General features: G+C 37.0%; 58 protein-coding genes, 1 other RNA gene and 2 other annotated features (2 of these 61 cut by a window edge). Of the genes, 53 read left to right on the top strand and 6 right to left on the bottom strand.

All coding sequences use genetic code 11. The features are described from left to right. The 8 genes from nadB to MKX78_RS16950 form a co-directional block, all read left to right on the top strand. Nucleotides 1-722: the 3' portion of an L-aspartate oxidase gene (nadB, locus tag MKX78_RS16985; RefSeq protein ID WP_307312755.1), read on the top strand. The gene continues 850 nt to the left of window position 1, outside the view; only the last 722 of its 1,572 coding nucleotides appear in the window; its start codon lies off the left edge, out of view; the stop codon is at nucleotides 720-722. Then, on the top strand, nucleotides 676-1,539 hold the full coding sequence (nadC, locus tag MKX78_RS16980) for a carboxylating nicotinate-nucleotide diphosphorylase (RefSeq protein WP_322909632.1): 864 nt from the start codon (nucleotides 676-678) through the stop codon (nucleotides 1,537-1,539). Before nadB ends, nadC begins: the two co-directional genes overlap by 47 nt. Then, nucleotides 1,526-2,629, top strand: coding sequence for a quinolinate synthase NadA (nadA, locus tag MKX78_RS16975; RefSeq protein ID WP_322909631.1), 1,104 nt, complete (start codon nucleotides 1,526-1,528; stop codon nucleotides 2,627-2,629). The genes nadC and nadA overlap by 14 nt, the downstream gene beginning before the upstream one ends. Nucleotides 2,630-2,985: 356 nt before the next feature. Further along, complete coding sequence (safA, locus tag MKX78_RS16970; RefSeq protein ID WP_341051670.1) at nucleotides 2,986-4,632, top strand: SafA/ExsA family spore coat assembly protein; 1,647 nt, start codon at nucleotides 2,986-2,988, stop codon at nucleotides 4,630-4,632. Next, nucleotides 4,607-5,593 (top strand): phosphotransferase, encoded by a 987-nt coding sequence (locus tag MKX78_RS16965; RefSeq protein WP_095372421.1) that lies wholly within the window; start codon nucleotides 4,607-4,609, stop codon nucleotides 5,591-5,593. Before safA ends, MKX78_RS16965 begins: the two co-directional genes overlap by 26 nt. Nucleotides 5,594-5,678: 85 nt before the next feature. Continuing rightward, the gene (locus MKX78_RS16960) at nucleotides 5,679-6,314 is read left to right on the top strand and encodes a YhcN/YlaJ family sporulation lipoprotein (RefSeq protein ID WP_095372422.1); all 636 of its coding nucleotides are present in this window, start codon (nucleotides 5,679-5,681) and stop codon (nucleotides 6,312-6,314) included. 202 nt (nucleotides 6,315-6,516) lie between these two features. Next, nucleotides 6,517-7,035 (top strand): intercompartmental signaling factor BofC, encoded by a 519-nt coding sequence (locus tag MKX78_RS16955; protein ID WP_095372423.1) that lies wholly within the window; start codon nucleotides 6,517-6,519, stop codon nucleotides 7,033-7,035. A gap of 200 nt (nucleotides 7,036-7,235) precedes the next feature. Then, nucleotides 7,236-7,799: a tyrosine-type recombinase/integrase gene (locus MKX78_RS16950; protein ID WP_095372424.1), complete on the top strand. Its 564-nt coding sequence runs from the start codon at nucleotides 7,236-7,238 to the stop codon at nucleotides 7,797-7,799. Nucleotides 7,800-7,845: 46 nt separating this feature from the next. Here MKX78_RS16950 and MKX78_RS16945 read toward each other — a convergent pair whose 3' ends face one another. Continuing rightward, a complete protein-coding gene (locus tag MKX78_RS16945) occupies nucleotides 7,846-8,535 on the bottom strand; it encodes a universal stress protein (protein WP_095372425.1) in 690 nt (229 codons plus the stop codon). 294 nt (nucleotides 8,536-8,829) lie between these two features. Between MKX78_RS16945 and MKX78_RS16940 the strand changes: the two genes are divergently transcribed. The 13 genes from MKX78_RS16940 (at nucleotide 8,830) to yajC (ending at nucleotide 19,193) form a co-directional block, all read left to right on the top strand. Then, nucleotides 8,830-11,244, top strand: a complete 2,415-nt coding sequence (locus MKX78_RS16940) for a Na+/H+ antiporter subunit A (RefSeq protein ID WP_341051668.1) — start codon at nucleotides 8,830-8,832, stop codon at nucleotides 11,242-11,244. Continuing rightward, the gene (locus MKX78_RS16935) at nucleotides 11,244-11,669 is read left to right on the top strand and encodes a Na(+)/H(+) antiporter subunit B (RefSeq protein ID WP_095372426.1); all 426 of its coding nucleotides are present in this window, start codon (nucleotides 11,244-11,246) and stop codon (nucleotides 11,667-11,669) included. Before MKX78_RS16940 ends, MKX78_RS16935 begins: the two co-directional genes overlap by 1 nt. Before the next feature lies 1 nt (nucleotide 11,670). After that, nucleotides 11,671-12,009 carry a Na(+)/H(+) antiporter subunit C gene (locus MKX78_RS16930; RefSeq protein ID WP_095372427.1) on the top strand — a complete coding sequence of 113 codons (339 nt, stop codon included), beginning with the start codon at nucleotides 11,671-11,673 and terminating at the stop codon, nucleotides 12,007-12,009. Then, complete coding sequence (locus MKX78_RS16925; RefSeq protein WP_095372428.1) at nucleotides 12,002-13,489, top strand: Na+/H+ antiporter subunit D; 1,488 nt, start codon at nucleotides 12,002-12,004, stop codon at nucleotides 13,487-13,489. Before MKX78_RS16930 ends, MKX78_RS16925 begins: the two co-directional genes overlap by 8 nt. A gap of 32 nt (nucleotides 13,490-13,521) precedes the next feature. Then, complete coding sequence (locus MKX78_RS16920; protein WP_095372429.1) at nucleotides 13,522-14,001, top strand: Na+/H+ antiporter subunit E; 480 nt, start codon at nucleotides 13,522-13,524, stop codon at nucleotides 13,999-14,001. Continuing rightward, the gene (locus MKX78_RS16915) at nucleotides 13,998-14,282 is read left to right on the top strand and encodes a Na(+)/H(+) antiporter subunit F1 (RefSeq protein ID WP_095372430.1); all 285 of its coding nucleotides are present in this window, start codon (nucleotides 13,998-14,000) and stop codon (nucleotides 14,280-14,282) included. Before MKX78_RS16920 ends, MKX78_RS16915 begins: the two co-directional genes overlap by 4 nt. Next, nucleotides 14,260-14,634, top strand: coding sequence for a monovalent cation/H(+) antiporter subunit G (gene mnhG / locus MKX78_RS16910; protein ID WP_095372431.1), 375 nt, complete (start codon nucleotides 14,260-14,262; stop codon nucleotides 14,632-14,634). Before MKX78_RS16915 ends, mnhG begins: the two co-directional genes overlap by 23 nt. Before the next feature lie 200 nt (nucleotides 14,635-14,834). Then, entirely contained in the window at nucleotides 14,835-15,434 is a 600-nt protein-coding gene (gene ruvA, locus MKX78_RS16905; protein ID WP_095372432.1) for a Holliday junction branch migration protein RuvA, read from the top strand. Between the two features lie 34 nt (nucleotides 15,435-15,468). Then, the gene (gene ruvB / locus MKX78_RS16900; protein ID WP_341051667.1) at nucleotides 15,469-16,485 is read left to right on the top strand and encodes a Holliday junction branch migration DNA helicase RuvB; all 1,017 of its coding nucleotides are present in this window, start codon (nucleotides 15,469-15,471) and stop codon (nucleotides 16,483-16,485) included. Next, the gene (locus MKX78_RS16895) at nucleotides 16,482-16,664 is read left to right on the top strand and encodes a DUF2905 domain-containing protein (protein ID WP_095373638.1); all 183 of its coding nucleotides are present in this window, start codon (nucleotides 16,482-16,484) and stop codon (nucleotides 16,662-16,664) included. The genes ruvB and MKX78_RS16895 overlap by 4 nt, the downstream gene beginning before the upstream one ends. 28 nt (nucleotides 16,665-16,692) lie before the next feature. Continuing rightward, a complete protein-coding gene (gene queA / locus MKX78_RS16890) occupies nucleotides 16,693-17,721 on the top strand; it encodes a tRNA preQ1(34) S-adenosylmethionine ribosyltransferase-isomerase QueA (protein WP_341051664.1) in 1,029 nt (342 codons plus the stop codon). Between the two features lie 30 nt (nucleotides 17,722-17,751). After that, nucleotides 17,752-18,891 (top strand): tRNA guanosine(34) transglycosylase Tgt, encoded by a 1,140-nt coding sequence (gene tgt / locus MKX78_RS16885; RefSeq protein WP_341051662.1) that lies wholly within the window; start codon nucleotides 17,752-17,754, stop codon nucleotides 18,889-18,891. 26 nt (nucleotides 18,892-18,917) lie between these two features. Further along, nucleotides 18,918-19,193, top strand: coding sequence for a preprotein translocase subunit YajC (gene yajC / locus MKX78_RS16880; RefSeq protein ID WP_095372435.1), 276 nt, complete (start codon nucleotides 18,918-18,920; stop codon nucleotides 19,191-19,193). A gap of 65 nt (nucleotides 19,194-19,258) precedes the next feature. Here the strand turns inward: yajC and MKX78_RS16875 are convergent, their stop codons facing one another. Next, nucleotides 19,259-19,642, bottom strand: a complete 384-nt coding sequence (locus tag MKX78_RS16875) for a TIGR04086 family membrane protein (RefSeq protein ID WP_095373639.1) — start codon at nucleotides 19,640-19,642, stop codon at nucleotides 19,259-19,261. A gap of 152 nt (nucleotides 19,643-19,794) precedes the next feature. On the opposite strand from MKX78_RS16875, the gene MKX78_RS16870 reads away from it, so the two are divergent. After that, nucleotides 19,795-20,457 carry a DUF421 domain-containing protein gene (locus tag MKX78_RS16870; protein WP_412728586.1) on the top strand — a complete coding sequence of 221 codons (663 nt, stop codon included), beginning with the start codon at nucleotides 19,795-19,797 and terminating at the stop codon, nucleotides 20,455-20,457. 66 nt (nucleotides 20,458-20,523) lie between these two features. On the opposite strand, the gene spoVB is transcribed toward MKX78_RS16870, so the two are convergent. Further along, entirely contained in the window at nucleotides 20,524-22,080 is a 1,557-nt protein-coding gene (gene spoVB, locus MKX78_RS16865) for a stage V sporulation protein B (RefSeq protein ID WP_095372437.1), read from the bottom strand. Between the two features lie 131 nt (nucleotides 22,081-22,211). Here spoVB and MKX78_RS16860 point away from each other — a divergent pair, with 131 nt between their 5' ends. The 8 genes from MKX78_RS16860 to dtd all read left to right on the top strand — a co-directional run bounded on the left by MKX78_RS16860 (nucleotide 22,212) and on the right by dtd (nucleotide 32,377). Further along, a complete protein-coding gene (locus MKX78_RS16860; RefSeq protein WP_233435379.1) occupies nucleotides 22,212-22,499 on the top strand; it encodes a post-transcriptional regulator in 288 nt (95 codons plus the stop codon). 231 nt (nucleotides 22,500-22,730) lie between these two features. Next, nucleotides 22,731-24,998 (top strand): protein translocase subunit SecDF, encoded by a 2,268-nt coding sequence (gene secDF, locus MKX78_RS16855; protein WP_095372439.1) that lies wholly within the window; start codon nucleotides 22,731-22,733, stop codon nucleotides 24,996-24,998. 274 nt (nucleotides 24,999-25,272) lie between these two features. After that, complete coding sequence (locus MKX78_RS16850; RefSeq protein WP_095372440.1) at nucleotides 25,273-26,172, top strand: cation diffusion facilitator family transporter; 900 nt, start codon at nucleotides 25,273-25,275, stop codon at nucleotides 26,170-26,172. A gap of 11 nt (nucleotides 26,173-26,183) precedes the next feature. Further along, nucleotides 26,184-26,525 (top strand): LapA family protein, encoded by a 342-nt coding sequence (locus tag MKX78_RS16845; protein ID WP_095372441.1) that lies wholly within the window; start codon nucleotides 26,184-26,186, stop codon nucleotides 26,523-26,525. Nucleotides 26,526-26,576: 51 nt separating this feature from the next. Further along, on the top strand, nucleotides 26,577-28,916 hold the full coding sequence (recJ, locus tag MKX78_RS16840) for a single-stranded-DNA-specific exonuclease RecJ (RefSeq protein WP_341051658.1): 2,340 nt from the start codon (nucleotides 26,577-26,579) through the stop codon (nucleotides 28,914-28,916). A gap of 18 nt (nucleotides 28,917-28,934) precedes the next feature. Beyond that, entirely contained in the window at nucleotides 28,935-29,447 is a 513-nt protein-coding gene (locus tag MKX78_RS16835; protein WP_095372443.1) for an adenine phosphoribosyltransferase, read from the top strand. A 276-nt stretch (nucleotides 29,448-29,723) separates the two neighbouring features. Next, nucleotides 29,724-31,919, top strand: coding sequence for a RelA/SpoT family protein (locus MKX78_RS16830; RefSeq protein ID WP_095372444.1), 2,196 nt, complete (start codon nucleotides 29,724-29,726; stop codon nucleotides 31,917-31,919). A gap of 17 nt (nucleotides 31,920-31,936) precedes the next feature. Further along, nucleotides 31,937-32,377 carry a D-aminoacyl-tRNA deacylase gene (gene dtd, locus MKX78_RS16825; RefSeq protein WP_095372445.1) on the top strand — a complete coding sequence of 147 codons (441 nt, stop codon included), beginning with the start codon at nucleotides 31,937-31,939 and terminating at the stop codon, nucleotides 32,375-32,377. A 348-nt stretch (nucleotides 32,378-32,725) separates the two neighbouring features. Here dtd and MKX78_RS16820 read toward each other — a convergent pair whose 3' ends face one another. Continuing rightward, nucleotides 32,726-34,492 carry an SH3 domain-containing protein gene (locus MKX78_RS16820; protein ID WP_341051655.1) on the bottom strand — a complete coding sequence of 589 codons (1,767 nt, stop codon included), beginning with the start codon at nucleotides 34,490-34,492 and terminating at the stop codon, nucleotides 32,726-32,728. Nucleotides 34,493-34,774: 282 nt separating this feature from the next. On the opposite strand from MKX78_RS16820, the gene MKX78_RS16815 reads away from it, so the two are divergent. The 6 genes from MKX78_RS16815 to MKX78_RS16790 all read left to right on the top strand — a co-directional run bounded on the left by MKX78_RS16815 (nucleotide 34,775) and on the right by MKX78_RS16790 (nucleotide 40,707). Further along, the gene (locus tag MKX78_RS16815) at nucleotides 34,775-34,951 is read left to right on the top strand and encodes a hypothetical protein (protein WP_180316944.1); all 177 of its coding nucleotides are present in this window, start codon (nucleotides 34,775-34,777) and stop codon (nucleotides 34,949-34,951) included. A 98-nt stretch (nucleotides 34,952-35,049) separates the two neighbouring features. Next, nucleotides 35,050-35,286 (top strand) — a binding site (T-box leader). 66 nt (nucleotides 35,287-35,352) lie between these two features. Next, nucleotides 35,353-36,627 (top strand): histidine--tRNA ligase, encoded by a 1,275-nt coding sequence (gene hisS, locus MKX78_RS16810; protein WP_095372447.1) that lies wholly within the window; start codon nucleotides 35,353-35,355, stop codon nucleotides 36,625-36,627. Nucleotides 36,628-36,639: 12 nt separating this feature from the next. After that, a complete protein-coding gene (gene aspS / locus MKX78_RS16805; RefSeq protein ID WP_341051652.1) occupies nucleotides 36,640-38,415 on the top strand; it encodes an aspartate--tRNA ligase in 1,776 nt (591 codons plus the stop codon). 81 nt (nucleotides 38,416-38,496) lie between these two features. Further along, nucleotides 38,497-38,685, top strand: a non-coding RNA gene (gene ssrS, locus MKX78_RS16800) — 6S RNA. A gap of 368 nt (nucleotides 38,686-39,053) precedes the next feature. Beyond that, the gene (locus MKX78_RS16795) at nucleotides 39,054-39,227 is read left to right on the top strand and encodes a hypothetical protein (RefSeq protein WP_341051650.1); all 174 of its coding nucleotides are present in this window, start codon (nucleotides 39,054-39,056) and stop codon (nucleotides 39,225-39,227) included. Between the two features lie 709 nt (nucleotides 39,228-39,936). After that, nucleotides 39,937-40,707 carry a tRNA threonylcarbamoyladenosine dehydratase gene (locus tag MKX78_RS16790; RefSeq protein WP_095372451.1) on the top strand — a complete coding sequence of 257 codons (771 nt, stop codon included), beginning with the start codon at nucleotides 39,937-39,939 and terminating at the stop codon, nucleotides 40,705-40,707. Nucleotides 40,708-40,752: 45 nt separating this feature from the next. On the opposite strand, the gene MKX78_RS16785 is transcribed toward MKX78_RS16790, so the two are convergent. Continuing rightward, nucleotides 40,753-41,148, bottom strand: a complete 396-nt coding sequence (locus MKX78_RS16785; RefSeq protein WP_095372452.1) for an SANT/Myb-like DNA-binding domain-containing protein — start codon at nucleotides 41,146-41,148, stop codon at nucleotides 40,753-40,755. Nucleotides 41,149-41,278: 130 nt separating this feature from the next. On the opposite strand from MKX78_RS16785, the gene MKX78_RS16780 reads away from it, so the two are divergent. The 6 genes from MKX78_RS16780 (at nucleotide 41,279) to MKX78_RS16755 (ending at nucleotide 45,842) form a co-directional block, all read left to right on the top strand. Next, nucleotides 41,279-42,058 (top strand): hypothetical protein, encoded by a 780-nt coding sequence (locus MKX78_RS16780; protein ID WP_095372453.1) that lies wholly within the window; start codon nucleotides 41,279-41,281, stop codon nucleotides 42,056-42,058. Nucleotides 42,059-42,060: 2 nt separating this feature from the next. Next, nucleotides 42,061-42,435, top strand: a complete 375-nt coding sequence (locus MKX78_RS16775) for a GntR family transcriptional regulator (protein ID WP_095372454.1) — start codon at nucleotides 42,061-42,063, stop codon at nucleotides 42,433-42,435. Then, nucleotides 42,425-43,120, top strand: a complete 696-nt coding sequence (locus MKX78_RS16770) for an ABC transporter ATP-binding protein (protein WP_095372455.1) — start codon at nucleotides 42,425-42,427, stop codon at nucleotides 43,118-43,120. The genes MKX78_RS16775 and MKX78_RS16770 overlap by 11 nt, the downstream gene beginning before the upstream one ends. Nucleotides 43,121-43,129: 9 nt before the next feature. Continuing rightward, nucleotides 43,130-44,050, top strand: coding sequence for an ABC transporter ATP-binding protein (locus MKX78_RS16765; RefSeq protein WP_341051649.1), 921 nt, complete (start codon nucleotides 43,130-43,132; stop codon nucleotides 44,048-44,050). A gap of 3 nt (nucleotides 44,051-44,053) precedes the next feature. After that, nucleotides 44,054-45,010 (top strand): ABC transporter permease, encoded by a 957-nt coding sequence (locus MKX78_RS16760; protein ID WP_095372457.1) that lies wholly within the window; start codon nucleotides 44,054-44,056, stop codon nucleotides 45,008-45,010. An 82-nt stretch (nucleotides 45,011-45,092) separates the two neighbouring features. Beyond that, nucleotides 45,093-45,842, top strand: coding sequence for a polysaccharide deacetylase family protein (locus MKX78_RS16755; RefSeq protein ID WP_322909622.1), 750 nt, complete (start codon nucleotides 45,093-45,095; stop codon nucleotides 45,840-45,842). 179 nt (nucleotides 45,843-46,021) lie between these two features. On the opposite strand, the gene MKX78_RS16750 is transcribed toward MKX78_RS16755, so the two are convergent. After that, complete coding sequence (locus tag MKX78_RS16750) at nucleotides 46,022-47,287, bottom strand: replication-associated recombination protein A (RefSeq protein ID WP_095372459.1); 1,266 nt, start codon at nucleotides 47,285-47,287, stop codon at nucleotides 46,022-46,024. 238 nt (nucleotides 47,288-47,525) lie between these two features. On the opposite strand from MKX78_RS16750, the gene MKX78_RS16745 reads away from it, so the two are divergent. From MKX78_RS16745 to alaS, 11 genes are all read left to right on the top strand, one after another. After that, nucleotides 47,526-48,185: a YczE/YyaS/YitT family protein gene (locus tag MKX78_RS16745; protein WP_307312797.1), complete on the top strand. Its 660-nt coding sequence runs from the start codon at nucleotides 47,526-47,528 to the stop codon at nucleotides 48,183-48,185. Between the two features lie 52 nt (nucleotides 48,186-48,237). Next, nucleotides 48,238-48,657 carry a cysteine metabolism transcriptional regulator CymR gene (gene cymR, locus MKX78_RS16740; protein ID WP_095372461.1) on the top strand — a complete coding sequence of 140 codons (420 nt, stop codon included), beginning with the start codon at nucleotides 48,238-48,240 and terminating at the stop codon, nucleotides 48,655-48,657. 24 nt (nucleotides 48,658-48,681) lie between these two features. Beyond that, on the top strand, nucleotides 48,682-49,824 hold the full coding sequence (locus MKX78_RS16735; protein WP_095372462.1) for a cysteine desulfurase family protein: 1,143 nt from the start codon (nucleotides 48,682-48,684) through the stop codon (nucleotides 49,822-49,824). 29 nt (nucleotides 49,825-49,853) lie between these two features. Next, nucleotides 49,854-50,969, top strand: a complete 1,116-nt coding sequence (gene mnmA / locus MKX78_RS16730; protein ID WP_341051647.1) for a tRNA 2-thiouridine(34) synthase MnmA — start codon at nucleotides 49,854-49,856, stop codon at nucleotides 50,967-50,969. 298 nt (nucleotides 50,970-51,267) lie between these two features. Beyond that, nucleotides 51,268-51,921, top strand: coding sequence for a tetratricopeptide repeat protein (locus tag MKX78_RS16725; protein ID WP_095372464.1), 654 nt, complete (start codon nucleotides 51,268-51,270; stop codon nucleotides 51,919-51,921). A 42-nt stretch (nucleotides 51,922-51,963) separates the two neighbouring features. Beyond that, on the top strand, nucleotides 51,964-54,363 hold the full coding sequence (gene recD2 / locus MKX78_RS16720) for an SF1B family DNA helicase RecD2 (protein WP_341051646.1): 2,400 nt from the start codon (nucleotides 51,964-51,966) through the stop codon (nucleotides 54,361-54,363). Between the two features lie 131 nt (nucleotides 54,364-54,494). Beyond that, nucleotides 54,495-54,965, top strand: a complete 471-nt coding sequence (locus MKX78_RS16715) for a PRC-barrel domain-containing protein (protein WP_095372466.1) — start codon at nucleotides 54,495-54,497, stop codon at nucleotides 54,963-54,965. A 19-nt stretch (nucleotides 54,966-54,984) separates the two neighbouring features. Next, nucleotides 54,985-55,176, top strand: coding sequence for a hypothetical protein (locus MKX78_RS16710; RefSeq protein ID WP_095373640.1), 192 nt, complete (start codon nucleotides 54,985-54,987; stop codon nucleotides 55,174-55,176). Nucleotides 55,177-55,201: 25 nt separating this feature from the next. Next, on the top strand, nucleotides 55,202-55,333 hold the full coding sequence (locus tag MKX78_RS16705; protein ID WP_095372467.1) for a DUF3918 family protein: 132 nt from the start codon (nucleotides 55,202-55,204) through the stop codon (nucleotides 55,331-55,333). Nucleotides 55,334-55,479: 146 nt separating this feature from the next. Then, nucleotides 55,480-56,556, top strand: coding sequence for an AI-2E family transporter (locus MKX78_RS16700; protein ID WP_307312804.1), 1,077 nt, complete (start codon nucleotides 55,480-55,482; stop codon nucleotides 56,554-56,556). Nucleotides 56,557-56,645: 89 nt separating this feature from the next. Further along, nucleotides 56,646-56,852 (top strand) — a binding site (T-box leader). 54 nt (nucleotides 56,853-56,906) lie between these two features. After that, nucleotides 56,907-57,671: the start of an alanine--tRNA ligase gene (gene alaS / locus MKX78_RS16695; protein WP_307312806.1), read on the top strand. Its footprint extends 1,869 nt past the window's final position; 765 of the gene's 2,634 nt are visible here — the first part of the coding sequence; it begins with the start codon at nucleotides 56,907-56,909; its stop codon lies beyond the right edge, outside the window.

Below are 57,671 nucleotides of genomic sequence, written 5' to 3'. Positions count from 1 at the left end.
AAGGGAGAAAAGTTTATTTAAATATCCAGCAGGTGGCACGATTTACTACTCGATTTCCGACTATTAGTAAATTATGTGAAGCTAATGGTGTTAATCTTGAAGATCAATTAATACCAGTTTCGCCTGGTGCCCACTTTCTTATGGGTGGGGTCAAGACGAATGATAGTGGCGAAACAAGTATTGCTCATCTTTATGCAATGGGGGAAGTGGCAAGGACGGGCGTGCATGGAGCAAATCGTTTAGCTAGTAACTCTCTTTTAGAAGGTTTGTATTTTGGTAAAAAAGTAGCTCAGCAAATAAATAAGAGTAAGGATCATGACGTAGGTAAAAGAAGCGATTATCGTTTTGAAATTAAGAAAGAGAATATCCAAGGAAGATTACCTGCAAAAGAAGATATTCAAAACCGAATGATGGAATATGTTGGCATAGTAAGGAATAAGGCCAACTTACAAGATCAGTTACGTTATCTCAATCATTTTCATCTCCCACAATCATTAGATTATCTATCACAAGAGGAGATTGAAATCGTTTTTATGATGGAAATATCAAAATGCATTACGAAATCAGCCCTTAAACGGAATGAAAGTAGAGGTGGACATTTTCGTGAGGACTTTCCAATTGAAATGGAAGAATGGATGAAAAAAGAAATTAAGCATGAAAAGAAAGGTGATCATGATGAATACATTGAAACTTCGCAAACAATTAGAGCATTACTTCATTGAAGATATTGGTGAAAGAGATGTAACGACAGAATTGATCTTTGGAGAACACGAAAGAGGTGCAATTACTTTTCTAGCGAAGGATACAGGTGTGTTTTGCGGTAGAGAGATCATAACGACAGGCTTTCCTTTGTTATCTAATGAATGCCATTTTGAATTCTTCAAACAGGAAGGTGAGTGGTTTAATCAAGGGGAAGTCTTACTTAAAGTATATGGGCCAATCTCAGCACTTTTAAAAGGAGAGCGTGTAATTTTGAATTTAGTGCAACGAATGTGTGCAATCGCAACGAAAACAAAGAAAGCGGTTGATTTATTAAATAGCACACATACACGTATTGTCGATACAAGAAAAACAACACCTGGATTAAGAATGCTTGAGAAATATGCAGTTCGAACAGGTGGTGGTTATAATCACCGCTACGGATTATATGATGCGGTCATGATTAAAGATAATCATATAAGCTTTGCAGGCTCGATAAGTAAAGCAGTAGAAAGTGTGAAGTCAAAGATTGGACATATGGTTAAGATAGAGGTCGAAATTGAGAGTATAGCGCAATTGAATGAAGCGATTACTGCTGGCGCAGATGTCATTATGTTTGATAATCGTACACCTAATGAAATAAAAGATTGGTTAACTTATGTGCCGAAAGGTGTTATAACCGAGGCATCAGGAGGTATCCGTTTAGAGGAACTTCATAAGTATGGACAAACAGGTGTTGACTATATTTCGATTGGTGCTTTAACACATTCAGTTGCCGCACTTGATATTAGTGTGAGAATGTCTATGATAGAGAAGGAGAAGCGAAATGAATCTATTTGACACGATTGAAAAACAAACGATACTACCAGAAAAATATCGTTCTTTATCTAATGGGCAGTTAGAAAATATTGTGCGTCGCGTGAAGGGTACCTTTGGAGACAAGTTGTATATTCCAGGCCACCATTATCAAAAAGATGAAGTGATACAATTTGCTGATAGTACAGGTGATTCATTAAAATTAGCACAATTTTGTGCGCAGAATACCCGAGCTGAGTTTATCGTGTTTTGCGGTGTACATTTTATGGCAGAAACAGCCGATATCTTAACAACTAAAAATCAAAAAGTCTATTTACCAGATATGAGAGCGGGCTGTTCAATGGCTGATATGGCTAATATCCATCAAACAGAAAGAGGATGGGAGCTATTAACCGAGCGATTTGGGGAGACCATTTTACCGCTTACTTATGTAAATTCAACAGCTGCCATTAAATCATTTGTGGGTGAACATGGTGGAGCGACCGTTACTTCTTCCAATGCAGTAGAAGTGGTAAAATGGGCGCTCCAACAAAAGGAAAGGATTTTGTTCTTGCCGGATCAGCATCTTGGCAGAAATACAGCCTATAAGTTAGGTATTGCTTTAGATGAAATGGCAGTCTGGGATCCGATTCAACATAGATTAGAATTTGATGGAGGAAATGAGCAGATCAAAGTGATTTTATGGAAAGGTCATTGCTCAGTGCATGAGAATTTTACAGTGAGGAACATCGAAGATATACGAAAAAACAGACCAGAAATGAAAATCATTGTTCATCCTGAGTGTAGAAGAGAAGTTGTTGAGCGGTCTGATATGGATGGTTCTACCAATGATATTATTCAGGCAATCGAAAAGAGTAAGCCAGGTTCTCAGTGGGCAATTGGCACTGAAATGAACTTAGTAAATCGTCTCATTCAATCACATCCAGATAAACAGATTGTTTCATTAAATCCACATATGTGTCCATGTATGACAATGAATCGCATTGATTTAATGCATTTGGCATGGAATTTAGAAATGTTGGAGAAAGGTGAGCCCATAAATCAAATCAAGGTTGATGATCAAATCGCTGCAGGAGCAAAACAAGCTTTAGCACGCATGTTGGTAATAAAATAAATTGAAATAAGGCTACCTTTCATTAGGTAGTTTTTTTTATGGGTGAATCAAAAAATGTTGCTGTGGACAAAAAATCATTTTCATAAGTCTGTTCAGAATTTTTATTAAAAAAATCCTTTTTTTGTGCTTTCCTTTAATGTTTATCATAATTTTCATGATTTCTGCATAAGTTTTTTTGAAGATTATTAGCAATTTGCCCATTCCTTCATAGAATATATGGACTCGTCGAGAAGTAGGTATGAGCCCGCACGTATTTATAGGTGTTAGGCAGCTACTTTTTATCCCGATTCGTTATAATCATTGATGGTATAAAGCTCTCATCAATGAAAGTTTGTTTTGTATAGGAGGGAACCAGCGTGAAAATCCATATCGTTCAAAAGGGTGATACCCTATGGAAGATTGCGAAGAAGTACGGCGTGAATTTCGAAGAGCTTAAAAAGATGAATACTCAGTTAAGTAACCCTGATATGATTATGCCGGGTATGAAAATTAAAGTACCAGGAGCAGGTGGGATGATTAAGAAGGAAGCACCCCTATCAGGAACAAAGATTAACGTAGGCTCTAAAAAAGAAATGCCAAAAGAGATGCCGAAAGAACAGGTAAAGAAGGAAGAAGTAAAGAAAGAAGCAGTAAAAAAAGAAGTGAAAAAACCGTATAAACCTAAAATGCCTAAACAAATCCTGCCGGATATCGATATAAACAACTACTATATGATGAATTTCGAAACACAAAAGCCGTTAAAACCTGTTCAAGAGCAAAAACCTTTAAAACCTGTTCAAGAACAAAAGCCGTTAAAGCCTGTTCAAGAACAAAAGCCGTTAAAACCTGTTCAAGAGCAAAAGCCGTTAAAACCTGTTCAAGAGCAAAAGCCGTTAAAGCCTGTTCAAGAGCAAAAGCCATTAAAACCTGTTCAAGAACAAAAGCCATTAAAGCCTGTTCAAGAACAAAAGCCATTAAAACCTATGCCGCAATTACCACCAAAACCAACCAATATCTTACCTAAGTCGACTGAGGCATCACAATCTCCTTCTATTAAAGGGAAGGAGCAAATCCAAGGAGGTTATGATCAACTTATGTATCCTTATAACCCTAATATGTTCCAACCTGGCATGCAACAGCCTTACTATCCTCAAAATCAAGGTGCTTACAACCCCTATCAGCAACAAGGTATGGTAGCGGGTGTAGAGAGTCCGAATTATCATGAAGAAAGTTCTTCATATATGTCACCATATCAAAATCAACAACAGGCACAACTGTCGCCACAAGTAGGAGGTATGTACGATCAGCAAGCACAACTTCCGCCACAAGTAGGAGGTATGTACGATCAGCAAGCGCAGCTCCCGCCGCAAGTAGGAGGTATGTACGATCAGCAAGCACAGCTCCCGCCACAAGTAGGAGGTATGTACGATCAGCAAGCACAGCTCCCGCCGCAAGTAGGAGGTATGTACGATCAACAAGCGCAGCTCCCTCCACAAGTGGGCGGTGCTTATGATCAACAAGCACAGCTCCCGCCGCAAGTGAGTGGTGCCTATGATCAACAAGCACAGCTTCCACCACAAGTAGGAGGAGCGTTTGATCAGCAATTACCGCTACAACCGACTTATATGATGCCGGCGATGCAGCAGCCTTGCTATCCATGCCCGCCACCATGTCCACCGCCATGCCCGCCACATCATATGATGCATCATCATGGTGTAATGCCGTTCTATCCACAGGTGCAAGGTGTGAGTGAGTCAGGAGAACAATTACCGTTAAGTCCAAGTCAAAGCCAGATGCCGTTAAGTCCTAGCCACAGTCAAATGCCAATGCCTCCAACTGTAGCAGGAACACAAGATTGTGGGTGTGGTGGCCCTCAATATCAAGCACCGATGAATCAGGGTTTTGGCTATCCTTATAGTCCGATGCCGCACCATGGTTCCCCATATGGCTATGCACCAATGGGTGGCGCACAACCGTTTGGAATGCCAAGAGGCTATGATGAAAGCAGTGACTTCGAAGGATAATGTTAAAGGAGACGATCATCATAATCGTCTCCTCTCCTATTTACAAAAGCAAATACCATGGACCATATTAGAAATTAATCAAATCAGGCAAAATGTTTTTAAAGTAGAAACAAACCACACACCATTTATATTAAAAGGGTTTCGTTCTTATCATAAGTTTAAACTTCAAGAAACATTTACCTCTTCATTAATAAAGGAGGGGTTTGTTCATACTTATTCCTTTCTTCCTTTAGCAAAGGATCCACCGTTATTTTTCGATGGAATTTATTTTGGATGCTTATTTTATATCCTCCCTTCTGAACAGCCTTTTACTTACCAAAACGAAACCAACCGTAAAGAAGGGTTAGATCTCATTGACAAATTTCATCATGTCTCAAAAAAATTAAAGGATCGTTATGTTACATTATTGTCCCCCCACCACCAGCGAGATAAATGGAGAATTCGGACTGTGCAATTCAAAAAAAATGAAAGTATTTTAAAGTATTTTATACCAAAAGAGATAATGGCTGAATATTTAGCATGGGCAGATTGGTCTTTATCTGGTATGGGGGGAAAAGAACAGACAATTGAAGCGAATGAAGTGATACTTCACGGTGATGTGGCTCATCATAATTTTATTCGCGATGATAGTAACCAATTATTTTTAATTGATTTTGACTTAATATCCATTGGCCAAAAGGAATATGATTATTTACAGTACGCAAACAGAATTTTGCCAACGCTTGATTGGGAGTTAAATGAAATGGAGAAGTTCCCTCAATTAAAGGAACTCACTACTAGTAACCAATCTTTGTACGCTCTCTCTTATCCAACTGATGTCTTTCGGGAGTGGAACAGGTGTATTCGAGAACGAACCTATATTTATCCAAAGAAAATGCGACCATTATTATCCTTAACCATTGATCAATTTCAGAAAAGGAAATTATTTGTGGAAGAGCTGAAAAAAAGAATAGATGGATAAATCTAATTTGTATGACTGCCCCTTGTTTTTTGCAAAATAGTAAAGAGATGAAAAATCTCCAATATTACCAGTGGGGGTATGTTAAATGCAAAAGAAGATTCTATTTGTCCCTTTTGCTGTTGTGATGTCGATGAGTTTAGCTGCCTGTGGTACGAATAACGATGCGAGTGAGACGACAGATGAGAACCGGAATCGGACGGTACCTATGGGTTATTATACGAATGAACAGCATAATCAAAAATCGAAATTTAAGCTATTAAATGATGATGATGGTGCAGTAACAGAGTGGATGGATCATTCTCTAGGAGATGAAACGGATACAACAAGAGATGGGAAATTCAGCAAAACAGATGTCAATTATAATGGCCATATTGAGTATAATCATGTACCGCGGTCTAACTATTATCAATCTTATGAAGGAGAATTAATTGAAAAAGTTATCCATGATGCAGAAGAAGTAGAGCAAGTAAAAGAAGCGAGAGCGGCTGAGCATGACGGGAAGATAGTAATTGCTTTAAGACTAAATAAAGATGCGGATGAAAAGCAAGTTGAACAAGAGGTTTTTTCAAAGGTAAAATCCTTTGTTGGAGAGAGAAAAGTGAGAATTGTTACGAACGAAAGTCAATTCTTTCGCCTAAATACAATTGATAATGATGTAAAAGCAGGTCTCCCAATGGAAAAAATAAATGAGAATATTGATGAAATCTTTTATTCAAAGTAATCAATATAAATGAAGCACGAACAAGTTTGGAAATTAAATTTGTTCGTGCATTTTTTTTGGAGTTAGATGATTTACCTAATGTTTGTTATTTGATTTTAGTCCTATGAATAGGCTCAATCGGGAGTATGCGTATAAGGAAAAAAAAAGTGGAGAAAATATATAGTATTAAGAGGTGGATATACTTGGTGAAGGAGGGGCAATAATGAAGAAATTAAGTGCGATAACCTTAATTATCTTACTCATCACTTTTCCCTTTAGTATTCATAATAGCGTCCAAGCTGTAAGTCGTGGGAATGAAAACCAAACAATAAAAGAAATTAAACCAGAACAAATAGATATTATTTTAGAAAGAGAATATATTGATGGGGAAATTAGTCAGGAACGAGTGCGCGAAACGATATGGTCATTTGAAGATTTATGGGCAAAATACGATGAGTGGCAATTAATGGATATGAAAAAAGGAGAAATGGTTTTTCGTCAACAAGTAAATGATATTTCGCCATTATTAAAGGCAAATGGTTATTTTGGCATTACTGAAGATGGTGTACTCACCATTTTTAATGGAGAACCTAGAAAGGCACAAATTATTCAATCATTCTTTTCTATTGATTTAGGAAAGCTTGAAAGTAAAAAATGCGAGCAGTTGAAACAAGGGATTCCAATTAAGTCAAAGAATGATTACATGGAAGTTTTAAAATCTTTTAGCGGCTATTCTTTATAAATGAACTGTAGCGACCTTTTAAAGGTCGCTATTTTAAATGAGTAAAAGTTTATTTTGTCTTGGAGTGAGGAAAATCAAGAATGGTAGCAATTTTAAAAATATAAATAAATGGGCTAAACCGTATACTTACAAGTTGTAATGTAACTTAATTTTTGATAACATACAATTAAGTTACATTAAAATTTCTAGGAGGAAATCCTGTGGAGTTTGTGGATCCGATTAAGGATATAGAAGACATTAACAAAATTAAATCAGAATTAAGATTGCATTCACAAAGGGATGTACTCCTGTTTGTCTTAGGGATTAATACAGGGATAAGAGTGAGTGATTTATTATTTTTAAAGGTTAAAGATTTATGGGAGGAAGAGGGCTTAAAAGAATTTTTATATATTAAGGATGAAAAGAATGGTGATTCTCGTGCATTTTATTTAAATAACAGCATTTTGAAAGAACTAGCTTCTTATATGAAGTTATTTAAATTAAATGACAACGATTATTTATTTAAATCTAAAAAGAACAAACAACCTATTACAAGGCAACAAGCTTACCGTATCATTAACCAAGCGGCAAAAAAGGTTGGTGTACAAGGGAAAATTGGTACGCATACATTAAGAAAAACTTTTGGTTACCATGCCTATCGAAAAGGAATTGCCATTTCCATTCTAATGAACATATACAATCACAATACGCCAGCTGAAACGTTAAGGTATATTGGGATTGATAAATTCGATAAAAAGCTAATAAAAGTAGATGTCAATTTATAAAAAAAACACCTCCATATAATTGGAGGCGTTAAGAGGAAAGAAAGTATTATTTTTCATCTTCCTCGTCAAATTCAGGAGCCATATCAACGTTTTTGAAATCTTTTATGACATCATCTGTACATTCAACCTGCAGTGTTTTTTTATCTTTCATGAACTTAAACACACCATTATTAAAATCGGTACCGAGATCTTTGAAGAATATACCTTCATATTCTACATCATTAGAATATTTGAAAGTGAGTCGATAATGGTCCCCGTCCTTAATTAGATAAGCGCGAACACCTTTTTCAAAATGACCTTCTTCATCTTTTAATGATCGTGATACTGAGATAATATGCAGGTCGACAAAAGGTACTTCTCTTAATAGAGAGTTAATAATAGACCCTTTTGCAATTTGCTCCCAGCGGCTTTGAGCCGTTTGCCCAAGAATGATTTGTGTTATATTTTTTTCGCGAGCGACATCAGCAATAACTTTAGAAACAGGTCTTCTTTCATTATCTTTTAAAATGAAAGCATCAGCACTGTGCATTTCAGCTAATTGCTGCCATTTCGTAATATAATGAGACTTCTCTGCATCCATATCATCAAAAGGCTTAGGGTCAATCGTTAAAATATATAGAGGGCAATCCATCATGTTTGCAATCTTGCATCCACGCTGAATAAGTCTTTCACCATTTGGTCCATAATAGACGCATACTAAAATGCTTTCGTCCATACGTCCTTTAATTTTTTTCATGTTTTGTCACCTCGAAATAGATGTGAAATTCATAAAAATTTACATTTAATATCAATAAACTATGTATGACTATATCCTATGCGAATGAAACAGTCAATTAAAAAATGAAATTTAATGAATTCTGCCATTTTTGAAATGTGGCAAGATAGTTAGAAACATTATTTTCCCCTAATTAAAACATTAATGTAATGGATAAATTAACATAAGACAGAATAAGTATGTCACCCCATTTTTAAAAAGCTTTTTTTATTAATATTCACCTATTCACAGTCATTTCAGGAGGAGGGACTACGGTTGACGATATTGCACATCATGATTTTAATTCCATTTGTTTTTGCGATTTTTGTCCCGCTGTTATATAAATACTTCAATAAAAGATTGCATACAGGTTGGTTTGTTATTCTAATTCCTATTATTATATTCGTTTATTTGCTTCAATTAATTCCTAAAATATCCTCAGGAGCAACAATATACGAAACGATACCATGGATCCCCTCGTTTGGTATTAATTTAGATATGTATGTAGATGGATTAAGTTTGATCTTTGGATTACTAATCACGGGTATTGGTGCACTCGTTATTTTATATTCGATTTATTATTTATCAAAAGAAAAGGAAGCACTTCACAATTTTTATGTGTATCTCCTTCTTTTTATGGGAGCGATGCTAGGACTTGTATTCTCAGATAATATACTTGTTCTATATGTTTTCTGGGAATTAACGAGTATCTCATCCTTTTTATTAATTGCCTATTGGTATGAGAGAGAAAAATCCAGATATGGTGCGCAAAAATCAATGTTAATTACGATTTTTGGCGGCTTAGCGATGTTGTCTGGTTTTATTATGCTATCGATGATAACGGACACGTATAGCATTAGAGAAATGTTTGCTATGAGTGAGACAATCATTGCTCATGATTTATTCTTACCAGCAATGATATTAATTTTACTAGGTGCTTTTACAAAATCAGCACAGTTTCCTTTTAGTATTTGGTTACCTGATGCAATGGAGGCGCCTACACCAATTAGTGCTTATTTGCATTCAGCAACAATGGTTAAAGCAGGAATTTATTTAGTTGCAAGATTAACCCCCATATTTGGTGGTACAGCAGAATGGTTTTGGATTATATCAATTGTTGGATTAATTACGCTATTGTATGGTTCATTCAACGCTGTGAAACAAATTGATTTAAAAGGATTACTGGCATATTCCACCATCAGTCAATTGGGAATGATTATGAGCTTGCTTGGAATTGGATCAGCTGCCCTTTATTTCGGTTACGGAAATGAAGCTGCTGTGTATGCAGCGGCGATTACAGCAGCTATTTTTCATATGATTAATCACTCTACATTTAAAGGTGCCTTATTTATGGTAGTGGGCATCGTTGACCATGAAACTGGTACGCGTGATATTAGACGTCTAGGTGGTTTAATGACTGTTATGCCTATCACATTTACAGTTGCCTTAATTGGTTCATTTGCAATGGCAGGTCTACCACCATTTAATGGGTTTTTAAGTAAGGAAATGTTTTTTGCATCTGTTGTTAAAGTAACGGAAATGGATGTATTTAATATGGAAACATTAGGTATACTGTTTCCAATTATCGCTTGGGTTGCGAGTGTTTTTACCTTTATATACAGTATGATTCTTGTCTTTAAGACATTTAGAGGGAAATATAAACCAGATCGATTAGAGAAGAAGGCGCATGAAGCACCAATAGGCATGCTTATTTCACCTATTATCCTTGCGTCATTGGTTATTGTTATTTTCTTCTTTCCTAATGTGATTGCTGATTTATTATTAGTTCCTGCCGTATCAGCGATTCTTCCTTCTTTAATAGAAGAAGGTGTACTGAATATCCATATTTCAGCTTGGCATGGATTTTCAGCCGAATTATATATGACAATTGGCGTCGTTGTTGTAGGAACAATCATGTATCTAATGTTGAAAAAGTGGACCAAAGTTTATCGTCTATATCCACAAAATTTAACCATTAATGCACTATACAATAATAGTTTGGAAACATCGCAAAGAATAGCAGCAAGAGTGACAAATAAATATATGACGGGGTACACGCGTGATTATCTTGCTTATATATTTACATTCTTCGTGTTATTAATTGGTGGTACATTAATCATTACTAATTCTATTACGATTGATTTGACCAATGATGCCCCTGTGAACATTTTTGAGTTAGCCATTATGTTCTCCATGCTAGTAGCTGCATTTACAATACTATTAGCGAAATCAAGGTTGACTGCTATTATCTCACTAGGTGTTTTAGGTTATTTAGTATCCTTGTTCTTCGTCATTTTTAGAGCACCAGATTTAGCTTTAACTCAACTAGTAGTAGAAACGGTCACTACAGCCTTATTCTTGCTTTGCTTTTTTCATTTACCAAAATTCAAAGAGCAAACGCAAAAGCATAAAAAAGGTGTTCCATTTAAGCCATTGAATTTAATTATATCGATTGCGGTTGGTGCAGTGGTAACAGTGTTCGCGTTTTCGGCAAATGGTACACAAATATTTGAACCGATAGCAAGTTATTATGAGGATTCATATGAATTAGCAGGAGCGAAGAATATCGTAAATGCGATATTAGTTGATTTCAGGGGTATTGATACGATGTTAGAAATCTTTGTGCTATGTATTACAGCATTAAGTGTATATACACTGATTAAATTACGATTTTCAAGGAGGGAGAAATAATGAAAAAGCCTAATGATATTATTTTAAGGGCTGTAACGAATGTAGCAGTAGTCATTATTCTTACCTTTGCTGTTTACTTGTTTTTTGCTGGACATCACAATCCAGGAGGCGGATTTATTGGAGGGCTAGCTTTCGCAGCAGCTCTCACGCTCTTGTTTTTAACATATGATATTGATTCAATTAGAGTTAACTTTCCGTTTGACTTTAAAGTTTTAACAGCTGTTGGTGTGCTTATAGCGGTATTTACTGGAGTGGGAGGAATCTTATTTGATCAGCCGTTCCTATTCCAAGCTTTTGATTATTTCGACTTACCAATATTCGGGAAAACCGAATTAGCGACTGCTGTGCTCTTTGATGTAGGTGTAGCTTTAGCTGTTATTGGAACAGCAATGGTTATTATTATGACAATTAGTGAGGATCGATAATATGGAAACTTTAATGTCGATCTTAATTGGTGTTTTATTTACAATCGGTACGTATTTAATATTAACGAAGAGCTTGATAAGAATTATTTTAGGAACTTCAATTATTAGTCATGGTGTTCATTTGCTTATTCTTACGATGGGGGGCTTAAAAAGTGGAGGTCCGCCTTTATTGGGGATAGATACAACAACCTTTACGGATGCGCTTCCTCAAGCTCTTATTTTAACTGCTATAGTTATCAATTTCGCAACGACAGCCTTGTTTCTCGTGTTAAGTTACCGAGCCTATCAAGAGCTGGGGACGGATAACACTGCAGAAATGAGAGGTGACGAGAATGAATAACTTAGTCATTATGCCGATCATTGTACCTCTTATTATTGGTTTAGTGATGGTCATATTTAGACAGAAAATACTTTTCCATAAGATTTTAAGTGTGTTTACGCTAATAGCTACGGGAGTTATTTCAGGATTTTTGATTTACCAGGTGAAATATAATGGTATTCAAACATTACAATTAGGTGGTTGGGAAGCGCCTTTTGGTGTCAGTATGGTAGCGGATATGTTTTCGGGACTACTTTTATTGACAACAAGTATTGTTGGTCTACTTTGTCTTATCTTTGCTTTTGGTTCCATTGGTGAGGATCGAGAAAGGCATTACTTTTATCCCCTGTTCCTATTCTTAATTACAGGAGTAAATGGTTCTTTTCTCACAGGTGATGTTTTTAACTTATTCGTGTGTTTTGAAGTAATGTTAATCTCCTCCTATGCATTAATCACGTTAGGTGGAGAGAAGAAGCAATTAAGAGAGTCAATCAAATATGTGTTAATCAACCTACTAGCATCTTTCCTATTTTTAGCAGCTGTTGCGTATTTATATTCAGTAACAGGGACGATTAATATGGCACATTTAGCAGAACGTGTAGGAGAAGTAGGGCAGAGTGGGATTATTACTGCAGTGGCAATGATGTTTTTATTTGTCTTTAGTTTAAAGGCGGGTTTATTCTTATTCTTTTGGTTACCGGGTTCTTATAGTGCACCTCCAACAGCTGTAGCGGCAATCTTTGCAGCGCTACTTACGAAAGTAGGAATATACGCGATCTTTAGATTCTTTACTTTGATTTTTTATCATCAACCTGAGGTTACACATTTAATTATTGGTATTATGGCTGCTATTACTATGCTGCTCGGTGCAATTGGTGCCATTGCCTTTAATGATATTAAAAAGATTTTAACATATAATGTCATAGTTGGTGTTGGATTTATATTAGCAGGCTTAGCTACGTATACACATGAAGGATTAACTGGTTCAATCTATTATTTAATACACGATATGGTGATTAAAGCAGTTATTTTCCTTATCGGCGGTGTGATTATTGCTCTTGTAGGTACAAGCAAACTGAATGATATTAGTGGTCTAATTAAGACACACCCTTACCTAGGATGGATGTTCTTTATTGTTGCTCTTTCAATAGCGGGTATTCCTCCATTAAGCGGTTTTATCGGCAAAGTATATATAACAGAAGGAACCTTTGCGGTTGGCTATTACTGGCTAGGGGCAATTGGGTTAATAACGAGTTTAATGGTGCTCTTTTCTGTCATGAAGATATTTATGAACAGCTTTTGGGGAGAAACGATTCTATCAGAAGATATGGAAAAGAGCAGCACGAAAGGTGTCATGTTTCCAATAGTAACACTCGTTTTGTTAACAGTTGGACTTGGATTAGGCGCAGAGGGATTATATGATTACGTGAATATAGCTGTTGAATCTTTAATGAATCCTTCTTCTTATATTGAAGCCGTTTTACTAGGGTATAGCGATTAATATCATTCTAATAGAAAGGGCGGTGAGCGAGCATGGCTATGCAAGTACTAGTCAATTTATTCATTGCTGCGTTATGGATGTTTTTGCAGGATGAATGGAGTTTTTTATCTTTTTTTAGTGGTTATATTGTAGGGATATTTATTTTATTTTTAATAAGAAGATTTTTTGATGATAATTTTTATATCGTTACTTTTATGAACATCCTTAGTCTTTTGTTAGTGTTTATTCATGAGCTATTTACATCTAGTATGGAAGTTGTGAAACAAGTAATTAAACCAAAACTAGATATTAGGCCAGGCATTTTTACATTGGAGACAGAATTAGAAGGTGATATCGAATTAGCATTGCTTTCTTTTCTCCTTTGTTTAACACCAGGTTCGGTAGTGGTTGAGGTAGGAAATGATAACAAAACGTTTTATGTTCATGGACTTGATATCCCAACTTCGAGTGAATCGCTATTAAAGTCCAAGGTTCGATTCGAAAAGTCTATTAAGAGGGTGACAGGAAGATGATTGAGAGTTTATTAGTAGTTGCATTATGTTTTCTTGTCCTATCTATTTTAGCAGCAGTATATCGGCTTATTAAGGGTCCGTCTATTCCGGATCGCGTGCAGGCACTTGATAATATAGGAGTAAATATTATTGCGGCGATAGCGATCATTTCTATATTCATGCGGACGAGTGCGTTCTTTTCAGTCATGTTATTACTGGGAATTTTATCGTTTATTGGTACGATAGCCTTTGCGCGTTTTCTAGAGAGGGGGAAAGTCATTGAATCTGACCGTAACAAGTGAGTTAGGAGCAGGGATTCTCATTATTATAGGGACATTGTTTAGTTTTCTTAGTGCAATCGGTATTTTGCGTTTACCAGATGTATATACAAGGTCTCATGCAGCTTCAAAGAGTTCGACGATTGGTGTGTTATTTACGCTTGTAGGTACTTTAATCTTTTTTCTTGTTCATGAAGGTGTCTTTAGTATTCGATTAATATTAGTCATTTTCTTTGTTTTTTTAACTGCACCTGTATCAGCGCATCTCATCTCACGCTCCGCTTATCGCTCAAAAGTTCCAATGGCTGATGTCACTGTTCAAGATGAGTTAAAGAAAGTATTGGTAGGGAAAGATCGGGAAGGAGACCAGTCTTAATGGCTGGTTTTTTCTTTTATTCCCTAAGCGGCGATAATCTTGCAAACGTGTGCAATTAATTTGCAATGGTTAGTCCACTATTCTCAGTGGTCTGCAGGTGAAAGGAATGATAGTCGTAGCGTAAATAGATATCCTTTTTTCTTCAAGGCGATTTTGTAGTATAATGGTGGGAGGTATGCAAAAGAGGGAGAGAATAAATTTTGTTTGAATATATTATTGGTCGTGTTGACTTCATCGGGCCAGAATACATTGTAGTTGAGAATAATGGGATTGGGTACCAAGTAATTACACCAAACCCATTTAGATATACGACCGATCAAGAAGTGAAAATTTATACATATCATCATGTCAGAGAAGATATTGAATCACTATATGGTTTTACATCACGACAGGAAAAAGCTTTATTCATGAAATTGCTCAATGTAACTGGTATTGGTCCAAAAGGAGCACTGGCAGTTCTTGCTACAGGTCAGCCAGAAGCGGTTGTTCATGCAATTGAGCATGAAGATGAGGCATTTCTTGTGAAGTTCCCAGGTGTAGGTAAAAAAACGGCTAGGCAGATGATTCTTGATTTAAAAGGGAAACTAGTTGATATTGTACCAGACTTGTTACCGAACTTATTTACAGAAGAGAAACAAATAAAAAGTAATCGAAACCATGAATTAGATGAAGCTCTTCTGGCGTTAAAAGCACTAGGCTATTCTGATAAAGAATTAAAGAAAATAACGAAAGATTTAAGTGCTGAAACATTAACTACCGATCAGTATATTAAATTGGCTTTGCAAAAGCTGCTTAAGTAAGAAAGAAGGCAAGGCATGGAAGGATGGTTAACAAATGGATGAGCGTATTATATCAGGAGAAGCGGATCATCAGGATACCTCATTTGAATATAGCTTACGTCCACAAACCTTAGCACAGTATATCGGCCAAGATCAGGTAAAGGAGAATTTGCGCATCTTCATAGAAGCAGCGAAAATGCGTAATGAAACCTTGGATCATGTTCTTCTTTACGGACCACCAGGCCTAGGAAAAACTACTTTAGCAACGATTATTAGTAATGAGATGGGCGTTAATATTCGGACAACAGCAGGGCCAGCCATTGAACGGCCTGGTGATTTAGCGGCTGTCTTGACTTCACTTGAGCCTGGTGATGTATTATTTATAGATGAGATTCATCGTTTGCCAAGGGCAATAGAAGAAGTATTATACCCGGCAATGGAGGATTTTTGTCTTGATATCGTGATTGGAAAAGGCCCAAGTGCTCGTTCTGTCAGACTGGATCTTCCCCCTTTTACTTTAGTTGGTGCTACAACGAGAGCAGGCTCTTTATCTGCACCTTTAAGGGATAGGTTCGGGGTTATGAGTAGACTGGAATATTATAATGAGGGACAACTAAAGGAAATCGTTGTAAGAACAGCGGCGATTCTCGATACAGAAATAGACGAAGAAGCGGCAGATGAGATTGCTCGACGCTCAAGAGGAACCCCTCGTATTGCAAACCGATTGCTTCGTAGAGTTAGGGATTATGCTCAAGTGCGAGGGGATGGTGCAGTTAACCAACAGTTTGCAAACGAGGCATTAGAGATGTTACAGGTCGATAGATTAGGCTTAGATCATATTGATCATAAGTTACTTAGGGGCATGATTGAGCGCTTTCGCGGTGGTCCAGTAGGATTAGAGACAATTGCTGCAACCATTGGAGAAGAAGCACATACGATAGAAGATGTGTACGAACCCTATTTATTACAAATTGGTTTTTTACAAAGGACACCAAGGGGCAGAATTGCGACACAGCTTGTTTATCAACATTTTCAAATGGAGGTGCCATCCAATTGCCAAAATGGTTCATGATTATTGGTGGTCTTCTATTTGTTATTGGTTTTCTTATGCATTTTTTCAATTTAGGAAAGCTCCCTGGAGATATTGTATTTAGAAAAGGGAATACAACTGTTTATTTCCCAATTGTAACGTCAATTATTATTAGTGTGATACTTTCCTTAATTGTCTATTTTATTGGGAAGTCACGTTAAATTATTCAAAAGTTGGAGACGAGACAAAATGAAAGTAGATTTATTTGATTTTAATTTACCAGAAGAGTTAATTGCGCAAACACCGCTTAAAGACAGAACAAGTAGCCGATTAATGGTATTAGATAAGGAGACGGGAGCGGTCCGTCATGACGTGTTTAAACATATTTTAGAATATTTACAGCCAGGTGATGCACTAGTATTGAATGATACAAGAGTATTGCCAGCACGACTTTTTGGAATGAAAGAAGAAACGGGAGCAAAATTAGAAGTGTTACTGTTGAAACAGCTTGAAAATGATCAATGGGAAACACTTGTAAAGCCAGCAAAACGGGTGAAAGTAGGGACAGAAATTATCTTTGGCGATGGTCAGCTGAAAGCGGTATGCCTTGAAGAGAGTGACCATGGTGGACGTGTTTTCAAGTTCAAATATGAAGGGATTTTTTACGAGGTATTAGAGCAATTAGGTGAAATGCCATTGCCACCCTATATTAAAGAACAACTAGAGGATCGAGATCGTTATCAAACGGTTTATGCAAAGGAGAATGGCTCTGCTGCAGCACCTACAGCTGGTTTACATTTTACTGAAGAACTATTAGAAGAAATAAAAGCGCGTGGAATTGAGATTCTTTTCATTACCCTTCATGTGGGTTTAGGTACGTTCAGACCAGTAAATGTAGATGACATTGATCATCATGAAATGCACGCCGAGTTCTATCAAATGACAAAAGAAACAGCTCAAACGTTGAACCGAATTCGGGAAAGTGGTCATAAAATCATCAGTGTTGGTACAACTTCAACAAGAACACTTGAAACAATTGCTACTGCTTTTAACGGACGTTTTGAAGAGTCAAGTGGTTGGACTGATATCTTTATCTTCCCTGGGTATGAATTTAAGGCGATTGATGGCATGATCACGAATTTTCACTTACCAAAATCAACGTTGATTATGCTTATTAGTGCATTGGCTGGTCGTGAGCATGTGCTTGAAGCATATAAGCAAGCAGTAGAAGAAAGGTATCGTTTCTTTAGTTTTGGAGATGCAATGTTTATTAAATAAAAGAGTTTGATATGGAAAAGGAGTTACGTCATGACAGCTATACGTTATGAATTGATAAAAACATGTAAACAAACAGGCGCGAGACTTGGACGTGTTCACACACCTCACGGCTCATTTGAAACACCTGTTTTCATGCCAGTAGGTACGCTAGCGACGGTGAAAACAATGTCACCGGAAGATCTAGTGAATATGGGGGCAGGAATAATTTTAAGTAATACGTATCATCTATGGTTACGACCTGGACATGAGTTGATAAAGGAAGCGGGAGGCTTACATGAATTCATGAATTGGGATCGTGCTATTTTAACTGATTCCGGTGGATTCCAAGTATTTAGTCTTAGTGATTTTAGAAAGATTGAAGAAGAGGGTGTCCATTTCCGTAATCATTTGAATGGAGATAAACTATTTCTTTCACCTGAAAAGGCCATGCAAATACAAAACGCACTGGGCTCAGATATTATGATGGCATTTGATGAATGTCCACCTTTCCCTGCAACACATGAATATATGAAAAAATCTGTTGAGCGAACATCTAGATGGGCCGAGAGATGTTTAGAAGCACATGAACGACCAAACGACCAAGGTTTATTTGGTATTGTTCAAGGTGGCGAATATAATGATTTACGTGCTCAAAGTGCGAAAGACCTTGTTTCACTTGATTTTCCTGGCTATGCAATAGGGGGGTTATCAGTTGGGGAACCAAAGGATATAATGAATAGAGTGTTGGAAGAAACAACACCACTTCTGCCCATTCATAAGCCTCGTTATTTAATGGGTGTCGGTTCACCGGATTCCTTAATTGATGGTGCGATTCGTGGGGTAGATATGTTTGATTGTGTATTACCAACAAGGATTGCAAGAAATGGCACGTTAATGACGAGCGAAGGAAGATTAGTTGTTAAGAATGCGAAGTATGCACGTGACTTTGGTCCGCTAGATGAGAATTGCGATTGCTATACTTGTCGAAATTATAGTCGTGCCTATATAAGACACTTAATAAAATGTGACGAAACTTTCGGAATAAGGCTTACAACTTATCATAACCTTTATTTTCTGTTAAAATTAATGGAAAAGGTCAGAGAGGCAATCAGAGAGGATCGTCTAGGTGACTTTAGAGAAGAATTTTTCGAGAAATATGGTTTTAATAAGCCGAACGCGAAAAACTTCTAATACTTGAAAGGAGGGGAAAAGAGAATATGGATATTTTAGCTACTATTGGGCCGTTAGTCATTATGTTTGTGCTGTTTTATTTCCTTTTAATCAGACCACAACAAAAACGTCAAAAAGCGGTTAATCAAATGCAGAATAGTCTGAAAAAAGGCGATAAAGTAGTTACAATCGGTGGTTTACATGGTTTTGTAGATGCAATCGATGAGGACAAAGTCGTTATCAAGTGTGGCGATGGAAGCCGTCTTACATACGACCGTCAAGCGATTCGTGAAGTAACTGAATCAGCTCCCGGTACCGTTTAAGAATGAAAAAGCTGTTTGAAGTAGTTTTCCTACTTCAAACAGCTTTTTTCATTTTCACTTAACTTCTATTTTGATTTTGAACTCATGTTTACACCTAAAATACCACCCATCATTGCAATGAGAATATAGCAAATAAAGTATACGATTTGTTGAGGATTAAATAGTTTATCAAAACCGAGATATTGGAATAAAAAAATAATGATTGTATAAATCGCACCAGTTATCCCGCCGAGCATCCATCCCCTTTGTTTTCCTTTCCCACCTGAAATGAAACCTCCAGTAAAGAGAGCAATAAAAGAAATGGCTGTCATTACATATTGAACAGAAGACTCTTGTAAGGAAGTAAACCTCAATATAAGAGCGAAAATAAAACTACTAACAATTGCCAATGTGAAAATGGCTATAAGGCCATGTAAAACGGAAGTCCCTAATGCCTTCGATTCTTCGATTGGAAACCTCCCCTTTCTCTTTTGATAAAATTCCTTTGTACAAGCATATTCTTCGGATGGAAAAATAGAAGCAAAATCATAAAATATTTCTTACTCTATTTGATTAAATTGAGAAGTCCTGTACAAGCTAATCTTATAAAGAGGTGGCTATGTTGGAAGAATATTTTATTGTTATATTTCGAACGATTTTACTATATGTTTTAATGACTATCATTTATCGCATCATGGGGAAAAGGGAAATTGGTGAGCTTAGTATACTTGATTTAGTCATTTCAATAATGATTGCTGAGTTGGCTGTTGTTGCGATTGAGAAGAGTGACGAGAAATTATTTAGGAATATTCTTCCTATGCTTATTCTGATGGTTGTACAGATTATTTCCGCCTATTGGTCATTAAAAAGTAAGAAAATGAGGGATCTTGTTGATGGAAAACCAGTCATTTTAATTAATAAAGGGAAGATTGATGAGAAAGCGATGAAAAAACTGCGCTACAATTTAGATGATCTCCTTATGCAACTACGTGAAAAAGATATTTCACTTATATCTGATGTCGAATATGCAATACTAGAGGTATCCGGGAGCTTGTCTGTGATTGAAAAGAGCAATCAGTCATCACAAGCGGACCTTACCCCATCATTTACCCTTCCTCTTGTCATGGACGGGAGAATAAATAGTGAAAACTTAGCATTAATCAATAAGGATGAAGAATGGTTGAAGAAAGAATTAAAGGAAAAAGGGGTTCATGATATTTCAAGGGTGTCGTTATGTAGTTTTGAAAATAATACATTTTATATTGATTTAATTGATGAGAAATAGAAAAGATGTTCATGGGTAGAAAAAACTGAGTGTGTAAATCTAGTCACTCAGTTTTTTATATGAAGGCTATCTAAACATAAATTTCGCTAAAAACTGACCGACTCCCGGAAGTCCTTGTACATCACCTTTTCTAATGAGCTTTGTGAAAATCATGATGATTAGATAGAGTAAACTCATAATCATTGCCCCACATAGGATAGTAGGTACGATGGTGAAATTTAGGTACTTAATTGTAATATATCCGATATAACCGGTTAGGAGCATAGCGCCCGATGTGATTAAGTACTCCCGCATATGAATGGTATAAGAAATGGCTTTTAACAAAGTGGCGAAATGCAGTAGAGTGACTAATACAAAGCCAACAATTAACCCGAGCGCTACTCCTGTAATACCAAAGGCTGGCTGGCTTCCAAGAATAAAGATAACCGCTATTTTAGCAACCGCACCAATCAGGCTATTGATCATGGCAGCACGTGCTAAATCTAGGGCTTGTAGCGCAGACTGCAGTGGCTGTTGGAAATAGTAGAATAGGAAAAGAGGCGCCATTAATTTTAGGAAGTCGGTACCTGTTGTCGAACCATACATGACAGTCATTAATGGTTCAGCCAGAATATAAATAACTACAACTGAAAGACCACCTGTGGTTAAAGAAATCCTTAATGCTTGCTGCAGACGATATTCAATTAAATGAAAGTTATTTACTGCTTTCGCTTCGCTAATGGCAGGTACGAGTGAGGTGGAGAGCGCCATATTAATGAATGATGGTAGCATTAACAAAGGAAGAGCAAATCCGGTTAAGGCACCATATCCTTCTGTAGCAGCAATAGTAGAAACACCAGCTATAGCAAGACTATAAGTTACAACAATTGGCTCTAAAAACCAAGCGACAGAACCGATCATTCTACTTCCAGTCGTAGGTAATGCCACTTCCATAAGTTGTTTAAACGTATCCTTGCCCTTACGGATATGTTGGAAAAATTGTCTTCGTACCTTAAACTTCTTTTTTAATTTAAATGATGCTAGTAAATAAATGAGTGACGCTAATTCGCCAATTACGGATGCAAGCATAGCTCCCGCTGCAGCATATTCAATCCCGTATGGCAAAAATGCTTTAGTTAGTGCAGCAATTAATGTGATTCTTACAACTTGTTCAATAAGTTGTGAATAAGCGGCCGGCTTCATATTTTGCTTACCTTGGAAATATCCGCGTATGACAGAAGAGACGGCAATAATCGGCACAACAGGTGCGATAGCTAATAATGGATATAGCGTCCTGTTATCTGTTAATAAATGCTCTGAAAGATAGGGAGTTAATAAAATTAAAGCTGGTGTAAATAAGATCGATAATGATAATGTACTAGCTAATGAAACAATGAGGATTTTTTTTGTTTTTTCCGTATCTCCTCTTGCTTCCGCTTCCGCCACATTTTTTGAAATTGCTACGGGTAAACCAAGCTGTGTAATTGTTACGACTAGAATAAATGTAGGAAAAGCCATCATATAAAGACCGACACCTTCAGCTCCAATGAACCTTGCGATGACAATCCGATTAATAAACCCGAGTACTCTAGTTACAAGTCCAGCAAATAAGAGAATAATCGTTCCTTGAATAAATTTCGACATTGTACACCCTGCCTTCTCAAATGAAAGGTATTCATATACAATTAATCTATATGCAAGAAGATGGACAAAGCATGACAAGCTTTCGTAATTAAAGTGAGTTATATTTAAAAAAAGGAGAGTTGAATTTGAAAATGCATGCCTATGATATTTTTTTCGAAGAGGTAGAACCTGCAATTGATGTAAAAATCGATGAGTTTCGCTTTCTTGGATATGAACATGTGACAAGAGCGCAATTATGGGAATACTTAAAGAAGAAAAAGTGGAAAACACCTAAATCAACGATACGATTATTTGAAATTGTGGAAGATGTTTTAGGGATAAAAGTTGGAGAATTTATTAACTATACAACTGTTGAAGCTTATATGGACACAGAATTTTCTCTGGAAAATGCTGAGGAAATGAAGGAATTACTAAAATAGAACGAGTTAGTTATCCATCACTTAGTACTCTAGTCATAAACGTTTATCTCAACAACTATGTTGATAAAATTGACAGTCCCTTCCTCTTGTTTCATAATAATAATATTGCGCTTGAGAAAGGTTTTCATTAAACGGTTATAATCATATTTACTTCGTTTATCCTGTTAGAAAAGTCACGGTAAAAAGCTCAATATTTGGGCTTGTTTGGAAAGTGAGGAGGAAATATACATAATGGTAAAGCGTAGCAGAATTCTATCATTTTTTCTAATCATTATTTTATTTGCAAGTTTGATGGGATTCACTTCGAAAGATATTTTAGGAGATGTAAAGCTTGGTCTTGATTTGCAAGGTGGGTTTGAAGTGCTTTATGAGGTGTCGCCTGCAAAAGAAGGCCAAGAAATTGACCAAGCTGCAATGTCAGCAACAGCACAATCTCTAGATCGCCGAATTAATGTCCTTGGTGTAAGTGAACCCAATATTCAAATTGAAGGGGACAACCGCATTAGGGTGCAACTGGCTGGAGTAACAGATCAAGAGCAAGCTAGGGAAATGCTTTCAACTGAGGCCAATCTAACGTTTAGAGACGTGGATGATAATGTGTTGATGGATGGGAGTGACCTTGTTGAAGGGGGAGCATCACAAACATTCGATGAAAATGGTCGTCCGAGCGTCTCTATTAAGTTAAAGAGTGCGGATAAGTTTAGAGAAGTTACTCAAGAAATTGTAAACAAACCAGCAGGGGAGAATCTACTGGTCATTTGGTTAGATTTTGAAGAAGGAGATTCATTCGCCGAAGAAGCGACAAAAGAAGATCCTAAATACTTATCAGCCCCACAAGTGAGTCAAGTATTTAATCAAGATTCGGTTTCAATTGTAGGTAACTTTACTTTAGAAGAAGCAAAAACTTTATCTGATTTATTATCGGCAGGCTCATTACCAGTTAAGTTAGATGAAGTCTATTCTACTTCTGTTGGTGCACAATTTGGTGAGTCAGCATTAGATAAAACCATTATTGGCGGAATAATAGGTATTGCTGCGATTTTCATCTTTATGATTGCTTATTACCGACTTCCTGGAGTCATTGCAGTCATCACTTTATCTGTTTACTTATATTTGACATTAGTCGTATTCAATCTGATGAATGCGGTACTCACATTACCTGGTGTGGCGGCATTAATTCTTGGAGTGGGTATGGCAGTAGATGCAAATATTATTACTTATGAAAGAATAAAAGATGAAATAAGAGTGGGCCGTTCGATTAAAGCTGCATTTAAAGCAGGTAGTAAAAACTCTTTATCAACTATTTTTGATGCCAATTTAACGACATTGTTAGCAGCTGGCGTATTGTTTATTTATGGGACAAGTTCTGTAAAAGGGTTTGCTACGACTTTAATTTTAAGTATTTTGATGAGTTTCATTACGGCTGTATACGGAGCTAGATTACTACTCTGGTTATGTGTAAATAGTAACCTGTTTAAAAACATGCCAGGCATGTTCGGTGTTCATAAGAAAGATATACACCAATTAAATGAAAACCTAGATACAGTAGACTTAACAACTAAATTTGACCGCTTTGACTTCGTTAAACATCGGAAAAAATACTATAGTTTTTCTGGCTTGATGATCGTCCTAGGAATTATTATGCTCTTTATATTCGGCTTAAACTTGAGCATTGACTTTTCACAAGGAACAAGAATTGAGCAAATGTCTAATGAGCCGTTAACGGAAGACGGTTATCAAGCATCTTTAGCAGAAATAGGTATAGAAACGGACGATATCGTTATTTCGGGTAATAATAATGAAATTGGTGTCGCCCGTATAAAAGACGAGGTATTCAATAAAGAACAAATTGCTGAGTATCAATCACAACTAGAAGATGAATATGGAAGTATTCCTAACATTAGTACTGTTACCCCAACAGTAGGTAAAGAAATAGCGATGAATGCAATAAAAGCATTAGCCATAGCGGCCATAGGAATTATTCTGTATGTCACCATCCGTTTCGAATGGAGGATGGCTTTAGCCGCAGTACTAGCTTTATTGCATGACGCCTTCTTTATTGTTGTTATATTTAGTGTGACAAGGCTAGAAGCGGATCTTACATTTATAGCTGCTGTCTTAACCATTGTTGGTTATTCAATCAATGATACAATCGTTACATTTGACCGCATACGTGAGAATATGGTTAGGAAGAAGAAAATTAAAACCTTTGAGGAGCTTGCGCAAATAGCTAATCAAAGTTTGCGGCAAACGCTGGGTCGATCAATTAATACCATTATTACAGTCGTACTAGCTGTACTCGGACTGTTGATATTTGGTAGTGAAGCGATACGTAACTTTAATATTGCTTTATTAATAGGGTTAATTGCCGGTACTTATTCATCTATCTTCCTTGCGACACAAATGTGGCTATCATGGAAAGGTATGCAACTGAAAAAGCATGGCGTATTAATTACTTATAAAGAAAAGAAACAGAAAACGGACGAACCACAAGTTTAAAAGAAGATATCAAGCATCTGCATAAAATGGCAGATGCTTTTTTTTATCGCTTTCATAACATAGATGTCACTATATTCATTGCTAAATCGCAAGTATGGGTTTAGTAAGGTATATAGGTGGTATTGCTAGGTCTTTATTGTATGCTCTCGTTTTTTATCCCCCTCCATTTAGAGTCAGTAATTAGTTAAAGTAGGAGGCACGCTCTAGTTATGGTTATGATTTTAGTTGTTATGGAAATAATAGGTAGATGAATGATCAAGAGGGGGATTTTTAAATGCTTGTTGAGAAAGAAGTGAGGTTTAAACGGGCCGAGAATGCAGCAATTTTAGGAATGGGGGCAAATATTGCCCTAGCTATTTTCAAATGGGTAATTGGAGTTCATTCTGGTAGTAAAGCTTTAATAGCGGATGCGATCCATTCAGCATCTGATGTAGCAGGTTCACTCGCTGTTTATATTGGCTTAATTGCAGCTAAAAGGCCTCCAGATGAGGACCATCCATATGGACACGGTAAAGCTGAATTAATTGCTGCAATTATTGTTGCTGTATTTCTATTCTTTGTTGGTATAGAGATTTTCATATCATCATTTCAATCATTATTTCAACCTGTTGAAGCTCCGAAGGTATATGCGATTATTGCTGTGATTGTTTCCATCCTAGTAAAAGAGGGAATGTTTAGATATAAGTTTAAACTGGGAAAAGAGTTAAATAGTGATGCACTTATTGTAAATGCCTATGAACACCGCTCAGATGTCTATTCCTCATTAGCTGCATTAATTGGTATAGGTAGTGCGATTATAGGAGGAAAATTAGGGCTCAATTGGCTAGAATATGCGGACCCTGTCATTGGTTTAGTAGTAGCTTTTATGATTCTCCATATGGCTTTTCAACTAGGGAAGGAAGCCATTCATAATACAATGGATCATGTGTTAAGCCCTGAGGCATCAAGTTATCTATTTTCTGCTGTCGATAAAGTAGAAGGAATTAAACGAATTGAAGAGCTGCATGCAAGAGAGCATGGGCATTACTTAATTATTGATTTAAAGATAGCCGTAGACCCATCTCTCACTGTTGAAGACGGTCATCTCATTGTAAAAAATGCAAAAGAAAAACTAATGGCTTTTCATCAAGTGCAAAACGTTTTTATTCAAATGATTCCATATGATCATACATAGGAGGGGAATAAATGAAAAATCAATGGATTATATTACTCAGTATTGTTTTTACATTAATTGTTGCTATTTTTGCTGTTATTAACGTCGATCCTGTTACGGTTAATTATCTATTCGGCGAAAGTAGTTGGCCGCTGATTCTCGTTATTTTAAGTTCTGTATTAATGGGAGGTCTCATTGTTAGTTCAGTCGGTTTAATAAAAATTTTTAATTTACAAAGAGAAGTCAAATCGTTGAAAAAACAGTTAGTAGCGCTTAAAGGAAATGAGGGACAAAAAGAAGCAGATAAAACTCATCAAGTGAAAAGTGAATTTCATGATGCTAAACAATTAAAGGTAAGCAACAACAAAGAATAATTGAAACGAATGCGACGCTCTAGTATAATGTAAAAGTTGAGGGGTGAACGTATGTTACATTCTAAAACGCGTTGGAATGTTCGTCAATCAGATGAAGCCTCTGTCGAGGAACTCATAAACGGATTAAATATTTCATCTGCGTTGGCTACATTACTTGTTAATCGCGGCTTTAATACCGTCGAATCAGCACGGTATTTTTTATTTGATGAAAAAAAAGAATTTCACGATCCTTTCTTATTAAATGATATGGATTTGGCTGTTTCGCGTATACAACGAGCGATTAAAAATAACGAATCGATTATGATTTTTGGAGACTATGATGCCGATGGTGTTACGAGTACTACTGTCATGATGAGAACATTAACATCACTAGGAGCAGATGTGCAATTTTACATACCTAACCGGTTTACGGAAGGTTATGGGCCAAATGTTCCGGCATTTCAATATGCTAGTGATATCGGTGTTTCGTTAATTATTACTGTTGATACAGGAATTGCTGCTATCGAACCTGCGCAAGCGGCTAAAGAAATGGGAATCGATTTAATTATTACGGATCATCATGAACCAGGCCCTGTCTTGCCAGAGTGTCTGGCAATCATTCATCCGAAACTTCCTGACAGTCGTTATCCTTTCAAAGAACTTGCTGGAGTTGGTGTAGCATTTAAGCTTGCTCATGCTCTATTAGGTAATGTGCCAAATGATTTATTAGAGTTTGTTGCAATTGGTACAGTTGCAGACCTTGTTTCATTGACGGATGAAAATCGGTTAATTGTGAAGAAAGGTCTTAAAAAGCTGCAATCAACACAGAATCTTGGTATCAGATCATTAATATCGTTAGCTAATGTCAAATTAGCAGAGATGACAGAAGAGACAATCGGCTTTACGATTGCACCAAGATTAAATGCTGTAGGTAGATTAGATTCTGCGGACCCTGCAGTGGAATTGTTATTAACTGAAGATGCGCTTGAGGCTGAAGCGTTAGCTGAAGAAATCGACCAAATGAATAAAGAGCGACAATCAATTGTTCATACCATGGCTGAAGAAGCGATTCAACAAGTTGAGGCGGAATATCCAATTGAGGAAAATCCGGTCATTGTAGTAGGTAAAGAAGGTTGGAACCCTGGGGTTGTTGGAATTGTGGCTTCAAGGCTAGTAGAGAAATATTATCGTCCTGTTATATGTCTAAGTTTCGATTCACAACAAGGAATAGCTAAAGGATCTGCGAGGAGTATAACTGGCTTTGATCTGTTTCATAATCTGTCGCAATCTCGAGATATCCTTCCTCATTTTGGTGGTCACCCAATGGCTGCAGGAATGACCTTGAAACTTGATGATGTTGACATACTTCGTCAAAGGCTTATCCAGCTTGCGAAGGAACAGTTAAACGAAGATGACTTTATACCGATTACTAATCTAGATGCTGAATTAAGGGTAGCTGATGTTAATTTAGAAATGATCGCTGAAATACAACAATTGGCACCGTTTGGTATTGATAATCCTAAGCCGAAAGTAATGTTAAAAGAGGCAAATGTCAGTCTGTTAAAGAGAATTGGGACCAATAAAACACATCTGAAGATTACATTAGAAGATAATGATGTGACATTGGATGGAATTGGATTTGGATTTGGAGAATACGCAGAACAAATTTCTATGGATGCTAGTCTTGCTATTGTAGGGGAACTTTCTATTAACGAATGGAATAATATAAAGAAGCCACAAGTCTTTATCCAAGATATACGTATACAAGAATGGCAATTATTTGATATTAGAGGCGCCAAACGTTTAGACACAATTGTCACACATGTCCATCATGAAACCTCTGAATGGATCGTATTTAATAAGGAAAATCATGAAAAATTTTTACCTTATAATCCCAATGTATCGTTGATTCTGTCTGACGAAGAGGCAGAAAATATTATATTAGATGGTAAGCATGTGGTTTTTTGTGATTTACCACCACACAAGGAAAGACTAGAGGCTATTTTGCGTGGGAAAAGTCCAGAAAGAATTTATTGTCATTTCTATCAAACAAATGATATATTCTCTATGGCGACTCCAAACCGTGACCATTTTAAATGGTACTATGCGCTCATTGCTAAGAGAGGGCCTTTTAACCTTGAAGAAAGAAAAGCAGAGGTAGCTAAATTTAAAGGCTGGCAAGTTTCTTATATTGATTTTATGACTGAAGTGTTTTTTGAACTAGAATTTGTTAAAATAGATAATGGGATGATTTCTCTTAGTGATGCAAAACAAAAGAGAGATTTATCGGAATCACAGGCTTTTTGCATAAAGCAACAACAAGTGAAGTTAGAAAATGAATTGCTTTATTCAAAAGCAGGTCAATTAAAAGATTGGTTTGATGGGCTGCTTCAGAATGCCTATGTGAATTGAGGAGGCAAAGGAAAGAAGATGGATTTAAAACAATATATTACTATAGTAGAGGATTGGCCAAAACCAGGTATCACATTTAAAGATATTACTACATTAATGGATAATGGTGATGCTTATAGATATGCAACAGACCAAATTGTTACTTATGCGAAAGAAAAACAGATTGACCTTGTTGTCGGGCCAGAAGCGCGTGGATTTATAATTGGATGTCCAGTAGCTTATTCTTTAGGAGTAGGATTTGCACCTGTTCGTAAAGAAGGTAAACTACCTAGAGAAACGGTAAAAGTAGATTATGGTCTGGAATATGGTAAAGATGTCTTAACTATCCATAAAGATGCGATTAAGCCTGGTCAACGCGTATTAATCACGGACGATCTTCTAGCTACAGGTGGAACCATTGAGGCAACAATAAAATTAGTAGAAGAACTAGGTGGAGTTGTTGCAGGTATTGCCTTCTTAATCGAGTTAAGCTATTTAGATGGTAAAGAGAAATTAAAGGATTATGATGTTTTAACTTTAATGACTTATTAATAGATTCTAGAGAGCACTATATGTGTTCTCTTTTTTTATTAATAGTTATTTTTAGGATAATTAAGGAGAAATTGGAATTAATTATTAGTAATTTCGACAAATTCTACGTTTTTTTGTAAAAATAAAACGCTAGCTCTTTACATCTATGTTATTTTTTTCGATAATAGTAACAATCGTTTCTTTTTTCTTAATGATATATATTTATTTTGTATAAGGAAAAGAAGATATTACACATGGTTATGGTTATTAAAAATAATTTGGGATAAAGGTGATTCCATGGCGAACGATCAGGTGTTGACCGCCGAACAAGTCATCGATAGGACAAGAGAATATTTGAATGAAGAGCATGCCCAGTTCGTCAAAAGAGCTTACGAATTCGCTAAGTCTGCTCATAGTGAACAATACCGTAAATCAGGTGAACCGTACATTATTCACCCTATTCAAGTAGCGGGAATATTAGCGGACCTGGAAATGGACCCAGCTACAGTAGCAGCTGGCTTTCTTCATGATGTTGTTGAGGATACTGAATCCACTTTAGAGGATATCGCAGAACATTTTAGTGAAGAAGTTGCTATGCTTGTAGATGGTGTAACAAAGCTGGGGAAGATTAAATATAAATCAAAAGAAGAACAGCAAGCAGAAAATCATCGTAAAATGTTTGTTGCCATGGCACAAGATATTAGAGTGATTTTAATAAAACTTGCAGATAGACTTCATAATATGCGGACGTTAAAACACTTACCTGCTGAGAAGCAAAGAAGAATCTCGAACGAAACTTTAGAGATTTTTGCTCCGCTTGCTCATAGACTAGGAATTTCTAAAATTAAGTGGGAATTAGAAGATACAGCTTTAAGATACTTGAATCCGCAGCAATATTATCGAATTGTTAACTTGATGAAGAAGAAGAGAGCAGAGAGGGAACAATATTTAGTAGATGTTATTGCGATGATGAGAGATCGTCTGGACGACGTAACCATTGAACCTGAGATTTCTGGTAGAGCTAAACATATTTATAGCATCTATCGAAAAATGGCTCTACAAAACAAACAATTCAATGAAATTTATGATCTACTAGCCGTAAGGATTGTGGTAAATAGCATAAAGGATTGTTATGCTGTTCTCGGTATTATCCACACGCATTGGAAACCAATGCCAGGCAGGTTTAAAGATTATATTGCGATGCCTAAGCAAAATATGTATCAATCATTGCATACAACAGTTATTGGTCCTAAAGGAGATCCATTAGAGGTGCAAATACGTACCTTTGATATGCATAGAATAGCTGAATTTGGTATCGCTGCTCATTGGGCTTATAAAGAAGGAACAAAGGTCGATGAAAATTCTTCATTTGAAGATAAATTAAAATGGTTTAGAGAGATATTGGATTTCCAAGATGATTCGGTTGGTGCCGAGGAGTTTATGGAATCGCTTAAGATGGACCTGTTTTCTGATATGGTCTATGTTTTTACGCCTAAAGGAGATGTCATTGAACTACCATCAGGCTCAGTACCAATAGATTTTGCCTATAGAATTCATTCAGAAATAGGTAATAAAACGATTGGTGCGAAAGTAAACGGTAAAATGGTAACACTTGATTATAAGTTGCAAACAGGGGATATTGTTGAAATATTAACTTCTAAGCATTCTTATGGGCCAAGTCAAGACTGGCTTAAATTAGCTCAATCTTCACAAGCAAAAAATAAGATTAGACAATTCTTCAAAAAGCAAAGAAAAGAAGAAAATGTTGAAAAAGGGCGCGAATTAATCGAAAAAGAGATTCGTAATATGGATTTTGAAGTAAAAGAGATTATGACCGCAGAAAATCTAAATCGTGTATCGGAAAAATATAATTTCCCATCTGAAGAAGATTTGTATGCTTCAGTTGGATATAATGGCATTACGGCATTACAGGTAGCCAATCGCCTAACTGAAAAGTTAAGAAAGCAAAGAGACCTTGAAGGTAAAAAAGATATATCCAATGCTGTAAGCGAATTGAAACAGCTTCCTCAAGCGAAAAAACGTGAATCAGGTGTACGCGTATCAGGAATTGATAACTTGCTTATTCGTTTATCGCGTTGTTGTAATCCGGTACCAGGTGATGAAATTGTCGGATTTATTACGAAGGGTAGAGGTGTCTCTGTCCATCGTGCGGACTGTACGAATATTAATACAGATGATGCGAAAGCAAGACTTATACCTGTTGAGTGGGAGACCGCTTTAAATGATCAGAAAGAGTATAATGTAGAAATAGAAATTACTGGCTATGATCGACGTGGATTATTGAATGAAGTGCTTCAGGCAGTAAATGAAGCGAAAACAAATATATCTGCAGTAACAGGTCGTTCGGACAAGAATAAAGCCGCTTCAATCAATATGTCGATCTCTATTCATAATGTAAACCATCTGCATAAAGTGGTAGAGCGTATTAAGCAGATACCCGATGTATATGCGGTTCGTCGAATTATGAACTAAAAGGAGTGGCTAGAGTTTTGAAAATTGTTGTTCAGAGAAGTAAAGCAGCCAAAGTGACTGTTGGTGAAAAAATAACTGGTAGCATTACGCATGGCTTTGTTTTGCTTGTTGGGATTACCCATGAGGATACGTTTGAAGATGCTGCTTATTTAGCTGATAAAATCGTTCATCTTCGTGTGTTCGATGATGAAGAAGGTAAAATGAATAGGTCATTACTTGATATACAAGGTGAAATTCTTTCTGTATCTCAATTCACCCTGTATGGGGACTGCCGTAAAGGGAGACGCCCTAACTTCATGAATGCTGCACGCCCTGAGAAAGCGTTAGACATCTATCTTCGCTTTAATGAAATGCTTGAGGAAAAAGGTGTCCACGTAGAAAAAGGTGAATTTGGTGCGATGATGGATGTATCTCTCACCAATGATGGTCCCGTTACACTCATTTTAGAAAGTAAATAAAAAATAAGACCCAACCTGAACAAATCTTGATTGAAGGGGATTTGATCAGGTTGTTTTTTTGTTCTAATAATTGGGCGTTGTTTATGAGAGTTGAATGTGTTTGCTCGTACATTTCGCCAAAGATAGCGTAGGAAGAGGATTAATCGTACAAATAGAGTGGAATCGTTAAAGATAGCGTAGGAAAGTGAATGAGCTCGTGTATCTAGAGTGACAACATCAAACATAGACGAGCAAAACTACATTACACACTCTCTTTTTGTTATTGGGCTAAGGAACTTCTTAATTTATGCTAGTTCAATAAATATAAAAAAACACCTGCCTAAAAGCAAAAAGGCAGGTGTGAGATTCTTATTGAAAATGTGTACGTAATCCTTGGAAGATACCTGTCGAAACAGCTTCTTGGTATTGTTCAGATGTTACTTTTATTTCCTCTGTTGCGTTACTTAAATAACCTAGTTCAAGTAATATTGCTTTGCTGTTATTTTCACGTATAACATAATAATCACCATGTCTATAACCTCTATCATTTAAGTCGATCTTCGACATAATCCCTTGATGGACATCAGCAGCAAATTGCTGTTGATAATCGTGATAGTAATAAGTAGTCATGCCTCTTACACTTCGATCGTTTATGCTATCATAATGAATACTGATGAATGCATCAGCTTTATTCATATGAGACATACTTACCCGTGATTGGAGAGGAACATATGTATCTTGTTGTCTTGTGAATATTACAGTAGCTCCTGCTGCTTTTAATTTTGCAGCCAATTTTTCAGCAGTGCGAATCGTTACTGTTTTTTCAAGTGTACCGGATGCGCCAGTTGTACCATTATCTCTTCCTCCATGGCCAGGATCTAAGACAATCACTTTGTTTTTTAATCCTGGAGTAGAAGAAGATTGGTCGGTTGGTTGAGATTGTTTGCCATTAGAAACAATCCAGCCAGCAATAAAACCTGTTTGTCCATCACCTAATTTAATTTCATACCAATCTTTTTCTGTCCCCACAACTTCAAATGTATCTCCTTGATTGGCTCTTGCTACAATGGTGGCATTAGTCGTTGCGCTTTGACGAATATTGGAGCCATTGTGCAGAATCGTTACATTTTTGACAGATGAAGACGATTTTGATTCCGTTGAGGAACTTTGATCTTTGTTCACATACCAGCTAGCAACCCATCCGTTTGTCCCATTTGGAAGCTCAATATTTGTCCAGTTATTTTCTTCCTTTAAAATACGAAAATTGTCACCTTGAGCAACTGAACCGATAATGTTCCCGTTTAATGATGGTTTTTCCCTTACATTTAAAGAACTAGCGGTGATGGTGCCATTATTATTAGTTTCTTTCTTTTTTTCTTGGTTTTTGCCTGCTTGGATATATTGACTACTTATCCATGCATTTGTCCCTTGAAATGAGATTTCAGTCCAATCATTTTCTTGTGATAAAATATCTACGGACGTACCTGAATTTAACTTACCAATTACTTTACTGTTTGTATCTGGACTAGTACGAACGTTGAGGGAATTACCAGTAATGACCCCTTGTTTAATCACCGTTTTCTTTTCTTCATTAGATGAAGAGCTTGCTTCATGGGTTTGGCCATTCACTTGAACAAAGTCTTTGTGTACCCATACATTTCCGTACTCAGTCGTAATATTAAACCAATCTTGGTCGGTGGAGACGATTTTGTATTCTTTTCCTTTTGAGACAACGCCAACAACGCGATAATCAGTTGAAGGACCACCTCTAACTCTTAAACCATCAGCATTGATGGTAACGGTTTTTTCACTACCGCTATTTACTTGTTTTTCTTTTTCTTGCTTATTTTCTGTTTCCATTACAACAAGCCAATTGGCGACCCACCCTTTTTGGCCGGATTCAAAATCAATCTGATACCAATCACCTTCTTGATCAAGGATTGTGTAAGTCTCGTCTCTTGCCGCCATTCCTAGACTTGCATAACTTAATCCTGGACCTGTGCGAACATTAAGACTATCTGTTGCAATTCGAAGCTTTTGTCCTGCTGATTCAGCTTCTGCCTCTTTTATGGGTATTAGAAGAGCTATCACTAGAATCATACAAATGGTTATCCAAAGATGTTTTTTGCCTTGCAACCACGTTCCTCCTTCCTGTTTGCCATTTATCAAGATAAGCAAATATTTCCTCTCTCGTCAAGATAAATGAGGTTATATATACTTTCTTTTTTATGTGGCCGTTTCCCTTCTAATATCGGTTCATCAACCTGTTTTGTAAACAAGTTGTAACGTAATTACCACTTCAAACCATTCGGGAGAATTGCATGGTTTTTGTCTATTTCTTTATTATTTTTATAAATATCATTCGATTTGCCCATACTAACATGAGTAAAAGACTATATGGTAAAAGGATGATTGTCTGTGAGATATGGTGAAAAAGGGATGAATGTGCAAAGTGGCGAGAACCAATTATTTGGTGTTGACTTTCATGATTTTATTCAAGCTGAGGGGAATGCCACGATGGTTGAACTTGCGAGTGAATTCGGAATTTCCTTACAAGATGTGAGAAAACTGAAAAAGAAAATTTCTAGAACGTAAATCGCCATCTATTCTATATGGAGACTTGACATCTTGTACAATGGTTATTATGATAAGAAGGATAAAATGATATTTTAATACAGTAAATGATAAAATAAATTGAACCAATGATGAAGAAGAGTAATCATTCTCCACATAAAAAGAGAGGAAATGCCATAGGCTGAAAGCATTTCTATATGATGATTTGATGAAAGAACACTTCTTAGGTTTCTCCCTGAAAAATATAAATTTATTAGGGGAAGAACGTATGCAGGCGTTATCTGTATAAAGAGACAGTATAATTATTATGCTGTAACTAGGGTGGCACCACGGGATATTCAACTCTCGTCCCTTGTATTGAAAAATACAAGGGACGAGAGTTTTTTTATTTAAGCTTTAGGAAAGAGGAGGATTTGGTATATATGTCAATCCGTTTACCAAGGGGTACCCAGGATATACTTCCTGGTCAAGTAGAGAAATGGCAATTAATAGAACAAAAAGCGAGAGAACTTTGTCATAAATTTCAATATCAGGAGATTCGCACACCGATATTTGAACATACAGATTTGTTTTTACGAAGTGTGGGAGATACAACTGATATCGTCCAGAAGGAAATGTACACATTTGATGATCGTGGAGGAAGAAGCTTAACATTGAGACCAGAAGGAACAGCTTCCACAGTACGCTCATTTGTTGAACATAAAATGTTTGGCCAAGCAAATCAGCCTGTTAAATTATATTATATGGGACCAATGTTTCGTTATGAAAGACCACAAGCTGGTCGTTTCCGCCAGTTTGTGCAATTTGGTGTAGAAGCGATAGGCAGCGATGATCCGGCCATTGACGCAGAAGTTATTGCTTTAGCCATGGCGCTTTATAAAGAAATGGGTTTGAAAAAGTTAAAACTAGTCATCAACAGTTTAGGTGATAAGGAGAGCCGGGCAAAACATCGTGAGGCCCTCATTGCTCATTTCAGCCCGAGTATTAATGAATTTTGTTCAGATTGTCAAAGCAGATTAGAGAAAAACCCTATGCGTATTCTCGATTGTAAAAAAGATCGTGAGCATCCATTGATGAAAACTGCCCCATCAATTATTGATCACTTAAATGACGAATCCAAACAATACTTCAAAAAAGTACAACAGTACTTAACAGACTTAGAAATTGAATTTGAAGTCGATGCAAATCTAGTCCGTGGTTTAGACTATTATACGCATACTGCCTTTGAGATTATGAGTGATGCGGAAGGGTTTGGCGCAATAACAACTCTTTGTGGTGGAGGCAGGTATAACGGTTTAACAGAAGAAGTCGGTGGACCGGAAGCACCTGGCATTGGCTTTGCTCTAAGTATTGAGAGATTTCTAGCTGCTTTAGAAGCCGAAAATGTTGAACTCCCAATTGATCAATCCATTGATTGTTATATCGTCGCATTAGGTGAAGAGGCGAGAGATTATTCTGTCGGTTTGCTCCACAAATTACGCCATGCAGGATATTCTGCTGAAAGAGATTATTCTGATCGTAAAATTAAGGCACAATTCAAAGCAGCCGATCGAATGAACGCAAAATATGTAGCTGTTATTGGTGAAGATGAATTAAAAAACAATAAGATTAACTTAAAAATAATGGATAGTGGGGAACAAAAGGAAATGGAGCTTGCTTCATTTATCCAAGACTTTACTGCGCTATATAGAAACTAGGAGGAATCATAGATGTTTGGAAGAACGTACTACTGCGGAGAGATTACCGAAAAAGCGATAGGTGAGAAAGTAACATTAAAGGGTTGGGTGCAAAAACGTCGTGATTTAGGAGGTCTTATCTTTATTGACCTACGTGACAGAACAGGCATAGTCCAAGTTGTCTTTAATCCGGAAGTTTCACAAGAAGCTTTAGCATTAGCAGAAAAAATTCGTAACGAATATGTGTTAGATATTGAAGGCGTCGTTATTGAAAGGGAACAAGGGACGGTTAATGAGAGCTTAACAACTGGTAAAATTGAAATTCGAGTGGAAAAAGTAACGATTCTTAATGAGGCGAAAACACCTCCATTTACAATTGACGAAAAATCTGAAGTATCTGAGGATGTTCGCTTAAAATATCGTTATCTAGATTTAAGAAGACCAGTAATGGCCAATACATTAAAGCTACGCCATCAAGTAACAAAAGCTATTAGAGGATTCCTTGATGATGCTGATTTTATCGATGTAGAGACACCAATCTTAACGAAGAGTACACCAGAAGGAGCGCGCGATTATTTAGTGCCAAGTCGTGTGCATCCAGGAGAGTTTTACGCGCTGCCACAATCGCCACAAATATTTAAACAATTATTAATGGTCAGTGGAGTAGACCGTTATTATCAAATTGCTCGTTGCTTCCGAGATGAAGATTTACGCGCAGACCGTCAACCGGAGTTTACGCAAATTGATATTGAAATGAGCTTTATGAGCCAAGAAGATATTATTGAGTTGATGGAAAGTATGATGGCTAAAATCATGAGGGATGTAAAAGGACAAGAAGTTCATATCCCATTCCCTCGTTTAACCTATCATGAAGCTATGTCAAGATACGGTTCCGATAAGCCAGATACACGTTTTGAAATGGAGCTAACGGATTTATCTGATATCGTAAAGGATTCGAGCTTTAAAGTATTTGCTGGTGCTGTATCATCAGGTGGACAAGTGAAAGCAATCAATGTCAAAGGCGCTGCTTCCACCTATTCCCGCAAAGATATTGATGCCTTGACGGAATTTGTTTCGGTATACGGGGCTAAAGGACTTGCTTGGTTAAAAGCAGAAGAAGAAGGTTTAAAAGGCCCAATTGCTAAATTTGTATCTGAAGAAGAACAAGCAGCGATTCAGTCAGCACTTGGTGTAGAAGCTGGCGACCTATTACTATTCGTTGCGGATAAAAAATCAGTAGTTGCTGATGCATTAGGTGCGCTTCGTCTAAAATTAGGTAAGCAATTAGAATTAATTGATGAAAGCAAATTTAACTTCTTATGGGTAACGGATTGGCCGCTACTTGAGTATGACGAAGAAGATGGTCGCTATTATGCAGCACATCACCCTTTTACAATGCCACAAAGACAAGATTTGGAAAAATTAGCTGATCAGCCTGGAGAAGTAAAAGCTCAAGCGTATGACCTAGTTCTTAATGGCTATGAACTTGGCGGTGGTTCCCTACGTATATTCGAAAGAGATATTCAGGAGCGAATGTTTGAAATTCTTGGTTTTTCTAAAGAGGAAGCTGTCGAGCAATTTGGTTTCCTACTTGAAGCATTTGACTATGGTACTCCGCCACATGGAGGGATTGCACTAGGACTTGATCGTCTAGTAATGTTACTTGCTGGTAGAACGAACCTAAGAGATACAATTGCTTTCCCTAAAACAGCTAGTGCAAGTTGCGTTTTAACAGATGCACCTGGGGAAGTAAGTGAAGCACAATTAAATGATCTTCATCTCGCTTTGAATGTAAAGAATCAAGATTAATTGGTAAAAAAAGTGATTTTTGAACTATATGTCACTTCTTGAATTCATATCTTAGCTATGATAAGATTACTTCAATCATAAAGAGTCCTGATGTGTACGTCGTCTACCCTAATTTTGACCGAACATATTACCTTCGGGAGTCCGGAGTTTTCTACGTAAGCGTAAATGCCTCATTTCTAGAGGACTTACAGATGCGAGAAGCAGGACACCCACCTGCTAAGTGCGGGTTCAAAATGAAGGACCAATAACGACGGCATAATTGGGACTCTTTCAATTTATAATTGTATGTAAAACCTGATCATAGTTATCAGGTTTTTTTATCTGTGGTCGAATAATAGTGTACTTACTTAAGGGTTTTGCAAGTTAGAAACAACCCGGTGTGGGAGCGCTTCACAAAATGGATGAGCAGGTCCCTCAGAAGGAATCTGGCGTATGAGCGCTTCGCAAAATGGATGAGCAGGTCCCTCAGAAGGAATCTGGCGTATGAGCGCTTCGCAAAATGGATGGGCAGGTCCCTCAGAAGGAACTCTGGTGTGTGAGCGCTTCGCAAAGTGGATGAGCAGGTCCCTCAGAAGGAATCTGGCGTATGAGCGCTTCGCAAAATGGAATAGCAAGTCCCTCAGAAGGAACTCCGGTGTGTGAGCGCTTCGCAAAATGGATTAGCAGGTCCCTCAGAAAGAACTCCGGGCGTGAGCGCTTCGCAAAATGGAATAGCAAGTCCCTCAGAAGGAACTCCGGTGTGTGAGCGCTTCGCAAAGTGGAATAGCAAGTCCCTCAGAAGGAAAACCGATAATGAACGCTACGCAAAATGAAATAGTAAGTCCCTCAGAAAGAACTCCGGGCGTGAGCGTTTCGCAAAGTGGAATAGCAAGTCCTTCAGAATGAATCCCGGGCGAGAGCGCTTCGCAAAGTGGAATAGCAAGTCCTTCAGAATGAATCCCGGGCGAGAGCGCTTCGCAAAATGGAATAGCAAGTCCCTCAGAAGGAACTCTGGTGTGTGAGCGCTTTGCAAAATGGATGAGCAGGTCCCTCAGAAGAACTCCGGGCGAGAGCGCTTTGCAAAATGGAATAGCAAGTCCTTCAGAAGGAATCCCAGGCGTGAGCGCTTCACAAAATGGATGAGCAAGCCCCTCAGAACGAAAACCGATAATGAACGCTACGCAAAATGAAATAGTAAGTCCTTCAGAAAGAACCCCGGGCGAGAGCGCTTCGCAAAATGTATTAGCAAGTCCCTCAGCAGGAAGCTCGCGTATGAGCGCTTCGCAAAATGAATGAGCAAGTCCCTCAGAAAGAACCTGGCGTGCGTATGACTTCATTATTTTTAGGGTTTAAAAAACTCAACAAATATGTACCAAAACAGGAAGGTCAAAAGAGATCATATGCCCATAAAAATCTGTTCACCTTTTTCAAAAGAAGGAATGAGAAATCCCAGTGATTTACTTGTATTTAACGGAAAGTATGATATATTTTTTTACGGGTATGATTATTTGTAGGATAGATATGGAATGGAGTTGAAATAGCATGTTACATCAGTTTTCGCGAAATGAGCTTGCCATTGGTAAAGATGGTTTAGAGACAATGAAAAATAGTACAGTGGCTGTATTAGGTATCGGGGGAGTGGGGACATTTGCAGCTGAGGCCCTTGCTCGTTCAGGTGTGGGCAGACTTGTGCTTGTTGATAAAGATGATGTGGATATTACCAATGTCAATAGACAAATTATTGCGTTGCTTTCTACTGTCGGTAGACAAAAAGTAGAAGTTATGAAAGAGAGAATTATGGATATTAATCCAGAATGTGAAGTCATTGCTTTGAAAATGTTTTATACAGAAGAAACATATGAAGATTTCTTTAGTTATAACCCTGACTTTGTCATTGATGCTTCAGACACGATTTCTTATAAGATCCACTTAATGAAAGAGTGCTTGAAAAGAGATATACCGATTATTTCTAGTATGGGTGCAGCTAATAAGATGGATCCGACAAGATTCCAAATCGCTGATATTTCTAAAACGCATACTGACCCAATTGCTAAGGTAATTCGTACTCGTTTACGAAAGGAAGGCATTCGTAAAGGTATACCCGTCGTTTTCTCTGATGAAAGTCCAATCGTTATTCGTGAAGATGTGAGAAAAACCGTTGGGAAAGATGATGCAAAAATCCGTAAGGCGAAAATGCCGCCGTCTTCTAATGCATTTGTGCCATCTGTATCAGGACTTATTATGGCAAGTTATGTTGTTAAGGAATTATTAGCCGACATTCCTATTAGTCGTGTAAATGACGAAAGTAAATAAATGAAAAAAAAGCTTGTAGTTATTGTTACTACAAGCTTTCTTCATTTATTTGCGATATTCTTTCATAACAGACATTAGTCCTTCGTAAAGTGAAAGCTCGTTTTCTAATTGATGGCTAGTTTCTTCCCATTTTTGATTAAGTTCTTTATTTCTTTCCTCTAATTGCTCATTTTCCAGTAAAAGTGCCTTGTTCTCAGATAATAATAAAAGGTCAGGGGTTGTTTTTAAGTATTCAATCACTTTCTGTATAGATAAGCTCGTAGCGTCTTCTTTAGTCTTCTTCATATTGTGATACCTAGTTTGACAGGCTGATTCTGTTCTACCTAATTTTTTTGCTGCCATGCGAAAGGCATCTGCTTTAGAATCACCATTTTGGCTATACTCATTAACCAATTCTTCTAATAGTTGATCGTCGGATTCTTGCCAAGATGCATGTGTCATCGAAAGCCTCCTTATCAAAACATTTATTATTATCCTCTACCTTAAAAAAAGAATCATACATTAGGCTTGACGGAAACAAAGTACCGGTGTACTATTTAACTAATACACTAGATGTAAAAAGGAGGAAAAAATGAATCCTTTTCGTGGCTTGCTCGTAAAAGAATTAAAGATAATGAAATCTCACTTTTATGGCGTAATTTTAACCGTGTTCTTTGCCGTTTTAATAGGCTTAGCATTGACTCATTATTTTAAGGAAGGTAATATTTTACCTGCTTTTCTGTTCTTCTTATTTTTTGCGCATATTCTGTTTTACCCTATTTTTATTTTGTATTCCTTAAATTTAGAGACAAAGACGCAAGGGTGGTTGCATAACCCAAATCGGGGTTCTTATTTATTGAGTAGTAAGCTAGTGGCCATTAGTATTTATTTTGTAATGTCGATAGTCATTACCATTTTCTTAGCAATAGGGAGCTATTATTATAATCCTAATGTCTCATTCTATGACAACATACCAGTTGTTCTTCCGCTTTACTTATTATTATTTATCACTTGTTTGTCTTTCTATTTTGGTTTATGGTTCTGTTTTTATTGGTTCGTTTACTATAGCTTAAAAAATGTACCGATCTTAGGAAGGGTGCGCTCAGTATCTTTATTTATCATAGTAGTTGTGCAAATGTTCATTTCTGGTTTAATAGGTGAAAGCGATTGGTACAAACAATTAGTCCATATGAGTGAGCTTGATTTAAATGTAGATTGGCTGCATTTCAACTTTTTTGTTCAATCAGACGGGTTCACATTCAATATGGCTGATAGTACAATCTCCATTGTAGAAATCCTTTTATACCTCGTTACAGCTAGTCTGTTATTCATTACCTCGACTTGGTTGCTCGAAAAGAAGGTTGAGGTGTAATAATGGCGAAAGAGTTTCATTCATCACAGCCGATATATCTCCAAATCATGGAACGGGTTTGTCAACAGATTGTGAGAAAAGAGTTAGCTCCAGGGGAAAAATTACCCTCTGTTCGTGAGATGGCCCTTACATTTGGGGTGAATCCAAATACAATTCAAAGAACGTATCAAGAGCTAGAAAGGATGGAAGTCGCCTTGGCGAAGCGTGGGCAAGGAACATTTGTAACAGAAGATACAGCCAAGTTAATGAACTTAAAAAGAGATATGCAAAAGCAGATCATCCAATCCTATGTAAATAATTTGCGAGAGTTAGGCTTTTCTAATGAGGAAATGAAACAAGGGCTATCTCAATTCCTGAAGGAGGATCATGATGATTGAGTTTCATAAGGTGAATAAGAAATATGGCTTTAATCAGGTTTTGAAAGATATCAGCTTTACAATACGCCCTGGGAAAATCATCGGTCTAGTGGGACCGAATGGAAGTGGAAAATCCACCATATTGAAACTCATCTCTGGTCTAACTTATCCTTCAAGTGGTGAAGTCAATGTATTAGGCGAGCCTGCTAATAGAAGAATTGCGTCCAAAGTCATCTATTTAACAGAGGCAGACAGTTTTTATCCTTCTTTTACGGTTAGAGATATGCTGAATTTTTATGAGAGCCAATTTGCTGATTTTGAACAAGATAAAGCAATGGAACTACTTCAATTTATGAACTTAAATGATTCAGTAAAAATTAGGTCATTATCGAAAGGAAACCGTGGACGGTTAAAGTTAGTATTGGCTCTTGCTAGAAGAGCACCTATTCTACTTTTAGATGAACCATTTTCTGGATTAGATCCAATGGTTCGGGATTCGTTGGTTCAAGGATTATTAAGCTTTATTGATTTTGAGAAACAAACAGTGCTAATGGCTACACATGAAATAGAAGAAGTTGAAACAGTCCTTGACGAATTGATTATGATAGAAGATGGGAAATTTCTTGGTCAGTATCATGTAGAAACAATAAGAGAAGAAAAAGGGCTGTCTATCAAAGAATGGATGAAAGAAACATATAAGGGGTGAGGAAAAGAAATGAAAGCAGTAGTTAAAATTGAAAATGTAACAAAGATCATTAAAAAGAGAAAAATTATTGATTCCTTAAGTTTTGAAGTAATGGAAGGAGAGGTTTTTGGGTTTCTAGGCCCTAATGGTGCGGGTAAAACAACCACTATTCGGATGATTGTTGGCTTAATTGGCATTAGTGAAGGTGATATTAAAATTCTTGACAATAGTGTGCAAACAAACTTTGAGAAGGCAATCCAACATGTAGGAGCGATTGTTGAAAATCCAGAAATGTATAAATTTATGAGTGGATATCAAAATCTCCTCCATTACGCAAAAATGGCAGAGGGAATTACAAAAGAAAAAATTATGGAGATAGTAGAGTTTGTTGGTTTGACTGAGAGAATACATGATAAGGTGAAGACTTATTCTTTAGGTATGCGGCAACGACTAGGGTTAGCTCAATGTTTGTTACATGACCCTAAAGTGTTAATTCTGGATGAACCAACAAATGGATTAGACCCCGCTGGTATTCGTGAAATCCGTGACCATGTAAGGAAGTTAGCAAGAGAAAGAGGAATGGCAGTCATTGTATCTAGTCATCTACTATCAGAAATGGAAATGATGTGTGATCGAGTCGGTATTATTCAAAAAGGTAAATTAATTACGATTCAGTCTGTCCATGAGCAAGTAGAAGGAGGAGCAAAGGAATATGAAATTGACGTCGATCATCCAACAGAAGCAATGTTTGCTGTCAATAGATTAATTCCACAACAGCAAGCAGAAGTGAAGGGAAATACGCTTATGCTGCGAGCACAAAAAGAGGATATCCCTTTATTGGTGAAAGAGTGGGTTCATGATGGAATTAATATATATCGTATTCAAGAAACGACGAAAACGTTGGAAGACCGCTTTCTTGAAGTGACAACACTACAGAAGGAGGCGGAATAAGCGATGTTCTCATTAATTAGAAACGAATGGGTGAAAATCTTTAAACGAAGTGGCACTTATGTAATGATTGGCATTCTTCTTTTTATCGTCGCTGTAGCAGGTGCTTTTATGAAATACCAAGATGTACAAGGATCAGTCCCTCCAAATGAGCAATGGCAAAAAGGGTTACAAATGGAGATAGACTCCTATGAGAAGGAGCTGGAGAATTCCGGAGATATGCTTCCAGAGGATGTAAAAGAAAGCTATGAAAAGATCATTGCCATTAATGAGTATCGCATCGAAAACAATATATCACCAAATGGAGATTACGAGGCACTGAGTTTTATATCTGATATGTCTTCGCTAATAGATTTTGCCGGTTTGTTTATGATTATTATTGCTGGAGGGATTGTAGCAAGTGAATTTAATTGGGGAACGATTAAACTGCTACTCATTCGCCCAATTACTAGAAGTAAAATTCTTCTCTCCAAGTACATAACTGTGCTGTTATTTGGTTTCAGTTTGCTCTTTTTACTTTTCATGTTCTCTGGCATATTAGGCCTCGTTCTATTTGGTTTAGGTGGTAGTGAACCGTATCTCTTATATCAAGATGGAGTAGTAAAAGAACAGTCAATGATTTTGCATTTAATCAATGTGTATAGTTTATCATCCATTCAAAACATTATGCTAGCAACGATGGCCTTTATGATTTCATCAGCATTCAGAAGTAGTTCATTAGCAATTGGTTTATCTATTTTCCTTATGTTTGCTGGTGGACAAATTACTCACCTCATTGCGATGAAGTATGATTGGGCGAAATATAGTTTATTTGCTAATACCGATCTGTTTCAGTACTTTGAAGGAACACCGATGTTACCAGGAATGACGTTAACTTTTTCCGTTATCATGTTGATTGTTTATTTTCTGATATTCCAAATCATTGCATTTATCATATTTAAGAAAAGAGATATAGCTGGATAAAATCTAGAAGCTGCTGGAAATTTCCAGCAGCTTATTTTTATGGGTAAAATGGTCACAATAATCATTGAAGGAGTGTGGGGTCATGAGGATAAAGTGGTTTTTTCTCGTTTTTATAATGATTTTATTTATACCATTTCGTATTAGCGAGGCTTCGATTAAGGAAAGAGATGAATACGAACAATTGGGCCTAGCCATTTGGGATTTTTGCCAAATGAAAGGAAATTATGTAGCACTTACATTTGATGATGGACCAGATCCTGTATACACGCCGCAAATCTTAGATTTATTAAAAAAATATCAAGTAAAGGCGACTTTCTTTGTCGTGGGGAAAAAAGCAAAGGATTTCCCTGAGGTGATACAGCGTATAAATAAAGAAGGTCATGAAATTGCTAATCATACGTATAACCACGGATATGATGTTTTAATTAAAGAAGATAAATTGACAGAAGAACTTATAAAGACAGAGGAGGTTGTGAAAGCCATTACTTCTAAATCAATGACGTTATATCGACCAGTTGCAGGGATATACAATGATACTATTATGAATACAGCTACAAAACAAGGTTATTTAGTAACGATGTGGTCTTGGCATCAAGATCCTAAAGATTGGATGAACCCTGGTGTTTATCCTATTTTTCATCACGTATCTACTGCGATGAAACCTGGAGATATAATTGTTTTACATGATGCTGGTGGTGATCGTTCACAGACAGTGTTTGCACTAGAGGAAATCTTGAAAACAATGAAAAATATTGAATTTAAAGGGGTAACTGTGTCCGAGCTTATTTTACTTTCACAAGAGATTCCAACAACTATCTTCGATGCAAAATAACACGTTTTCTCTTTTTTTTGAGTGGAAATAAGTGGTGATGAAAAGATATGTTCTGCGTTACTTATCAGAGTGACAAGAGATAGATAAGGCATTGCCAAGTATTTTATTGTTAACAAATGAGGAAAATCCACTCAAACATTTAGAACTGAGTGGATTTACTATCTTTTTTAGCCAGAATCTTACTGTTGTAGCCGTTTGTAAACATTGGAAAGAGCTTGTTCAAATTTACCGTTCGTTTTTGGCTCATAATAAGTTTTCTGCTTAATGTTATTAGGCAAGTATTGTTGCTTTACCCATCCATTTTCATAATCATGCGGGTATTGATAGTCAATGCCTCTACCTAATTCTTTCGCCCCTTTATAATGGGCGTCTTTTAGGTGATCTGGAACTTCACCGCTAATGCCTGCACGTATATCTGATAAAGCCCGGTCAATCGCCATAATAGCTGAATTAGATTTCGGTGAGAGGCATAGCTCAATCACTGCATTAGCTAACGGAATTCTTGCTTCAGGGAAACCTAACCGCTCTGCTGATTCAATGGCTGATAATGTTCTTTGTCCAGCTTGGGGGGAGGCAAGTCCGATATCTTCATAAGCGATAACCAATAGTCTTCTTGTAATACTAACCATATCTCCTGCCTCAATTAATCTGCCTAAATAATGAAGGGAGGCATTCACGTCACTTCCACGAATGGATTTTTGGAATCCAGATAAAACATCGTAATGTGCATCACCATCTTTGTCATGTGCCATACTCTTTTTTTGCATGCATTCTTCGGCAGCTGAAAGTGTAATGAGGATAGTACCTGAGTCATCTGGTTCAGTTGAAAGCACTGCCAATTCAAGCGCATTTAGCGAACTACGAACATCGCCTCCAGATGCAGTTGCAAAGTGAGTTAATGCCTCATCTTCTATGTCTATTGTCTTATTACCCAGCCCTCTATCTTCATCAGCAATAGCTACTTTTAATGCCGTTTTAATCTCTTCCACTTCTAATGGCTTTAGTTCGAAAATTTGACATCGACTTCTGATGGCGGGGTTAATTGCATGATAAGGATTGCTAGTAGTAGCACCTATTAAGGTAATCATGCCATTTTCTAAATAAGGTAAAAGAAAATCCTGTTTTGCTTTATCTAAGCGATGAACCTCATCTAATAATAAAATAACCTTACCTGACATCTTTGCTTCGGCTGCTACGACTTCCATATCCTTTTTATTATTTGTCACTGCGTTTAAAGTGCGAAAAGCGAATTTAGTACTACCAGCTATTGCACTAGCAATAGAGGTTTTTCCAATTCCTGGTGGTCCGTATAATATCATCGATGATAGTTGTTTCGCTTTTACCATTCTATGAATAATTTTACCTTCTCCCACGAGGTGTTGTTGACCAATAATTTCATTGATTGTTCTTGGTCTCATTCGAAAAGCTAACGGTTTGATACTCAACTATATCACTCCTAATTAGATAAGAGGCTTATCCTGTTCCTTTTGATAACATATCATAAAATTAAAATAGCTAAAATGATTAACGCTTGCAAATGTGCTATAATAGCAAGGTCTATTTATATGTTGTGAAGAAAAATGTTTTTAACCTATCCAACTACTTATTAAAGAGTATTCTACCATTTAATGGAGGGCGTAAGAAAAAAGATTAAAAATAATCTATCCTGTGAGGGCTTGTCAAATGATCAATAATAATAAAATAGGGCAAACAGGACCGAGGTTTATTATCTATTTACTCGGTTTATTAGTAATGAGTTTAGGAATTGTACTCCTTATTGTTGCAGATTTAGGCGCAACACCTTGGGACGTATTGCATGTAGGTTTGTATTATCAATTAGGGTTATCAATTGGCACCTGGTCTATTATTGTTGGTATTCTTGTACTTGCCATTGCGGCAATCATTGGTAAAGAGATGCCAAAAGCAGGTGCTTATCTTAATATGATTCTTATTGGAATCTTTATTGATTTGTATTTATTATTACCGTTTATGACCACTCCTGAAACGATTTGGGGAAAATTCATTATGTTTGCTTGTGGTCTTTTAATTAATTGTTATGGTATGGGCTTGTATATATCAGCTCGTTTAGGTACTGGGCCACGGGATAGTTTAATGATGGCATTAATGAATCGAACAGGTTGGAAAGTTGCCTATATAAGGTCAAGTATGGAAATTATTGTGTTAGTTATCGGTTGGCAGCTTGGCGGTCCTGTTTTTTGGGGGACAATCGTTTTAAGCTTGGCTACTGGTCCAATAGTCGGTGCAGCATTACCACAATGTCAACGATTTACGAATAAGTTACTTGCACGAATGAAGGAAAGAAAAGTATCGATTGCCTCATAACAGGTAACGATGGAATTTATAGAGAGAATAAAGATGAATAGAGGTGTCGGGAATGAAAATATCGACAAAAGGTCGTTACGGATTAACGATTATGATAGAACTCGCAAAGAAATATGGGGAAGGTCCCGTTTCATTAAAAACAATTGCACAAGCAAATGATTTATCAGAACACTATTTAGAACAATTAATTGCTCCTTTAAGAAATGCTGGTTTTGTGAAAAGTATAAGAGGAGCTTATGGCGGATATATACTTGGAGATGAGCCATCAAAGATCACTTCAGGCGATATTATTCGCGTATTAGAGGGTCCGATTAGTCCAGTTGAAGGGATAGAAAATGAAGAACCAGCTAAAAGAGAATTATGGATGCGTATACGTGACGCAGTGAAAGAGGTATTGGATAATACAACGATTGAGGATTTAGCAAACCATAAAGATAATGGTGAATCCGATGCTTATATGTTTTATATTTAACAGATTGGCAAGAAGGTGAAAAAAGTGGAAAGAATTTATTTGGATCATGCGGCAACAAGTCCGATGCATCCTCAAGTAATTGAAGTAATGATGCGAATGATGCAAGAGGATTACGGAAATCCATCAAGCATTCATTCTTTTGGTAGAGAAGCAAGACAAGTACTTGATCGGGCAAGAGAAGTAATGGCATCAAGTATTGGAGCTATTGCAAACGAGATTATTTTCACAAGTGGTGGAACCGAATCCGATAATCATGCTATTTTTGGAGTAGCTCGAGCGAATCAAAATAAAGGTAAGCATATCATCACTTCAGAAATTGAACATCATGCAGTACTACATGCGTGCGAAGAGCTTGAAAGAGAAGGATTTGAAGTAACATATTTACCAGTCAACAATGAAGGGGTCATTGAGGTAGACACTGTTAAGAAAGCGTTACGAGATGATACAATTTTAGTTACCATCATGTATGCGAATAATGAAGTTGGTACCATTCAGCCCATCGCTGAGATAGGTAAACTGCTCGTTAATCATCAAGCAGTCTTTCATACAGATGCGGTACAAGCTTATGGCCTATTGCCTATAGATGTGAATGAAGCAAATATTGACTTACTTTCTGTTTCAGCTCACAAAATAAATGGTCCAAAAGGTATTGGATTTCTATATTGCCGGAAAGACATTTCCCTTCCTTCAAGATTGTTTGGGGGCGAGCAAGAAAGAAAGCGTAGAGCTGGAACGGAAAACGTACCTGCCATTGCTGGTTTTTTAGAAGCAGTGAAAGTAAGTCAACAAAATAGAGGGGCTAAAAGTACGCACTTTCAACAATTAAGAGAAATGTTCTTGCAAACATTGATAGAAAATGGAATAAAGTTTAAGCAAAACAGTTCGCTTGCTGAAACACTTCCTCATGTATTAAACTTAAGCTTTCCAGGAACAAATGTGGAAGCTATGCTTGTTAATTTGGATTTGGTAGGGATTGCCGCATCTAGTGGTTCTGCATGTACAGCAGGATCTATAGACCCATCGCATGTACTGGTCGCGATGTTTGGTAAAGGAGATGAGCGGTTAGCTAACTCTATAAGGTTCAGCTTTGGCTATGGTAATACATTAGAACAAGCAGGTGTAGCTGGAAAAGAAGTAAGTAAAATCGTGCAACGATTTCAGGCATAAATAAAGTATAGCAAAGAGAGGTGAAGACAATGACAAAAGCGCCAAAAGATACGCGAGTTGTTGTTGGGATGTCCGGTGGCGTTGATTCATCGGTAGCTGCACTCCTTCTCAAAGAACAAGGCTATGATGTCATCGGCATTTTTATGAAAAACTGGGATGACACCGATGAAAACGGTGTATGTACAGCGACGGAAGACTATGAAGATGTAATCCGCGTATGTAATCAAATCGGTATTCCATACTATGCTGTCAACTTTGAGAAGCAATATTGGGATAAAGTGTTCACCTACTTTCTTGAAGAATATAAAGCAGGTAGAACACCGAACCCCGATGTCATGTGCAATAAGGAAATAAAATTTAAAGCGTTTCTAGAACATGCGATGCATTTAGGTGCTGATTATTTAGCAACTGGTCATTATGCGCGTGTAGAAGAAAGAGACGGCGAAGTAAAAATGCTTCGTGGCCTTGATGAAAACAAAGATCAAACGTATTTCCTTAATCAGCTTTCGCAAGATCAATTAAAAAAAGTAATGTTCCCAATCGGCAATATTAAAAAGTCAGAGGTAAGGGAAATTGCGGCAAAAGCAAATTTAGCAACAGCTACTAAGAAGGATAGTACTGGTATTTGTTTTATTGGTGAAAGAAACTTTAAAGAATTCCTAGGTAACTACTTACCAGCTCAACCAGGTAATATGGAGACATTTGATGGTAAAGTAGTCGGTAAGCATGATGGTTTAATGTATTATACAATTGGTCAAAGACATGGTTTAGGGATCGGTGGCGCAGGTGAGCCTTGGTTTGCGATTGGTAAGGACTTGAAAAGGAATGTTCTTTATGTAGGACAAGGCTTTCACCATGAAAAATTATATTCCGATTCCCTTGTAGCTGTGAATGTAAGTTGGGTATCTGAAAAAGAAATGCCACAAACATTTGAATGTACAGCTAAATTTAGATATCGTCAGACAGACAATAATGTAACGGTGGAACGCTTAGCGGACAATAAAGTTCGAGTGAAGTTTCATGAGCTAAGTAGAGCGATTACCCCTGGCCAATCAGTTGTTTTTTATAAAGGTGACGAATGCTTAGGCGGAGCAACAATTGATGAAGTATATATTAATAGTAATCAACTCACATATGTAGGATAAAAAATCAGGCAAATTGATTGCCTGGTTTTTTATTTTTCCCACGTTTTTATGATAAATCTTCAACAAGTTACTGAGTCTAGAATGGATACGCACAAATGCCGCAAATCATCGAAGTTAACTTTTCTCCTCTCATTCTTTGGAGAAGCTGGAAAATCAAGCCGTGTACCAACTATATTATGTTCAATTCTAAAAACCTAAACAAATTATGCCTGAACGTTTAGCCTGTGAATGAAGTCATAACGAAAAATATGCTATACTATTTCGAAGAGTAAAGAGATAGAAATGGAGTCGATAAATAATGGATAAAAACCAACAAGGTATTCAATATATGCAAGAAGGTAAATGGGAAGAAGCAGCTAAGATTTTTATGGAAGCCATTGATGAAAACCCTGAGGATGCGGTTTCTTATATCAATTTTGGTAATGTTTTATCAGCCGTTGGCGACGGAGAACGAGCATTGAAGTTTTTTCTAAAAGCAATTGAACTTGATGAAAACGCGGGTGTTGCTTATTATAGTGTCGGAAATTTACTTTTTGAAAAAGAACAATTTGACGAGGCTAAAAATATGTTTGAACAAGCGATGCAAAAAGGAATCGACCATGGAGACAATTATTTTATGTTAGGTATTTCCCTTATGCAATTAGAGCAAGGGAAATTAGCATTACCATACTTGCAACGTGCAACTGAATTAAATCCACAGGATGCAGAAGCGGCGTTTCAATATGGTCTTTGCTTAGCGCAATTAGAATTAATAGATGAAGCCATTAAGCAACTACAACAATGTATTGAATTAGATGAGGAACATGCAGATGCTCATTATAATCTCGGTGTCGCTTATGGTTTTAAAGAAGACGTGCAAAAGGCACTCGCTCATTTTAATCGTGCATTGGATATACAACCGGATCATATGCTTGCCGGCTACGGTAAGAAAATGATTGAAAAACAAGCATAAGATAAAAAACAAGATGCGCTTAAAAAGGAAGGAGCATATGGGATGGATGAGCAGAATTCTTTAGATTTATTTGCTGAACAAAAAACGTATGTAAAGGGCAAGCATCTTGTGACTATTTTCCATAATGAGAGTAATCTTTATACGGTTTTACGTATTCGGGTGCTAGAGACAAATGCACAATATGAAGAGAAAGAAGCGGTCATTACTGGCTACATACCGAAAATCCATGAAGAGGAGACCTATACATTTATAGGGGAATGGAAGGAACATCCAAAGTTTGGGTTGCAATTCCATGTAGAGCAGTACAAGAAAGAAATGCCTCAAACAAAAGAAGGTGTCGTTAATTATTTATCAGGTGACCTCTTTAAAGGAATTGGTAAGAAAACGGCACAAAGTATCGTGGACGAGCTTGGAGAAAATGCGATCAATAGCATTTTAAATAATCCTTCATTATTAGATGGGATACCAAAATTAGCAAGTGAAAAAGCGAAAGTTTTATACGACACACTTGTGGAGAATCAAGGAATTGAACAAGTCATGATTCACCTCAATCAACTTGGTTTTGGTCCACAACTATCTATGAAGATTTTTCAAACATATAAAGATCAAGCAATAGATATTTTGCAAAAAAAACCTTATCAACTCGTAGAGGATATTGAAGGGATTGGCTTCCATCGGGCAGATGAGATTGGACAACAAGTGGGAATGTCAGGTAGTCATCCTGACCGTATTAAAGCAGCATGTTTGTATGTGCTTGATAGTGAAAGTGCACAGGCAGGTCACGTATATGCTGAAGCAGAAGAATTACTCCCTGCTGTCAAAAAACTATTAGAGGAAAAAGCGACTGAGGTAATCCCTTACGAGGCGATTAGTGAAGCAATCTTAAAGCTCGGAGAAGAGAGAAAAGTGATTGCAGAAGGACAGCAGTTATATTTACCTTCTCTTTTCTTTTCTGAAAAGGGAATCGTTACAAATATCAAACGTATACTCAATCAAACGGAATTTAATGAACAGTTTCCTGAATCGGAATTCCTCCTTGCTTTGGGACAATTAGAAGAGCGACTTTCGGTACAGTATGCGCCATCTCAAAAAGATGCCATTCAAAAAGCGTTAATGTCGCCAATGATGATCTTAACTGGTGGTCCAGGTACGGGCAAAACAACGGTTATTCAAGGAATTGTTGAATTGTATGGTGAATTACATGGCTGTAGTTTAAATCCGAAAGACTATAAAAAAGAAGAGCCTTTTCCTTTCTTATTAGCTGCACCTACTGGAAGAGCGGCGAAAAGAATGGCAGAATCTACAGGATTACCAGCTGTGACGATTCACAGATTGCTTGGTTGGAATGGAAGTGAGGGTTTTGACCATCATGAAGAAAACCCGCTTGAAGGGAAAATTCTTATTGTTGATGAAACTTCCATGGTTGATATATGGCTAGCCAATCAACTTTTTAAAGCGATCCCTGAAGAAATGCAAGTCATACTTGTTGGTGATGAAGATCAATTACCATCTGTGGGCCCAGGTCAAGTATTAAGAGATTTATTACTTTCTGAACGTATCCCTTCGGTTATGTTGACAGATATTTATAGGCAATCGGAAGGCTCGTCAATTATTGAGTTAGCACATGAAATGAAAAAGGGAAGATTGCCGCAAAATATTACTCAGCAACAAAAAGACCGTTCCTTTTTTCAATGCCAACCAGGTCAAATTGGCACGGTTATCGGGCAAGTAGTGCGAAATGCAAAGAAAAAGGGGTATTTAGCAAAGGATATTCAAGTACTTGCACCGATGTATCGTGGTCCTGCAGGTATTGATCGCCTTAATAAAATGATCCAAGAAATTTTCAACCCTAATGAAGATGGTAGTAGAAAGGAAATTGCTTTTGGTGATGTTGTCTATCGCATTGGAGACAAGGTGTTGCAATTAGTCAATCAACCTGAAAACCACGTTTATAACGGTGATATGGGTGAAATTATTTCCATATTTTATGCAAAGGAGAACACAGAGAAACAAGATATGGTTATTGTTTCTTTTGACGGAGTGGAAGCAACGTATACAAAACAGGATTTAAATCAAATCACTCATGCCTATTGTTGTTCCGTTCATAAGTCACAGGGCAGTGAGTTTCCGATTGTTATTCTTCCGGTCGTTAAAAGTTATTACCGGATGTTACGGAGGAATTTATTATATACTGCCATTACACGAAGCAAGCAGTTCCTTATATTATGCGGTGATGAAGAAGCGTTAAAAATGGGTATACAACGATTGGATGATCAATCGAGGCGATCTAACTTACGATTGAAGTTACAAGATGAAATCTTCGAAGGAGAGACCATTGAAGCTGTAGATGAATCATTAACATATGAAGATTATTTGATGAAAGTCGACCCGTTGATAGGAATGGAAAATATCACACCTTATGATTTTTTAGAGGCTGATTAGACTAAGATGAGAGATTTTTCTCATCTTATTTTTTTACCTATATACATAAAACAAATTGCCAACCTGGAAAAAGAATGACTCGCACCATCTTTGAACAAAATAACAATGTTCAAAGAAGGTGGGAGTAACTTTTGCGAACATTTTCCTTATTAAGAGGCTTGTCGGTAATCGTGTTGAATAACGGTAGGGCAATAGGTGAAGTGAATGATCTCTTCATCTCACCCGAAGGATTAGTGAAGGGACTATGGGTGAAGAACCACTCATTTATTCGTAAATCCTTTTTTCTAGATATTAAAGATGTGTACTCATTTGGTTGGGATGGTGTGATGATTGAGAGTTGTGATGTATTAACAGCTATACCAAAGCATAGTGATTTTACAATTGCTAGTGAAAATCGTCTGGCTGGCCGAATGATGATGACAAGAGAGGGCGATCGCTTAGGACTTCTTCAAGATGTATATTTCAATGAAGAATTGGGCACAATCGTAGGGTATGAACTATCAGATGGCTTCTTTTCTGATGTACTTGAAGGAAAGAAAGTAGTTAAAGCTAGTTGCGCACCAGCGATTGGAAAGGATGCCATTATTGTAAATGTAGAATAAGGTAGGTGTCCTTTCCATGATGCTTCAATGTCCTAATTGTCAAAGCAAAGATGTCGGTAAGATTGGCATAAATCAATATTACTGTTGGAATTGCTTTATCGAACTCTCATTGTCTAAAGGAATTATTCACACTCACCAAGTGGAAGAAGATGGGTCTTTAAGTTCTTTAGATGACTTATTTGATGAAGAAGAGCGTCGTTTTTCTTCATAAAAATTCTTATGAGAGGTGTCATATGATGAATAAAATGTTAACCTCAGCAGCTGTCATAGGCGCAGGTGTAGCCGCATATAGCTATATGCAGAAAAATAACATCGTCTCAAAAAGAGATATGAAAAAAATACAAAGAAAAGTAATGAAAATGTTTTAAATGTTTTGGCGTCCTCAATCAAATAGATTGGGGACGTTTTTTCGTACCTGTGCTATGTCAATAAATGAATCCATTCCGTCCCTTGTTTAACTTGTATGTATAATTCATATGCTCTCTTCTCAAGATAGTAAAGGGAGGCGTAGTGCATGGACGTTCGTATGAAATGGTTGTACCGTTTAGGCTTTGTTTTGCTTGTTCTCATTTTACTTTATATCTTTTTTCAATTAAAAGAATTATGGCTCCCTCTTTTAAAATTACTGCTTGTTGTGCTGATTCCGTTTTTACTTGGGGCATTTTTTACTTATCTCTTACACCCTATTGTTGAAAAGTTACATCAAACGGGTATGCACAGAGGATTAGCAGCTTTAGGAATTTATTTATTATTTTTTGGTGGTGTTGGCTACGGATTGTATAAAGGGATTCCGGCTTTTATTCATCAACTAAATGATTTAGTTGATCATGCGCCAGAGTTTGCCGAGCAATATCGCTCTTTTATTGCTTTGATTCAAGAACGCACATCTGAATGGCCAGAAACATTACAATTACGTGTAGAGGATGGGATTAACAATATTGAAGCAGCATTAGATAAATTATTAACAAAGGCAATTAATATATTGCTTGAGATTCTTAATTATGCTTTAATCATCGCTATTATCCCATTTATCTCCTTTTACCTTTTAAAAGATTATACGGATGTAAAAAAAGCAGTCTGGTACTTAACGCCAAGAAGATGGAGAAAAGAAGCTGTTTTGTTTATAAGAGATGTTGATAAGTCACTCGGAGGTTATATTCGTGGGCAGCTCCTTGTATGTTTAGTAATCGGGGTGATTTCAGCTACTTTATTTTGGGTGTTCGGTATGAAGTATCCATTGTTGCTTGGTTTTATCATTGCAATAACCAATATTATTCCGTATTTTGGTCCAATTATTGGTGCAGTCCCAGCGGTGATTATTGCAGCGACCCTGTCAGTCAAAATGGTGATTATCACATTAATTATTATAGTTGTATTGCAATTTGTGGAAGGGAATATATTATCTCCTTTAATTGTAGGGAAAAGCTTACATATGCACCCCCTCATTATTATGCTTTCATTACTAGCTGGTGGAGAAGCTGGCGGTATCATTGGTTTAATTATGGCTGTTCCGATTTTGGCAATCCTAAAAATTAGTCTTATACATGCACGTAAACTATTAATGAACCGACATAGGGCAGATAAGGTATAGTTTCAGCTGAATTTGTTGATACTGTTAAACATTGATATTGACAAAAGAGCAAAAATCTAGCTATAATTCGACTATATCTATTTAAATAATGTAAGATGTTGATGGAAGAAGTATGTTATAGTCCATTCGAAAGAGAGGAAATTCCATGGCTGAGAGAATTTCTCGATGAAGGATAACAGAAAGCTAATCCGGAGTGCAGTTAACTACTGCCGTTCACCGCGTTAAGGTGCTTTGAGAGGTGAGAGTTTTCTTTCACAATCAGGGTGGTACCGCGAGCTTAAGTTCTCGTCCCTGTATTGGGGATGAGGGCTTTTTTTTATGGTTACATAAATTTTTTAGGAGGTTTTTTTATGAAACATTTAACTGGTGCAGAAATTAGACAAATGTTTTTAGATTTTTTTAAAGAAAAAGGTCACGCAGTGGAACCAAGTGCTTCTTTAGTACCACATGAAGATCCGTCACTACTATGGATTAATAGTGGTGTAGCTACATTGAAGAAATATTTTGATGGTCGAGTGATTCCCGAAAATCCAAGGATCGTTAATGCACAAAAATCAATACGTACCAATGATATTGAAAATGTTGGGAAGACAGCACGTCACCATACATTCTTTGAAATGCTTGGGAATTTTTCTATCGGTGACTACTTTAAAGAAGAAGCGATTCTATATGCTTGGGAATTCTTGACGAGTCCAAAATGGATTGGTTTTGAAGAAGACAAATTATCTGTGACAATCCACCCTGAGGACGATGAAGCGTACAAATTATGGAGAGAAAAAGTAGGTGTACCAGAAGAACGAATTATTCGTTTGGAAGGGAATTTCTGGGATATTGGTGAAGGACCAAGTGGACCGAACACAGAAATTTTCTATGATAGGGGAGAAGAGTATGGTAACGATTTAAATGATCCTGAGCTCTATCCTGGGGGAGAGAACGAACGTTACTTGGAAGTATGGAACCTTGTATTTTCTGAGTTTAACCATAATCCAGATGGAACATATACTCCACTACCAAAGAAAAATATTGATACGGGCATGGGCTTAGAGCGTATGGCTTCAGTTGTGCAAAATGTAAAGACGAATTTTGACACAGATCTATTTATGCCAATCATTAAA

It is taken from the genome of Cytobacillus sp. FSL R5-0569, from assembly GCF_038007265.1.
GTDB classification, from domain to species: Bacteria; Bacillota; Bacilli; order Bacillales; family Cytobacillaceae; genus Cytobacillus; species Cytobacillus kochii.
This window is presented reverse-complemented; position numbering and strand designations above follow the sequence as displayed.

Coding starts and splice junctions, on each gene's coding strand:
- tgt (WP_341051662.1), top strand. CDS start 17,752: ATGACAGCTATACGTTATGAATTGATAAAAACATGTAAACAAACAGGC.
- MKX78_RS16760 (WP_095372457.1), top strand. CDS start 44,054: ATGTTCTCATTAATTAGAAACGAATGGGTGAAAATCTTTAAACGAAGT.
- MKX78_RS16785 (WP_095372452.1), bottom strand. CDS start 41,148: ATGACACATGCATCTTGGCAAGAATCCGACGATCAACTATTAGAAGAA.
- MKX78_RS16790 (WP_095372451.1), top strand. CDS start 39,937: ATGTTACATCAGTTTTCGCGAAATGAGCTTGCCATTGGTAAAGATGGT.
- nadC (WP_322909632.1), top strand. CDS start 676: ATGAATACATTGAAACTTCGCAAACAATTAGAGCATTACTTCATTGAA.
- MKX78_RS16845 (WP_095372441.1), top strand. CDS start 26,184: ATGAAAAATCAATGGATTATATTACTCAGTATTGTTTTTACATTAATT.
- queA (WP_341051664.1), top strand. CDS start 16,693: ATGAAAGTAGATTTATTTGATTTTAATTTACCAGAAGAGTTAATTGCG.
- MKX78_RS16705 (WP_095372467.1), top strand. CDS start 55,202: ATGAATAAAATGTTAACCTCAGCAGCTGTCATAGGCGCAGGTGTAGCC.
- MKX78_RS16895 (WP_095373638.1), top strand. CDS start 16,482: ATGATTATTGGTGGTCTTCTATTTGTTATTGGTTTTCTTATGCATTTT.
- MKX78_RS16710 (WP_095373640.1), top strand. CDS start 54,985: ATGCTTCAATGTCCTAATTGTCAAAGCAAAGATGTCGGTAAGATTGGC.
- MKX78_RS16925 (WP_095372428.1), top strand. CDS start 12,002: ATGAATAACTTAGTCATTATGCCGATCATTGTACCTCTTATTATTGGT.
- MKX78_RS16955 (WP_095372423.1), top strand. CDS start 6,517: ATGAAGAAATTAAGTGCGATAACCTTAATTATCTTACTCATCACTTTT.
- cymR (WP_095372461.1), top strand. CDS start 48,238: ATGAAAATATCGACAAAAGGTCGTTACGGATTAACGATTATGATAGAA.
- nadA (WP_322909631.1), top strand. CDS start 1,526: ATGAATCTATTTGACACGATTGAAAAACAAACGATACTACCAGAAAAA.
- MKX78_RS16920 (WP_095372429.1), top strand. CDS start 13,522: ATGGCTATGCAAGTACTAGTCAATTTATTCATTGCTGCGTTATGGATG.
- recJ (WP_341051658.1), top strand. CDS start 26,577: ATGTTACATTCTAAAACGCGTTGGAATGTTCGTCAATCAGATGAAGCC.
- MKX78_RS16775 (WP_095372454.1), top strand. CDS start 42,061: ATGGCGAAAGAGTTTCATTCATCACAGCCGATATATCTCCAAATCATG.
- MKX78_RS16935 (WP_095372426.1), top strand. CDS start 11,244: ATGAAAAAGCCTAATGATATTATTTTAAGGGCTGTAACGAATGTAGCA.
- MKX78_RS16780 (WP_095372453.1), top strand. CDS start 41,279: ATGAATCCTTTTCGTGGCTTGCTCGTAAAAGAATTAAAGATAATGAAA.
- MKX78_RS16945 (WP_095372425.1), bottom strand. CDS start 8,535: ATGAAAAAAATTAAAGGACGTATGGACGAAAGCATTTTAGTATGCGTC.
- yajC (WP_095372435.1), top strand. CDS start 18,918: ATGGATATTTTAGCTACTATTGGGCCGTTAGTCATTATGTTTGTGCTG.
- MKX78_RS16765 (WP_341051649.1), top strand. CDS start 43,130: ATGAAAGCAGTAGTTAAAATTGAAAATGTAACAAAGATCATTAAAAAG.
- MKX78_RS16700 (WP_307312804.1), top strand. CDS start 55,480: ATGGACGTTCGTATGAAATGGTTGTACCGTTTAGGCTTTGTTTTGCTT.
- MKX78_RS16755 (WP_322909622.1), top strand. CDS start 45,093: ATGAGGATAAAGTGGTTTTTTCTCGTTTTTATAATGATTTTATTTATA.
- spoVB (WP_095372437.1), bottom strand. CDS start 22,080: ATGTCGAAATTTATTCAAGGAACGATTATTCTCTTATTTGCTGGACTT.
- MKX78_RS16930 (WP_095372427.1), top strand. CDS start 11,671: ATGGAAACTTTAATGTCGATCTTAATTGGTGTTTTATTTACAATCGGT.
- MKX78_RS16725 (WP_095372464.1), top strand. CDS start 51,268: ATGGATAAAAACCAACAAGGTATTCAATATATGCAAGAAGGTAAATGG.
- MKX78_RS16860 (WP_233435379.1), top strand. CDS start 22,212: ATGCATGCCTATGATATTTTTTTCGAAGAGGTAGAACCTGCAATTGAT.
- recD2 (WP_341051646.1), top strand. CDS start 51,964: ATGGATGAGCAGAATTCTTTAGATTTATTTGCTGAACAAAAAACGTAT.
- ruvB (WP_341051667.1), top strand. CDS start 15,469: ATGGATGAGCGTATTATATCAGGAGAAGCGGATCATCAGGATACCTCA.
- mnmA (WP_341051647.1), top strand. CDS start 49,854: ATGACAAAAGCGCCAAAAGATACGCGAGTTGTTGTTGGGATGTCCGGT.
- MKX78_RS16745 (WP_307312797.1), top strand. CDS start 47,526: ATGATCAATAATAATAAAATAGGGCAAACAGGACCGAGGTTTATTATC.
- MKX78_RS16835 (WP_095372443.1), top strand. CDS start 28,935: ATGGATTTAAAACAATATATTACTATAGTAGAGGATTGGCCAAAACCA.
- MKX78_RS16965 (WP_095372421.1), top strand. CDS start 4,607: ATGAAAGCAGTGACTTCGAAGGATAATGTTAAAGGAGACGATCATCAT.
- MKX78_RS16830 (WP_095372444.1), top strand. CDS start 29,724: ATGGCGAACGATCAGGTGTTGACCGCCGAACAAGTCATCGATAGGACA.
- secDF (WP_095372439.1), top strand. CDS start 22,731: ATGGTAAAGCGTAGCAGAATTCTATCATTTTTTCTAATCATTATTTTA.
- hisS (WP_095372447.1), top strand. CDS start 35,353: ATGTCAATCCGTTTACCAAGGGGTACCCAGGATATACTTCCTGGTCAA.
- MKX78_RS16960 (WP_095372422.1), top strand. CDS start 5,679: ATGCAAAAGAAGATTCTATTTGTCCCTTTTGCTGTTGTGATGTCGATG.
- MKX78_RS16770 (WP_095372455.1), top strand. CDS start 42,425: ATGATGATTGAGTTTCATAAGGTGAATAAGAAATATGGCTTTAATCAG.
- MKX78_RS16915 (WP_095372430.1), top strand. CDS start 13,998: ATGATTGAGAGTTTATTAGTAGTTGCATTATGTTTTCTTGTCCTATCT.
- MKX78_RS16850 (WP_095372440.1), top strand. CDS start 25,273: ATGCTTGTTGAGAAAGAAGTGAGGTTTAAACGGGCCGAGAATGCAGCA.
- aspS (WP_341051652.1), top strand. CDS start 36,640: ATGTTTGGAAGAACGTACTACTGCGGAGAGATTACCGAAAAAGCGATA.